This is a genomic window from Pseudoalteromonas sp. PPB1, from assembly GCF_015356275.1.
Taxonomy (GTDB): Bacteria; Pseudomonadota; Gammaproteobacteria; order Enterobacterales; family Alteromonadaceae; genus Pseudoalteromonas; species Pseudoalteromonas rubra_D.
Genome location: NZ_JACEQV010000018.1, coordinates 57,672 through 110,388, shown reverse-complemented (window position 1 = coordinate 110,388; position 52,717 = coordinate 57,672). Strand labels below are relative to the sequence as shown.

At 45.9% G+C, this 52,717-nt stretch carries 53 protein-coding genes and 1 pseudogene (1 of these 54 running past the window's edge); 17 read left to right on the top strand and 37 right to left on the bottom strand.

Features of this window, described 5'->3' with window-relative positions:
* Window positions 1-111: 111 nt before the first annotated feature.
* The 9 genes from IY568_RS17515 to IY568_RS17475 all read right to left on the bottom strand — a co-directional run bounded on the left by IY568_RS17515 (window position 112) and on the right by IY568_RS17475 (window position 5,474).
* Window positions 112-309 (bottom strand): type II secretion system protein GspG, encoded by a 198-nt coding sequence (locus IY568_RS17515; protein ID WP_194868260.1) that lies wholly within the window; start codon window positions 307-309, stop codon window positions 112-114.
* A 326-nt stretch (window positions 310-635) separates the two neighbouring features.
* Complete coding sequence (locus IY568_RS17510; protein WP_194868259.1) at window positions 636-1,130, bottom strand: AAA family ATPase; 495 nt, start codon at window positions 1,128-1,130, stop codon at window positions 636-638.
* A gap of 325 nt (window positions 1,131-1,455) precedes the next feature.
* Window positions 1,456-1,722 (bottom strand): hypothetical protein, encoded by a 267-nt coding sequence (locus IY568_RS17505; protein WP_138537780.1) that lies wholly within the window; start codon window positions 1,720-1,722, stop codon window positions 1,456-1,458.
* Window positions 1,723-1,900: 178 nt separating this feature from the next.
* Complete coding sequence (locus IY568_RS17500) at window positions 1,901-2,218, bottom strand: antibiotic biosynthesis monooxygenase family protein (protein ID WP_125561714.1); 318 nt, start codon at window positions 2,216-2,218, stop codon at window positions 1,901-1,903.
* A 219-nt stretch (window positions 2,219-2,437) separates the two neighbouring features.
* Complete coding sequence (locus IY568_RS17495) at window positions 2,438-2,797, bottom strand: hypothetical protein (RefSeq protein ID WP_194868258.1); 360 nt, start codon at window positions 2,795-2,797, stop codon at window positions 2,438-2,440.
* A gap of 132 nt (window positions 2,798-2,929) precedes the next feature.
* Entirely contained in the window at window positions 2,930-3,547 is a 618-nt protein-coding gene (locus tag IY568_RS17490; RefSeq protein ID WP_138537778.1) for a LysE family translocator, read from the bottom strand.
* 263 nt (window positions 3,548-3,810) lie between these two features.
* Window positions 3,811-4,266, bottom strand: coding sequence for a GNAT family N-acetyltransferase (locus tag IY568_RS17485; protein ID WP_194868257.1), 456 nt, complete (start codon window positions 4,264-4,266; stop codon window positions 3,811-3,813).
* A gap of 190 nt (window positions 4,267-4,456) precedes the next feature.
* A complete protein-coding gene (locus tag IY568_RS17480) occupies window positions 4,457-4,987 on the bottom strand; it encodes a hypothetical protein (RefSeq protein ID WP_194868256.1) in 531 nt (176 codons plus the stop codon).
* Window positions 4,988-5,099: 112 nt separating this feature from the next.
* Complete coding sequence (locus tag IY568_RS17475) at window positions 5,100-5,474, bottom strand: hypothetical protein (protein ID WP_138537775.1); 375 nt, start codon at window positions 5,472-5,474, stop codon at window positions 5,100-5,102.
* A gap of 298 nt (window positions 5,475-5,772) precedes the next feature.
* Here IY568_RS17475 and IY568_RS24855 point away from each other — a divergent pair.
* Window positions 5,773-6,006: pseudogene (locus IY568_RS24855) on the top strand (IS4 family transposase); the annotation flags it as partial.
* 196 nt (window positions 6,007-6,202) lie between these two features.
* Here the strand turns inward: IY568_RS24855 and IY568_RS17470 are convergent.
* The 6 genes from IY568_RS17470 to IY568_RS17445 all read right to left on the bottom strand — a co-directional run bounded on the left by IY568_RS17470 (window position 6,203) and on the right by IY568_RS17445 (window position 10,142).
* The gene (locus IY568_RS17470) at window positions 6,203-6,667 is read right to left on the bottom strand and encodes a hypothetical protein (protein WP_138537774.1); all 465 of its coding nucleotides are present in this window, start codon (window positions 6,665-6,667) and stop codon (window positions 6,203-6,205) included.
* A 90-nt stretch (window positions 6,668-6,757) separates the two neighbouring features.
* A complete protein-coding gene (locus IY568_RS17465) occupies window positions 6,758-7,513 on the bottom strand; it encodes a type 1 glutamine amidotransferase domain-containing protein (RefSeq protein ID WP_194868255.1) in 756 nt (251 codons plus the stop codon).
* A gap of 443 nt (window positions 7,514-7,956) precedes the next feature.
* Complete coding sequence (locus IY568_RS17460; RefSeq protein WP_194868254.1) at window positions 7,957-8,367, bottom strand: hypothetical protein; 411 nt, start codon at window positions 8,365-8,367, stop codon at window positions 7,957-7,959.
* Window positions 8,368-8,445: 78 nt separating this feature from the next.
* On the bottom strand, window positions 8,446-8,934 hold the full coding sequence (locus tag IY568_RS17455) for a GNAT family N-acetyltransferase (protein WP_194868253.1): 489 nt from the start codon (window positions 8,932-8,934) through the stop codon (window positions 8,446-8,448).
* A gap of 103 nt (window positions 8,935-9,037) precedes the next feature.
* A complete protein-coding gene (locus IY568_RS17450; protein ID WP_194868252.1) occupies window positions 9,038-9,598 on the bottom strand; it encodes a hypothetical protein in 561 nt (186 codons plus the stop codon).
* A 184-nt stretch (window positions 9,599-9,782) separates the two neighbouring features.
* On the bottom strand, window positions 9,783-10,142 hold the full coding sequence (locus tag IY568_RS17445; protein WP_194868251.1) for a hypothetical protein: 360 nt from the start codon (window positions 10,140-10,142) through the stop codon (window positions 9,783-9,785).
* A 503-nt stretch (window positions 10,143-10,645) separates the two neighbouring features.
* Here IY568_RS17445 and IY568_RS17440 point away from each other — a divergent pair.
* Genes IY568_RS17440 through IY568_RS17420 form a run of 5 tightly spaced genes read left to right on the top strand, consistent with a single transcriptional unit; the run spans window position 10,646 to window position 17,713 of the window.
* Entirely contained in the window at window positions 10,646-11,893 is a 1,248-nt protein-coding gene (locus tag IY568_RS17440; RefSeq protein WP_194868250.1) for an HlyD family secretion protein, read from the top strand.
* Between the two features lie 11 nt (window positions 11,894-11,904).
* Window positions 11,905-12,612 carry an ABC transporter ATP-binding protein gene (locus IY568_RS17435; protein ID WP_194868249.1) on the top strand — a complete coding sequence of 236 codons (708 nt, stop codon included), beginning with the start codon at window positions 11,905-11,907 and terminating at the stop codon, window positions 12,610-12,612.
* Window positions 12,609-14,996 carry an ABC transporter permease gene (locus IY568_RS17430; protein ID WP_194868248.1) on the top strand — a complete coding sequence of 796 codons (2,388 nt, stop codon included), beginning with the start codon at window positions 12,609-12,611 and terminating at the stop codon, window positions 14,994-14,996. The genes IY568_RS17435 and IY568_RS17430 overlap by 4 nt, the downstream gene beginning before the upstream one ends.
* Before the next feature lie 18 nt (window positions 14,997-15,014).
* Window positions 15,015-16,421, top strand: a complete 1,407-nt coding sequence (locus tag IY568_RS17425; protein WP_125561739.1) for a sigma-54-dependent transcriptional regulator — start codon at window positions 15,015-15,017, stop codon at window positions 16,419-16,421.
* Between the two features lie 2 nt (window positions 16,422-16,423).
* The gene (locus IY568_RS17420; protein ID WP_194868247.1) at window positions 16,424-17,713 is read left to right on the top strand and encodes a sensor histidine kinase; all 1,290 of its coding nucleotides are present in this window, start codon (window positions 16,424-16,426) and stop codon (window positions 17,711-17,713) included.
* Between the two features lie 11 nt (window positions 17,714-17,724).
* Here the strand turns inward: IY568_RS17420 and IY568_RS17415 are convergent, their stop codons facing one another.
* The 3 genes from IY568_RS17415 to IY568_RS17405 all read right to left on the bottom strand — a co-directional run bounded on the left by IY568_RS17415 (window position 17,725) and on the right by IY568_RS17405 (window position 19,757).
* On the bottom strand, window positions 17,725-18,216 hold the full coding sequence (locus tag IY568_RS17415; protein WP_416365172.1) for a lipocalin family protein: 492 nt from the start codon (window positions 18,214-18,216) through the stop codon (window positions 17,725-17,727).
* Window positions 18,217-18,435: 219 nt separating this feature from the next.
* A complete protein-coding gene (locus tag IY568_RS17410) occupies window positions 18,436-18,771 on the bottom strand; it encodes a zinc ribbon domain-containing protein YjdM (RefSeq protein WP_010381971.1) in 336 nt (111 codons plus the stop codon).
* 116 nt (window positions 18,772-18,887) lie between these two features.
* Entirely contained in the window at window positions 18,888-19,757 is an 870-nt protein-coding gene (locus IY568_RS17405) for a LysR family transcriptional regulator (RefSeq protein WP_194868246.1), read from the bottom strand.
* A gap of 93 nt (window positions 19,758-19,850) precedes the next feature.
* Between IY568_RS17405 and IY568_RS17400 the strand changes: the two genes are divergently transcribed.
* Window positions 19,851-20,357: a lactoylglutathione lyase family protein gene (locus tag IY568_RS17400; protein WP_125561748.1), complete on the top strand. Its 507-nt coding sequence runs from the start codon at window positions 19,851-19,853 to the stop codon at window positions 20,355-20,357.
* Between the two features lie 31 nt (window positions 20,358-20,388).
* On the opposite strand, the gene IY568_RS17395 is transcribed toward IY568_RS17400, so the two are convergent.
* The gene (locus IY568_RS17395) at window positions 20,389-20,583 is read right to left on the bottom strand and encodes a hypothetical protein (protein ID WP_194868245.1); all 195 of its coding nucleotides are present in this window, start codon (window positions 20,581-20,583) and stop codon (window positions 20,389-20,391) included.
* A gap of 136 nt (window positions 20,584-20,719) precedes the next feature.
* Between IY568_RS17395 and IY568_RS17390 the strand changes: the two genes are divergently transcribed.
* The 5 genes from IY568_RS17390 to IY568_RS17370 all read left to right on the top strand — a co-directional run bounded on the left by IY568_RS17390 (window position 20,720) and on the right by IY568_RS17370 (window position 27,067).
* Window positions 20,720-21,403, top strand: a complete 684-nt coding sequence (locus IY568_RS17390) for a response regulator transcription factor (protein ID WP_194868244.1) — start codon at window positions 20,720-20,722, stop codon at window positions 21,401-21,403.
* Window positions 21,396-22,778 carry a sensor histidine kinase gene (locus IY568_RS17385; RefSeq protein ID WP_194868243.1) on the top strand — a complete coding sequence of 461 codons (1,383 nt, stop codon included), beginning with the start codon at window positions 21,396-21,398 and terminating at the stop codon, window positions 22,776-22,778. Before IY568_RS17390 ends, IY568_RS17385 begins: the two co-directional genes overlap by 8 nt.
* Before the next feature lie 168 nt (window positions 22,779-22,946).
* A complete protein-coding gene (locus IY568_RS17380) occupies window positions 22,947-24,812 on the top strand; it encodes a DUF1800 domain-containing protein (RefSeq protein ID WP_194868242.1) in 1,866 nt (621 codons plus the stop codon).
* 11 nt (window positions 24,813-24,823) lie between these two features.
* Entirely contained in the window at window positions 24,824-26,176 is a 1,353-nt protein-coding gene (locus tag IY568_RS17375; protein ID WP_125561761.1) for a DUF1501 domain-containing protein, read from the top strand.
* A gap of 120 nt (window positions 26,177-26,296) precedes the next feature.
* Window positions 26,297-27,067 carry a MipA/OmpV family protein gene (locus tag IY568_RS17370; RefSeq protein WP_125561763.1) on the top strand — a complete coding sequence of 257 codons (771 nt, stop codon included), beginning with the start codon at window positions 26,297-26,299 and terminating at the stop codon, window positions 27,065-27,067.
* Window positions 27,068-27,116: 49 nt separating this feature from the next.
* On the opposite strand, the gene IY568_RS17365 is transcribed toward IY568_RS17370, so the two are convergent.
* The 5 genes from IY568_RS17365 to IY568_RS17345 all read right to left on the bottom strand — a co-directional run bounded on the left by IY568_RS17365 (window position 27,117) and on the right by IY568_RS17345 (window position 32,053).
* Entirely contained in the window at window positions 27,117-28,547 is a 1,431-nt protein-coding gene (locus IY568_RS17365) for a glycerophosphodiester phosphodiesterase family protein (protein WP_010381987.1), read from the bottom strand.
* A 113-nt stretch (window positions 28,548-28,660) separates the two neighbouring features.
* The gene (locus IY568_RS17360; protein ID WP_194868241.1) at window positions 28,661-29,134 is read right to left on the bottom strand and encodes a DM13 domain-containing protein; all 474 of its coding nucleotides are present in this window, start codon (window positions 29,132-29,134) and stop codon (window positions 28,661-28,663) included.
* 160 nt (window positions 29,135-29,294) lie between these two features.
* Window positions 29,295-29,903 (bottom strand): TetR/AcrR family transcriptional regulator, encoded by a 609-nt coding sequence (locus IY568_RS17355; protein ID WP_194868240.1) that lies wholly within the window; start codon window positions 29,901-29,903, stop codon window positions 29,295-29,297.
* Between the two features lie 114 nt (window positions 29,904-30,017).
* Window positions 30,018-31,058, bottom strand: coding sequence for an ankyrin repeat domain-containing protein (locus IY568_RS17350; protein ID WP_194868239.1), 1,041 nt, complete (start codon window positions 31,056-31,058; stop codon window positions 30,018-30,020).
* Between the two features lie 26 nt (window positions 31,059-31,084).
* Window positions 31,085-32,053: an NAD(P)H-dependent oxidoreductase gene (locus IY568_RS17345; RefSeq protein ID WP_194868238.1), complete on the bottom strand. Its 969-nt coding sequence runs from the start codon at window positions 32,051-32,053 to the stop codon at window positions 31,085-31,087.
* 157 nt (window positions 32,054-32,210) lie between these two features.
* On the opposite strand from IY568_RS17345, the gene IY568_RS24850 reads away from it, so the two are divergent.
* The 3 genes from IY568_RS24850 (at window position 32,211) to IY568_RS17335 (ending at window position 34,190) form a co-directional block, all read left to right on the top strand.
* Entirely contained in the window at window positions 32,211-32,498 is a 288-nt protein-coding gene (locus tag IY568_RS24850; protein ID WP_228553419.1) for a LysR family transcriptional regulator, read from the top strand.
* Complete coding sequence (locus IY568_RS17340) at window positions 32,495-33,118, top strand: LysR substrate-binding domain-containing protein (RefSeq protein ID WP_323744757.1); 624 nt, start codon at window positions 32,495-32,497, stop codon at window positions 33,116-33,118. The genes IY568_RS24850 and IY568_RS17340 overlap by 4 nt, the downstream gene beginning before the upstream one ends.
* A 127-nt stretch (window positions 33,119-33,245) precedes the next feature.
* The gene (locus IY568_RS17335) at window positions 33,246-34,190 is read left to right on the top strand and encodes an endonuclease/exonuclease/phosphatase family protein (protein WP_194868237.1); all 945 of its coding nucleotides are present in this window, start codon (window positions 33,246-33,248) and stop codon (window positions 34,188-34,190) included.
* Window positions 34,191-34,234: 44 nt separating this feature from the next.
* Here IY568_RS17335 and IY568_RS17330 read toward each other — a convergent pair whose 3' ends face one another.
* The 4 genes from IY568_RS17330 to IY568_RS17315 form a co-directional block, all read right to left on the bottom strand.
* Window positions 34,235-35,662, bottom strand: coding sequence for an MATE family efflux transporter (locus IY568_RS17330; RefSeq protein ID WP_194868236.1), 1,428 nt, complete (start codon window positions 35,660-35,662; stop codon window positions 34,235-34,237).
* Between the two features lie 506 nt (window positions 35,663-36,168).
* Entirely contained in the window at window positions 36,169-40,560 is a 4,392-nt protein-coding gene (locus tag IY568_RS17325; RefSeq protein WP_194868235.1) for a leucine-rich repeat domain-containing protein, read from the bottom strand.
* Window positions 40,557-42,968: a PKD domain-containing protein gene (locus IY568_RS17320; protein ID WP_194868234.1), complete on the bottom strand. Its 2,412-nt coding sequence runs from the start codon at window positions 42,966-42,968 to the stop codon at window positions 40,557-40,559. Before IY568_RS17320 ends, IY568_RS17325 begins: the two co-directional genes overlap by 4 nt.
* Window positions 42,969-43,254: 286 nt before the next feature.
* Window positions 43,255-44,310 carry an acyltransferase family protein gene (locus IY568_RS17315; RefSeq protein WP_194868233.1) on the bottom strand — a complete coding sequence of 352 codons (1,056 nt, stop codon included), beginning with the start codon at window positions 44,308-44,310 and terminating at the stop codon, window positions 43,255-43,257.
* A gap of 361 nt (window positions 44,311-44,671) precedes the next feature.
* Here IY568_RS17315 and IY568_RS17310 point away from each other — a divergent pair, with 361 nt between their 5' ends.
* Complete coding sequence (locus IY568_RS17310) at window positions 44,672-46,210, top strand: choice-of-anchor A family protein (RefSeq protein WP_194868232.1); 1,539 nt, start codon at window positions 44,672-44,674, stop codon at window positions 46,208-46,210.
* A gap of 187 nt (window positions 46,211-46,397) precedes the next feature.
* On the top strand, window positions 46,398-47,054 hold the full coding sequence (locus tag IY568_RS17305) for a VC0807 family protein (protein WP_125561917.1): 657 nt from the start codon (window positions 46,398-46,400) through the stop codon (window positions 47,052-47,054).
* Window positions 47,055-47,127: 73 nt separating this feature from the next.
* Here IY568_RS17305 and IY568_RS17300 read toward each other — a convergent pair whose 3' ends face one another.
* The 9 genes from IY568_RS17300 to IY568_RS17260 all read right to left on the bottom strand — a co-directional run.
* Window positions 47,128-47,637 carry a hypothetical protein gene (locus IY568_RS17300; protein WP_194868231.1) on the bottom strand — a complete coding sequence of 170 codons (510 nt, stop codon included), beginning with the start codon at window positions 47,635-47,637 and terminating at the stop codon, window positions 47,128-47,130.
* Window positions 47,638-47,651: 14 nt separating this feature from the next.
* Entirely contained in the window at window positions 47,652-48,155 is a 504-nt protein-coding gene (locus IY568_RS17295) for a hypothetical protein (RefSeq protein ID WP_194868230.1), read from the bottom strand.
* A 51-nt stretch (window positions 48,156-48,206) separates the two neighbouring features.
* Window positions 48,207-48,830, bottom strand: a complete 624-nt coding sequence (locus IY568_RS17290) for a LysE family translocator (protein WP_194868229.1) — start codon at window positions 48,828-48,830, stop codon at window positions 48,207-48,209.
* Window positions 48,831-49,460: 630 nt separating this feature from the next.
* The gene (locus tag IY568_RS17285) at window positions 49,461-49,793 is read right to left on the bottom strand and encodes a hypothetical protein (protein WP_194868228.1); all 333 of its coding nucleotides are present in this window, start codon (window positions 49,791-49,793) and stop codon (window positions 49,461-49,463) included.
* 345 nt (window positions 49,794-50,138) lie between these two features.
* Window positions 50,139-50,708, bottom strand: coding sequence for a hypothetical protein (locus IY568_RS17280; protein ID WP_194868227.1), 570 nt, complete (start codon window positions 50,706-50,708; stop codon window positions 50,139-50,141).
* Between the two features lie 128 nt (window positions 50,709-50,836).
* Window positions 50,837-51,226, bottom strand: coding sequence for a VanZ family protein (locus IY568_RS17275; RefSeq protein WP_194868226.1), 390 nt, complete (start codon window positions 51,224-51,226; stop codon window positions 50,837-50,839).
* Complete coding sequence (locus IY568_RS17270; protein ID WP_194868225.1) at window positions 51,214-51,669, bottom strand: hypothetical protein; 456 nt, start codon at window positions 51,667-51,669, stop codon at window positions 51,214-51,216. The genes IY568_RS17275 and IY568_RS17270 overlap by 13 nt, the downstream gene beginning before the upstream one ends.
* Window positions 51,670-51,767: 98 nt before the next feature.
* Window positions 51,768-52,298, bottom strand: coding sequence for a hypothetical protein (locus IY568_RS17265; protein WP_194868224.1), 531 nt, complete (start codon window positions 52,296-52,298; stop codon window positions 51,768-51,770).
* A 93-nt stretch (window positions 52,299-52,391) separates the two neighbouring features.
* A protein-coding gene (locus tag IY568_RS17260; protein ID WP_194868223.1) for a hypothetical protein crosses the window boundary here: on the bottom strand, window positions 52,392-52,717 show its 3' portion. 124 nt of this gene lie beyond the right edge of the window; the window shows 326 of its 450 coding nt (coding positions 125-450); its start codon lies off the right edge, out of view — the gene reads right to left on this strand; it ends in the stop codon at window positions 52,392-52,394.

Below are 52,717 nucleotides of genomic sequence, written 5' to 3'. Positions count from 1 at the left end.
GATAAGGGCTTTGTTGTAATCACGCCAGTTAGTGATACGCTTTTCTTTCAAAATTCAGTCTCGGTGTTTGCTTTTGAGATCTGATCACACAATGCTAGATTAGTTCAATGATTAAGGAAACAACGCCTCCTCATTACTAGGATATCGACCTGTTTTTAACTTATGCATTTCTAAGGCATCGGCAATATGCCGAAAATTGAGCTGAACAAAGTCTTTCTTACATCCCTGATTTTGCCAAAGCCACGGCCAGGCTGTGCCAACCCCCAAGAGCAAGAGTACAAGCAAAACGATAGCTCGACTTAACTTCATAAAGTGTCCTAGATGTTTCACTCCGAGTCACGAAAGTAACTTAACATTCAGTAGCTTGCTATGTTATATCGGCCAGAGTGGGGATAAATACCCGTAGGCTAAAATATACCTCGTACCTTAATTAAAGCTTAACTGGTCAGCGAGTCCTGTGAGTTCTATTTTTTGCTCACCCGACGTGCTCTTGACTAAGATACTTACGAGTCAACTTGTCGGTCCTGATATCCGAACCTATATAACTAAACAAACGGTAAACCACATATGTGGCACAGGGCCTGTGACTTGACTTTAACGGCCTTCGAGACTGATTTAAGAGCCTTTGGCTATTCTTATGTGCTCACCTTGCAGCCATGCTCGAGCTCACTGTCGGTCGGCGCTTCAAACTTAGGCTCCATGAAGTCAAACATCATGTCAGTTACTTCAAACGAATACACCTTCGAGTCCTTTTCTATATTCCGTTTAGCAACTCGCTTTCTGCGAGTCTCCTTTTGTGCGTCAAGATAATGGATCTCTGCTCTAATACCTAACTCACTCGCTTTGCCGACAAAAAGGTCACGCTGAGCTTTAGTCGTAAAACCCAAATCAAGTACAACGCTGCCGCCTAACGATAGAATTTGCTCGCAAACTTCCCATATTTGCTCGTGACAACGACCCACACGCTCCATCATCCAGGAAAAATCAAGCGACTGCATATCTTTCGCAAATAATGTCTGCATCCAGGGATCAATCGAGAATTTTACCGCGCCCAGTTCCTTACATAAAGATATTGAATAAGTCGTCTTACCTGCCCCGATAGGCCCGCAAACCAAAATTAACCGTGCCATTTTTAAATTCCTATTGTTATTTCCTGTGAACGGCACATCATACTGACCATATTGTGGTGCAGACGTATCTAGTCTAATTTTGCCAGTACAACGTCTTGAGCTCTACATATTAAACCACTCATGGCCTTACAAACCAAAGCCCTGACTAAGGGCACCAAGTTCAATAGTGATATAGCCCACCTCTAAGTTCAATAATACACTTGGTGACTCATCACTACTTTGTATTTATAGCCAAAAGATAAACAGTAAAGATATTAAATAGCTGGCTAAACACAGCTCAAACAACAGGTAACTCAGCTATTTTTAGAATATAACAAATGTCACTTCACGCTTTATTTTTAAACAGCAAAGGCGTAATTAGTAAACTGGCCAGCATGCAAAGTGCTATGATAAACCCAATATTTTGTAGCAAGCCTGTGTCAGAAAAAAGAAAAGTAAAAGCAATAAGCAACGCTGCTAATTGACTATAGCCTATCCATAATCTCGAACTACGGTTACCCGTGCCACGATACATCCAGATAAATATTACGGGTAAAACCAAAAAGAGTAGTACCATCAGAGGGTAGATGACCCCAGCACCGCCATATGTCACAGTTCCCTCCCTTCCGCGTAAAACGGTGATAAGCAGCAAAAAATAGTAGTCATAAAATAAACACTAATTTACTCATTGCCCCCTCGTTTAATGAATAAATAATCTACAACACGATAAGGTGCCTGATGCCCCAAGGTTAACCTTATGTGGCAAAACGGAGCTGAGCCTGGTTGCTCTGTTATATACCGTAATCCCGCTCTACTTTTGCAATACGCACCTTAAATGACTTGTACCAAAGCTTACGGCCTGATTTTTGCGCTTCCATGTGCTCTGCATTCGCTTTCCAGAGTTTGATGGACTCCAAATCTGTCCAATAGGACACTGTAATACCTAGCTCCTCTCTAGCTGATTCAATGCCTAAATATCCGGGTTGCTGTTCAGCTAACTCGACCATTCTACTTGCAATTTCACTATAACCATTATCCTCTTCTGTTCGACTCGAGGTAAAAATAACAGCATAGTAGGGTGGCTCCGGAGTATTAGCTAACAGTGACATCTGAATTCCTTAGGTATATGTTATTTCGCTTTTCTATACACATATTGCGACAAGCAAGCTAGTTATTGTGAGCCCTGCGTACGAAAACGCCTGGAATTTTCTATTTAAAATCGGCATGGTGAACAAACACGTCTTTTTTGAACCAATTTCCCTTATGCAAAACCAACCTGGTAACAGCAATACACAAGCCAGCTTTTATGTCTGAGAACATATGCATTTCTATTTGCCGTCTTGATGAAGCCATTGTACGTTTGTTTCTTTGATACCTAAACCAGCTTTAAACTTGACAGGGAAGGCTAATGTTGGTTTTCCTGCCCAACCTCGCTCCAGGTATAAATTATACCCTTCGCCATTTCTTTCGTACCGTACGGCAGATAACCATATACCATCCCAGTCTCCCAAAAGCTCCAACTCACTCAGGCTATCAGGGTAGTGACCATTTCTTAGTTTATGTAATTCTATGATTGATACAGCTGATACAAAGTTCTGCTTACCAAACTTCTCGTCGGCACCGGGGACTTCAAAGTCACAGCCCAATAAAATTACCGCGAGCACTATGCTGATTATTGTTTTAAACATTTACTCTCTGTCCTTTTATAAAAATCCACACCATTTCCATGCTAGATATGATACTCAATAGCTGCTGCAGTTTATGAGGGGTTACAAGCTTATGCCACGCGTTGCGCCTTCCCCTAAATCAGATTGCTAGTTTTATTGCTGACGACTTAGCAACAAATTTGCTCCAGATATAGCTAAAAAGGTTGCGCAGCCTCTATTGAAGCGCTTTGCTATTTTCGGCTTCGTGAACCACTGCCTTAGATATACTCCGAATAGGGCATAAATTGATATTGCCACTAATTCTAAAATGAGGAAAGAGGCCCCCAAAACGAAGAACTGTTCATTTACATTGGCTGTAACATCAACGAACTGAGGTAGAAAGGCAGTAAAAATTAAGATCGCCTTTGGATTTCCTGCAGCTAATAAAAACTCCTGCTTCGCTAAACCAAGTCGGTTGCGAGTACTTTCTGGTTCGGAGACTGGACTTGCTTCCGAGCGCCAGAGATTAAAGGCAATCCACAACAAGTATGCAGCACCGGCAACTTTAATGGTCAAAAACAGCGCCTCAGATGCAAAGAGCACAACCGCTAAACCTGAAGCAGCCAAAGCAATCATGACTGTGAATGCCACAATTCGACCCAGACCAGCAATAAAAGCGGATTTAAAACCGTAACAACGCGCATTGTTCATAGACAATAGGTTGTTTGGACCAGGAGTCATATTGAGCGCAAAACACGCCAACGCAAAGAATAGTAAATTCCAAAACTCCATAAATTCTCCCCATAAATATAACGCTCTTTAGAGCGGTGAGCCATAATTGGTCAGGTTTTTAAGTAAAGCAGAGCCAATTACTATAACTCTAACTTTAAGGCTTTATAATTATCTTTTTATGTATTCATAGTAGCGCTTTCTCGCTCTTTCATTCCCAGCACCAATACGCCAACCCATATAGTTATTTACATCTTTAATTGATGCTAGAGCACGCCTTTTATCTCAATCTCTAAAATCTTACCTCAGTGGCCACGAGGAACCTGTTAAGCGCCTTGCTCACCTTCATTTTTGAACATTTTATTTACCGTTACTTTTACAGAATTGTAAGTGGTTTCAAATGTTTCTGTGATCACGAAACCTGACTTTTTGTACATTTCCTTTGCGAAAGAATTCGAAGCCGCAACATACAAACTCGCACTTCGCGAGGTAAGAGACAGTAAATGCTCTAATAAGTCTTTGCCAATTCCGTGCCCTCGATGGTTAGGGTGGACAAATAACGCCCTTATTTCTGACTCAAAGATTGCGCAAAAAGCGACTATAGACTCAAGTTCGTAAACGAATATTTGGGATTCAAATAACAGTTTGCTTCGTTCCTTGTCTTCTGACAATGGAAGTAAAGTAAACAGTGTATCTTCCTGCGACAATTCGTCTAATTTAGAGAGGTTATATATTTTTTCTATTGGCAGAAAGTCGACCTCTGAATACATCCTTATGGTCAAATTTTACTCCTTACGGCTAACACCTTATTAGGCGCGTGAATGCTTGGCTAAATTTAGCGACAAAGAAGCTCAATCCCGCTGATTTACATCCTTGATTAATGCGTTTGATATTTGTTCTACTACACCAATACAGTTTTATGGCTTGTTCCACATGCTCTTAGTTATGCACGAGGTACTTTTTAACAGGCACTTATTTTTTGTTTTCTTCATTTGGTGGTACATATGGATATTTCATCCCTGGGGCCCATTTTATTTTCTTATCTACGTATTCAGAAAAACCAGTGCCATCCTCTATGCCCAAAACTGAATGGCCAAAACAACTAACTAGTACAACCATTGATTCAGTACCACCATAAGGGTAGTCATGAGGATGAAAGTTCAGATGGTGGCCCCCATTCTCTTTCGTGATGGAAATAAGATCGTAATCTCCATTCCAGAAAGCTTCATACATTGACTCTAAATCCCATGGTGGCAATGGCATTTCAGGAGATAGGCGAACCTCAACGGCGGTCTCTGCCCAAAAGTTTTGCCATTCTTTCAGCTCTTCGTTCGATGGGTCCCAGAAATGGCGCTTTTCACTTTCCGAAAGAAACTCGCTCAGTTTCATTTCGTCTGGCCCTTTCGAAGAATCTTTCTCTTTTTTCAGTAACTCAAAGAAACTTGTAAGCCGTGCCAGTGACTCATCACCCTGTGCATTAAATTTTACGTGGCAATATTTCATTGGTTCCCCTTGAGCATATGACACTTCGCTAAAGCGTCGCAAAATAACAGACTAAAATTAGCGAAATAAGGAGCGCAAGCCTGCTGTTTTTCGTCCTTGGCTGAAACGTTATTTAGGCCTGTGTAATGATTCTTCGTTGCCAGAGCAATAACACCCCAGCAAACACAATTGAAATAAATGATAAACAGAACAGCGGTTGCGAAGTTCCGGTAACACCAAAGGCCGTTAAAATTATCAGGCTTAAAGCTAAAAACAAGCAAGTTAATCTTGTCACATTTGGAAAGTCATATATCGATTTCACACCAAAAAAAATACACGTCAACCCCAGTAAAGAAAAAGTGAACAGACCAAAATAAAATAAACTTTCAAACATCATGAATGCACTGACAGACAAACTAATCAAAGATAACACGCCCCAGCCGACTGCTGAAGGAAGTATTAAAACCATCAAAAGTAGTTGTCTTATAAAGTTATTTTTCCGATTCAAAGGTATTCCTAACGCCCGTATCTGAGGAATCCCCAGATATTCATATTTAAAATCAATGCGATGGAGACACAAGGTATTGTTTGATTTAACTTATTTCGCTAAAGCTAACGAGATAACAACACCCGGTGTATTCTCTCCATCCTATACGATATGCTTAGAAAAAACTGCCCCAAATTCATGCCCGGCATCTTGGTATTAATGCTGGCAACCGAAATGCCGGGTTTCGACAGGTTGATAAAAAGGTTGGTCATGGCTCAGACGGATGCGTAGCAAAATCACTGTTCGCGAGCGTATGTAAATCGAAGAAAACTTTCGAGATCTGAAAAGCCCTCAATACGGTATGTGCCTCAGACATAGTAAAAGCCGATGTACCCTACCGGCTCGATACACTGTTATTGCTCTATTTACTTGCGACAATTATCCTCTGGTGGTTTGGCCTGTATGCTCGCACTCAAATAGGCAACGAAAGTTCCTGGCAAATACAATCAGAGATTGTGCCGTTTTGTCGACTGTCAGACTTGGCAAAAAGGTTATTTGACGAAATGGCGTGGAAACAGTCACGCAAGACTATAAGTGAAGAGGTTTGCTTCACATCGCAGCTTGAGAGCCCTCTTTTATGAGGGGTCCACAAGCGCCGCAGTATCTAGCTAAAAATAGCTGATAAGTAATTTATGGGCACAAACAAAGGCAACTACTTTTTGTCCGCGTTTACAATTTTGTTAGGTAAACTATTGACGCCTTCGGCCTCGGCTCCAATTAACAGTCGCGCAAATAGCAACAATCAACGGAGTAATGAACAGTGAAAATATAATATATAAATTGTAGTCACTTTTTTGCTCAGCAAAATCATATTGTTCGATGCCATCAACTTTCAGAGAAAAGACGTGAAGCTTTAACAAGATATTTCTCTGTACTGCCTCAAAAGAGCGTGCATTTTGATAAAATGCCACAAGCTGTGAACACTCTCCTTCTTTACTAAATTTCATCTCAAGCCCTGATTTATCTGTAAAAAATGTTAGCTTTTTCTGCATAAACGAACGTGAGCCCTCTTTACATTCTACAGAACGTATTTCTCCCTGAAGTTTTTCAAATTCAGTAAGCTCCCCAATACTGTCAGCATACTCAAATACAGAGAATCCATATACTAAACTGCTCAAGCCTATTAACCAAAGAAACTTTATAAATGCTGGCATCAATTCTCCTGCTCACCAAAAACCATACTCTGAGGAATCTTCAGAAGGCGCCAAATACTGACATTTAGCTATTGACGCCATAACCTTTTGTTAAGTACCACTATTAGTAATAATCATTTCCTTTGCAACCAGAGCAGCAGATGGTAAAAACATAGTTGTAACCACACGTTGGTCAATGACAACATCATGTTTATTTTTTAATGTTTCCTTATTTTGCGCAAATGCCCCGTTCTTATTAAGCTGGCTTTCAATCAAAAAGGGTAATAGCGTCCCTTGTTTCGCCCACTTTTTCGATTTTTCTGTGGAGTTAGGGAAACCTGCGACTTTTTTACCCTTAACGAGAAATTGCCCGGAAGCCAATTTCACGTTAGCAATACCTGCAGCCCCATGACCACCCGTGCCTACAACACCGCCCGACTCATAGATTCTGGCAATGATTGACTGTATTTCTTTATTGCTCGCCACATCAAAAACAGGGCCGTACCCTCCACCTATATATACGCCCCAGTAGTCATCAGGATTAACGTCTTCTGGTTGAAGTGAACTGTTAGCTTTACCTAAAAAGTTCTCGTATTTTATTGTATAACTGCTGATTCCGAGAGGGTCCATCATAAAAGGAACTTTCCCACCTTGAGGTGATACAAAGTCCACGTCAAAGCCATGACTAACAAACACATGATATGGCGGTGCCACTTCCCATAGGTTGTTTCTTGCATCATGTTTTTCTGGATCTCCCATGTTTTCCATATTTGATACAATAATCAATACTTTTTTAGCTGGCTCAGCGTACAAAACACTTGATAGCAACAGACAAAGTGCACTAAAAAATAAACTAAAAAACTTCATAATTCCCCTTAATTAAACCTGTGCCACAAAGACACATAACCTGTTGATTTTTATATCTTATTACATTTCACCATGAATACCCAGCAATAAATTCCCGATAACAGAAACTTTTACAAAACACTTACCTCCCCCTCAAGTGTTCTTTGCACAGGTTCTCGCACACTTGATGCTATCCTGCTATCTCTTGTCTGGGATCATTAGTTCTGACATATTAGATGACTGCCCACAGTCAGATTCGGCAAAGAGGTCGGACGACGAAATGATTATTTTATGCCAGGGAAACGATTACACGGTGCTATACACGAATACGTGCGTTTGATACACCAGCTTGAGCGAACTCAATTATTTAAGAAACTCCACGCGTCGCTGTAGCTGGCTTAAAATATAAGCGCGAACAAAACAATGGTTTCCTGCCCGCGTTGATAATCTAATTAGATTACTGTTCATAAACACGTATTACTGCGAATTCTGCGTACTTTTCGCCCTGCACTTGAAATAAACACAAATGATTTATCATCGATAGTGACTATTTTGTCTGTAACTATTATGCCTGTAGGCAACGGGTTTTGACCTTGGCTTTCTGTTACCGTGATCGTGAGTTGTCCACCTTTAATCAACCAACTGCCGAGAGTAATTGAGTCTATCGAATTGCATTTACCGGAAGTGTATTGAATATGCTCTATAGTGCCATCACTTCTATAAGTACTGATATGATCTTCTTGCCCATAATACTTATCTGTTTTTGAAATTGACCATGACCCAACCAGTTTTTTCGAAAGTTCAAAATCTGAAATTGGTTGAGCAGTAACATCAACAGACACAGTTAACAGAAACGCTACTATTGTATATTTCAAAATAAGCTCCCTTTTTAAATAAACCTGACGCCTTGCTCGGCCGCCGCCGGGGTGTAGTCGATTAGATGCAGTACCTTACTATGCTGCTAAAACCTTCTCCATTAAGACTGCATTTTTTCCATAACCTGGATATAGATTTGCTCCTGAGATTTCTTCGAAGCCCAGTAATGACCAAAAGCGACCAGCGCCTTGAACAGCAACAAGAGTGATTCGCTTAACCCCTTTACTTACACACACTTTTATTAGCAATTCCATCATTGAACGGCCTATTCCTTGGCCCTTGAAGTGTGGACCAACTGCCATATCATGGAGAAATAAGGAGTCGCTATTTACAAGGTCTGGCAAAGGCTCAAACAGCTTGGGAGGCTCATTGCCGATCCAAGGATGTGCCAACAAATAGCCTAAAACATCATCTCTATCTGACACGCAGACAAAGCAAGTGTCCGGTGAAGCAGATTGCTTAGATTTGAGTACCTCTAGTTCTTCTAAGCCAACTTCATGATAGGCACTATCTTGAATTTCTAAGATCCCGATCCAATTCTTTTCTTCGATTTTTTGAATTTTCATTTGTTTTGTATGACAGCGTCAAAGGATGATACTACTTGGCTATACTTGTGCAACGAAACGGAGCTGAGCCAAGCGTTAGCAGCCCCACTACTTAATGCACTGGTTATATTTCTCTTTGTACTGAGCAATTCGCGTGCTTTCCAAAGTGGTCAACAGCAAAGCTAAACAGTACCTTTACCATGAAAAAAATACTCACCATCAAAAACCAAAGTGGCAGTGACAAGTAAATCAATAAAAAGATGCCATAGCACATAAAATTAGCGGCAACAAAAGACTGAATTGACTTCCCCTTTAGCGCATTGACTATCAATGCTGACACGATAGTGTAGCCCCAAATCATGATTGCACTACCCATGGGTTCAGAAAGCAACCATGCAATAGCTAAAATATGAACGTGAATGGCGATAAAAATAAGGCGACTTTTGGGCCGCCGAGAATAAAATTCATTCGTGCCATAGCTAAAATTAGCAATGCAGCCCGCCAATACATCAAAGATTAATAGAAAAGCTATGATTGATTTCCAATTATCTAAGCTTGTATCTGCAACTGAATAAACAATCCAACTTCCGAACAAGGCAAATACAATCGTACAACAAACCTCTAAAAGTGATTGTTTTTCACCAAATACTTCGAAAAGAAATTCTGGGGTTTTAAAGTACCTCATTGCCTGTGTACCACTTCCTTATATGCACCGAATTTTGATGTGAAATATAACGCCATAATAGAGCAGCCAATACGTAGGTTGCTTTGTGTTAATTTGGTTCAAAGCGACAACACAAAGCAACTGGAGTGTTGAAAATCCAATCGACCCGTTTTAGCCGGCGTTTTTGAATTTCCTTGTTAACAATTTAGTTTGGCAACTTAATACGTTTAAATATGAATACCCTTGTCCCCTTTTGAAGATTAAGTTCATGTTTATTTCTTAATAGAATCTTTAACTTCTGACTTTGAGCACCATTTTGTAAGAAAGATGGCTGATTAACATTACGATTAAAGAAGTAGAAATAGTCGTTATCGAACTCAATATTTCCACTTTCGATGATGGGCTCTTTTGGATCGAAACCGTAGCAATCATTATAAATCCTATAATTACCACCCTTAAGTTTTAGCGCATCAGGACACTCGAGCTCTTCACCAAACTGAAGCCATGTGTCAGCACTTGCCGGAAAGTTCAGTAGGATTGTAAAGATAGCTATTATTCTGCTCATAACCAAAGACCGCTACCAATATATTTGTGAGAATGCCGGTTAAAGCCTGCTCTCAGGTTTTAACGGCATTCTCACAAATAAATTAACATAATAGGAACAACCTACCACCCTGAACCTTAACCTGCAAGCCTGGTGTAGCCTGAAAAAAGCGAGCCTTGATATTGGCGAGACCTGAGCGCTTGGATAAAACGTACATGTAAGACTGATATAATGGCTCATTAATTTTTGCCTGTGAATCTGCGTATATGTTTTTTGATATGTACTGAAGCATCCAGGAAGACAAGGAACGTGTTTTTGTCTATTTATTCACCTTAGCGCGAGCTACAGGAACCTGACAAACCCAACTTAGATCGTCCTCCCATTTCCAAAAATCGCAATTTCACTTCCACAAATAAAGCCGAGTACACATACTCAAAAAACAGCCAAAACCAACAAATACAAACACTTAAAAAATGGCATGTGACTTGTAATGTCTACTATCAAGTACCCTTAGAGGATTGAGTATGGACATACAAGTCGAACAAAAAAAGAACACCCAAGTGAATTGGCTGTGGCTAGGCGGGATTACCTTGTTCGTTGTCGTGGCGGGCTGGCTGCTCGCCCAGCCCAGCGCGCAGGCATCCTTGTCGACAGAGGATGCCTGGATTGGTGAGGTCAGACAGGGAGATTTAGTCATTTCAGTGGCCGGGTTTGGTCAGCTTAAATCGCGCACGCCGCGTTTGATCAGTGCAGCCAGTGAAGCCACGATAGAGGAAATCGCACTACGCCCGGGTATTGAGGTTACGCCCGACAGTGTGATCATGCGACTTAAGGATGCCAACCTGACTCAGGCACTAAAAGATGCAAAACGCACGCTGCAACAGGCAAAAGATCAATATTTGCAATCAAACATTAATCAGCAGCGTGAAATGCTGTCGCATCAGGCAGATCTGGAGATCTTAAAATCTGATTTAGAACGTGCTGAGTTAGAGGTGTCTGCTCAGGCAGGTCTGGTTGAGGATGGTGCAGTATCCAAACTGGATTATCAGCGTACAGTTCTGGAACATCGCCAGTTAACCCGCAGGATTGACATTGAACAACGTCGTATCAGTCAACTTGAAACCTTGCATACAGCTAACTTACAGCTGGCCAACTCAGATATCGAAGCCGCCGAAGAGGCTTATCAGCTGATCCAGCACAGAGTTGACCGCCTCACTGTGCGGGCGGGGATCACAGGTGTGGTGCAGCAGGTATATGTCGAACTGGGGCAAAGTGTGCCCATGGGGGCGCAACTGGCGTTGGTTGGCAGCACCCGCGATTTATATGCCCGATTGCAAATTCCACAGGCATATGCGGAGCAAGTAGCACTGACGCAATCGGTTCAGGTGAACACCCGCTCAGATCTAATCACAGGCACTGTCTCGCGTATAAACCCTGTGGTGCAAAATGGCAATATTGAGGTTGAAGTAGCACTGCCCAAAACTTTACCCGACAGCGCCCGGCCCGAGCTCAATATTGAAGGCACTATACATATCAACACACTCAACGACGCGCTGTTTATCGACAAGCCTGTCGGTGCCAAAGCCTTTAGCCACGCCAGGTTATACCGTATCGACGCGAATACCCATCAAGCACACGCCATTAAGGTACACTATGGCGCCCAAACCGCACAGCATATTCAGCTGCTATCCGGCGCACAACCAGAGCAGCGCTTTATTCTGTCGGATATGGCATCCTATCAGGATGAGCCGGTCGTGTACCTGAGTAAATAAGGAAACTAACAATGAACAACAAATGCGTTATTAAACTCACAGATATCACCAAACACTTCCTGCTCAGTGGTATGGAAACACAAGCCTTACGTGGCGTGAACCTGAGTATCAACGAGGGTGAATATGTTTCTATCTCTGGCCCATCCGGTTGCGGCAAATCTACCCTACTCAATATTCTGGGCCTGTTAGACACGCCTACTGGCGGCAGTTATCAGATCGCCGGAAACGACGCCAGCCAACTCAGTGTCAATCAACGCGCAACATTAAGAAACAAGCACATTGGCTTCGTCTTTCAGTCGTTCAATCTGATAGATGAACTGAATGTATTCGACAACCTGGCGCTGCCAGTTAAGTACAGTGCGCATCCTCTGAATGGCACTCAGCTCAAAGAGCGAGTGATGCATTGTCTGGAACTGGTGCAAATGACACATAGGATAAACCATCAGCCCAATCAACTGTCGGGTGGTCAGCAGCAGCGCATTGCCATCGCACGGGCGTTGGTCAATCAGCCAGATATTCTGCTGATTGATGAGCCCACCGGTAACCTGGATTCCAAAAACGGTGATGCTGTCATGCAGATGCTGCACGACTTAAACGCACAAGGCACCACCATGTGCATGGTCACACACGACCTGAGGTATGCCGATATGGCCAGTCGCAAACTGTTCCTACTTGATGGCGTTATGGTAGATGAGGTGAAGCTGGAGATGGCAGGATGATCAAAGAAGAACTTAAACTGGCAGCGTCTAACCTGAAAAAGCTGCCCGGCTTTAGCTTCACCGTGATTTTTACACTAGCGCTGACCCTGGCTGCGCTGTGTGTAGTGATCAACATCAACCACCGGTTGCTGACCAAGCCCTTACCCTACCCCAATGCCGATACCTTATGGGTTACCGATCAGAGCGAAACCATCAACGGCGAGACACAATACGGCTTTCAGATGTTGCCAACTCAAGTGCTGCTCTACCAGGATCAACAGTTTATTGATGAAATGGCCATGCTGCATCACACCTCACCTCGTCTGATGGATGTCGACGGACGACCCACAGTGGATGTGCTGCGTGTTTCCCCTGAATTTTTTTCGTTACTCGGCGTGCCCATGCATTTGGGCCGCGCATTGAACAGCAATGAAGGGATCAGCGATGAACAAAAAGTGCTGGTACTCAGTTATCAGGCCTGGCTGGAAGACTTCAATGCAGATCCCGCCGTAATTGGCACCTTTACCCAGCTGAACCGGGTTGCTTATCAAATTGTGGGAGTCGTTGCCGAGAACTTTGAAGTACCAGAGATTTTTCGCAGCTCTGAGATCACTGGATTCAGCAGCTTCCCAGAAGCACTTAGCACCACTAATAACTGGAACAGCATCAGCAGCCAGTTTAATGGGATCGCTCGCTTTAAGCCGGGTGTGAACACAGCGCAAGCCAATCACTCACTGGGTGAGCAGATCAATACCCTGTATCAATCTCAGGAGAACGTTGCCCCCGATACCGCCATCGGGGCACGCTTCACCCCATTGCGCACCAGAATCATCGCCGAGAGCGATAACCTGGCATTGAGTTTGTTGTTTTCCGCGGCAGTGCTGGTTTTGATTGCGCTGACCAATGTCACCAACCTGTTTTTATCACGAGGCGCACAAAAGCAACGTACTATTGCAATTCAGGCTGCACTAGGAGCTAAGCCACGCCATATTTTCATCAGTATGTTTTGTGAAGGTGCTTTATTGATTGGCGCCGCAACCGTGCTCGGCTTACTGGGCGCGCAGTGGCTGAATGTCCTTTTGGCCGACGACTTGAGCTATCTATTCACTCGTATGCAGGCATTGTCGCTCGATGCGCCCACTATTGTAGTTACAATTACCCTGGCGCTGCTTATCACTCTGCTCATTGCCGCCATCACCAGCAGTCAAGTTAACTACCATGCCCTGACAGGCGCCCTGCATGCCAGCGGCAAAGGCACAGGTGCGCAAATCTCTATCCGCATTCGTCATATCCTGGTGGCACTACAAGTGATGTTTGCCAGTTTATTGCTGTTTCTGGCGGCCAATAAGCTCCTGCCCGCCTATCATAAAATGACCCACCCAACCGGGTTCAATACTGAACACCTCTACTATGTGCGTGTTGATAGCAGTGCCACTGAGATTGACCCATTTGAACTAACCCGACAGGTGAAAAGTACCCTGAGTGCACAAGCAAATGTCGATTCTGTGGCAGCCAGTGCAGCCTCTCCATTAGCCATGAGCTGGAAAAACTACCTATATGACGAACAAATTGCGCTATTGGGCATAACCAGTTTGGCATTTTTAGATCAGGATGCTTTCGCTACTTTATCTTTGCCTGTCAGGCAAGGGCGCAGCTTTACCCCTATTGCAGCCTCTGGAGAGGATAACAACGAAGTTATCATCTCGGAGTCACTGGCCAAACGCCTGTATGACACAAATAACCCGCTTGGGCAAACGCTATACATCGACCAGGAAACTCCAAGACAAGTTGTCGGTGTCGTAGGCGACGTTTACGTACCCACCGGCCCGCTAGGGTATGAATTGGAGCGCTACTATGTACCGCTCACCGAAGGCAGCAATGCGTTTATTATCAAAGCCAGCGGGCCTTTATCAAAAGTGCAATTTGGTGAGGTACTGAGAGATATTCATCCGACCTTAAACTTCTCGGTTTTCAGGAAAGTGGATGATATGCTCAGTCAGCGACTCAGACAAACCTGGCTTCAGGCCATGCTGACCGTGGCGTTATTGGCACTGACGCTTAGCCTGGCTGGCGCAGGCATTTACGGTGTACTTACCTATAGCGTGCAAATGCGTCGTTACGAGTTGGGCATTCATTTGTCTCTGGGGGCACACACACATAAACTGGCCGCTATGATCATAAAACAGAGTTTTGTGCCAATTTTTACCGGCCTGGCAGTCAGCCTGCTATTTGCAAGCCTGGGTTATCTGGTGTGGTCTCGTATCGGCGACGGACCAGTCGATGTGAACTGGCTGGCCATCATCAGCAGCATTCCGGTGATGCTACTGGTCGCACTAGTTGCCAGTTATCTGCCAGTACAAAAGGTGATCCGTCAGGACCCTATCCGGGCATTGAGAAATGAATAACAAATCGAACAACAGTCAATGAGGAAATGCAGGCGCTTCAAAGCGCCTGCCAGTTATACCATGCAAGGCACCCTACTTATCGTAGATGACAAGGCGGATATTCGCCTGAGTCTTCACATGCTGCTGAAAAACAGCGGCTTTAACACTCTCCAATGCAGCTCGCTGAGTGCTGCGGCAGACACGCTTGCACAGCAATCTGTCGACCTGGTGTTGCTCGATATGAACTATGAACTGGATACCACGTCGGGTCAGGAGGGCCTGCAGTTTTTATCTAAGCATGCCAAAGCAACCCCATCCAGCCCGGCGTTTATCGCTATGACCGCCTGGTCGAGTGTGACCCTGGCTGTCGAAGCCATGCAGCGTGGCGCTGTGGATTTTTTTGCCAAGCCCTGGGACAACCACGCCGTACTGATGATGATCAAAAAACATCTGGGGCTGAGACAAATGGCCCAGGCTCGGCAAAGCGCAACTCTTATCGCTCAAAAAACCACTGACAAGACACTACGGTGGCTCAGTCCGCAGATGCAAACACTCAAAAAGCAACTTGACCGGGTTGCGCCAACCGGGGCCAATATTTTATTGCGCGGTGAGAACGGCACAGGTAAATCCCAGATTGCTCAGTACCTCCACCAGCAGAGCGCCCGGACAGGTACACTGATCAGCGTAAATATGGCAGCTATCCCCGATCCCTTGTTCGAAAGCGAACTATTTGGTCATGTTAAAGGGGCCTTTACCGATGCCAGGCAGGACCGCGAAGGCCGTTTTACTCAGGCCACTGGCGGCACCCTGTTTTTAGATGAAATTGCCACGCTGAGCGAATCACAACAAGCTAAGTTATTACGGGTACTGGAGAATGGCGAATACGAGCCTGTGGGCGCAGATCACACCCTTCACGCCGATTGTCGCCTGATCAGCGCCACCAATGCAGATTTAGAGGCGCTTCAAGCACAAGAGAGATTTCGCCAGGATCTGTATTTCAGGCTCAACACCATAGAGCTGACTGTGCCACCTCTGCGCCAGCGCAGTGATGAAATCATTCCGCTGGCAAAACACTTTATCTCGCACCATGCGCAAACCTACGGCTTGCCTGAATTAATTTTGTCTGATTGTGCATGCAACACCTTGCAAGCCTATCACTGGCCGGGAAATGTACGGGAGCTAAGTCATATCATGGAGCGCGCCGTATTGATGTGCGACGAGTCCGAGATCACTGCCCGTCAGTTGCAAATAAAAGCCGTCAAAACCGAGCTCAACAATCCGGTGTCAGAGTTGGTAACTCTGGAGCAGGCAGAGCAAAAACTCATCCGAATGGCACTGGCTCAATGTCAGGACAACGTTGAAGACGCCTCACTCCTGCTGGGGATCAGTAAAAGTGCGTTGTATCGGCGCATGGATAAATTCAACATTAAGACCCGGCACTCGTAAATATGATGGCGCTGAGTTACGAACGATCCGCAGCCCTATTTTGCATGTTAGTGTGGCTGCTACTGGCCTCGCTCAGTACCGGGTTACTGCTCAGTCTGGGCAGTGGCTGGCTGGGTGTCATTACACTTTGGGTCCTGGGATTGTGCCCGGCTGCGCTGCTGCTACAACATATCAAAGTGCGCCTTATTCAGCCTTTTTACCATCTGACGACGACCATTGAAGCCATGCGGCTGGAAGACTATGGTCAACGCTTTTACACTACCGACAAAAGCGGCATTCTGGCCCAGCTGCAAACCGAAACCAGCCAACTATGTGATCATTTACAAGCGTATAAATCTGCACGGGATCATCAGGCAATCTTATTGTTCAGGCTCATTGAGCAGCTGCCCAGCCCCATTGTGGTGTTTGATGAAAGCAACACGCTGGTTCATGCCAACGACGCTTTTTCAAACTGGACCGGCAAACCCTGGCAAACGCAAAAACGACTCAAGGCCGCTCATTTCAGCCTGATACAAACTAACGGGCAGTGGCAATTCAGTCACCTGTCGCTGGCTCAGCAATGGCAGATCCGGCAAAGCCAGATCCCCATTGACGACAGCCACGCTCATTTATTGATCCTGACCGATGTCCAGTCTGTGGTCAGTCAGGCGCAGCGCGACGCCTGGCAAAAAATGATCCGCATTCTGAGCCATGAGATCCACAACTCACTATCTCCCATCAAATCACTGGCACAGACACTGCAAATGTTACAAGCCGGCGCCGATACGCAAGCTGATTTTGAACAGGCGCTGGCAGTAATAGTACAGCGCAGTGACGGGCTGATGTCATTCGTCAATCGCTACGCCAGCGTTGCCCGGCAACACCAGCTGCATACAGAAACGGTAAGTATTGACGCCCTGCTCAGCCCCATACAGGTTTTATATGACACCCGGGTCCGCTGTTCAATTGAGCAGACCTTTGCACTGCATGTGGATGTCAGCCTGCTGGAACAGGTATTGGTTAACCTGATCACTAACGCGCTGGAGGCCAGCGATGAAACCGGGATGGTTGATATTATCGTTAGCAACACAGCACAATACGCGTTTATAGATATTCTGGATGAAGGTCAGGGACTCACTAACCAAGACAACTTGTTCGTGCCCTTTTACACAACCAAACCAAATGGCAAAGGCATTGGTCTGGTGCTGTGTAAAAACATTGTAGAGCAGCACAATGGCCAATTAACCCTGGTCAATCGTACAGATAAGACAGGTGCCAGAGCCAGAGTTCAGTTACCGCTAGAGCTGGCATGAGCAAAACCAGATCACTGCTCAACAAAGATCAGCGCGTCGGTATCAAAGCCTCGATCAGCCGCCATGCTGACAAACTTATCGATGATCGCCTGATCGACTTGTGGGGTACGAGAGAGTAGCCATAAGTACTCCGTGTCCGGACCAGACACAAACGCATATTGATAGTTATCGTGGTCGAGCTCAAACACAACATAAGCCCCATAAAACGGACCAAAGAACGACACTTTCAGGTAGGCTTCATCGTCCTGGTTGACAAAAAACGCTTTACCTTCAGCTTCGCGCCACTGATTTTCTGCTGCGTTGAAGCCGCGATTAATGACCTTCACGCCGCCGTCTTCGCGCATACTATATTGCGCCGTCACCCGGGTCAGGCCGCGCTCAAAAGAGTGATCTAGGCGGGCAATCTCGTACCACTTGCCCAGGTAGCGATTGAGCTCAAAATTCCCCACAGGCTGCACGCCCTGTGGCATGCCCAGACAACTACTGAGGACAAGCGTCATCATGATAATTAAGACTGTTTTCAATGTCTGCTCCTTGTATAGTTAATCTTGTGTAGTACGACATAATAAAGAAGTCGGTTCACAGGTTTGCGGGCATTTCACGACATGAGGTGCCAGTGAGACAGAGTTTAGCAGTGATGGTGGTGTCTTGGTTGGAAGATCCCGTGTTAGAACACGGGATAACAAGCTGAGTGCCCTGGGTGGCTTGAGTAAATTACCCGTTTAGGCCTTTTTCACAAATTTCGCGGTGACCATCATTTCGCCTACACCATCGACCTTGCAATCCAGTTCGTGGTCTTTTTTATCCAGAACACGACGAACCAGAGCTTTAGTGCCAATTTTGATCACCTGAGAACTGCCTTTGATTTTCAAATCTTTGATCACAGTCACTTTGTCACCGTCGGCAAGCAATGCCCCGTTGGCATCTTTTACTGTGATTACATCGTCTTCGTTGACTTCATTTGGGTTCCATTCATAGGCGCATTCCGGGCACACCAGATTGCTTTGATCCTGATAGACGTATTCAGAATTACATTTCGGGCAAGGAGGTAAAGACATGCTGACTTACTACATTTTGATTCATTTGGCCTGCATAGTAATGGCTCGCACGCGGATGTGCCAGTGCTAAGCCAATATTTATTGATTTAGTGCAGACAAGAATAAACTGGTCGGTACTATAAACTGCTTTTTGCATGCTCAATCACAGTCCGTACTCTGGCAGGCAAGACGGCACGTCGCGCTGTGCACAGATAAATTGTCTCGCTCACGGGTTGGCTCAGTGAATGTACCCGTATTAGTTTTTGCCGGGCAAAGGCATCAACCGCAAAGGCAGGTAAAACACTAAACCCAATGCCCCGACTGACTGGTTCAAGGATCAGGCTTATCTGATTAGAAAACCCTCTGCGGGCAAACTGTGTGCAATGCCGAAACTGTGCAAAGTTCGCGCTGAGTAGCAATTCACTATGGTGTGCGCCATCGGGGTGGTCAATAAACCCCAGTGACTGCAAGTTCTCCCAGCTCGGTTCAGCCACCTCAGCCGGCGTAACCAGCAACAAGGGTTCCGTCGCTATCGCCTCGCTCATTACCTCCGCTGACCTGGCCGCTACAGTAGTGAAGCCTAGCTCAGCACTGCCATCGGCTACGGCCTTTTCAATGGCCTGATTTGGCGCAAACCTGTGATCAATGACAAGCCCGGGATGACGGCTTTGCAACGTCAACAACTGCGGATAGAGCCTGAGCCCGAGGCTCCCCGGCGACATCACCTTAACTTCTCCTTCAAAAGGCGGATCCTCCCCGATGCTAAATTCCAGTTCCGACAAATCTTGCAGTATCTTTAATGCCTGAATACGCAACCGTTTACCCGCTTCTGTCAGTACCACCTGTTTGCCATCACGCAGCAACAAGGCCACACCAAAGTGCAACTCTAGCTTTTGTACATGCTGGCTCACACCCGACTGAGTCATATGCAAGTGCTCAGCCGTGCGGGTAAAGTGCCCTATATCCGCCAGGGTACAAAATGTGCGGAGCCAGCTGTTATTAATCATTACAAAAAATACTTATTTTGATAATTTTTAATAATTTTACATTATGACCTGACGTTTGTAACCTGCTCACTATTCAAACACAGGAGCGTATTTATGAACCAGGTTTACCCACGTACCTTTTCACATATCGGTATCTCAGTGCCCGACCTTGAAAAAGCCGTTGAATTTTACACTCAGGTCATGGGGTGGTATGTGATCATGGCCCCCACCGAGATCGTTGAAGACGACAGCGCCATTGGTGAAATGTGCAGTGATGTATTTGGTCCTGGCTGGAAACGTTTCCGGATAGCACATCTATCCACTGGCGACCGCATTGGCGTAGAGCTGTTCCAGTTTGATAACCAAACCAGCCCGGAAAACAACTTTGAATACTGGAAAACTGGTATTTTCCATTTTTGTGTACAAGACCCAGATGTTGAAGGCCTGGCAGATAAAATAGTGGCCGCAGGGGGTAAACGACGTATGGCAGAACCTCGCTATTATTACCCTGGAGAAAAGCCCTATCGCATGATTTATATGGAAGATCCGTTCGGTAATATCGTGGAAATTTACAGCCACAGTTACGAACTGATATACAGTGCCGGTGCATATCAGGAGTAATATCTGGCAGGGCTGAACGTATCGGCCCTGCTCATTTACCAGCTTGCTTATTAGCCCCCCACAGGGCAACACCCAGCGCTATGCCGGCTCCGGCACATGGAGCAATAGAAAAAGCCAGAATATCAAATGCTACCCCAGCAGTTATGCCAACCGAGGTGCCAATACCTGCACCAATCCCAATATACAGGCCCGGGTTAGGCCCACCTTGTACTTGCTTATCTGTCATGGGGATTTCCTTATCTTCATACTAGATAGGCTTAAATTTATACACAGACGCAGACAAAGCACAATACAAAATTGTATGCCTATCTCTTGCAAAAATACGATATGCTTTAATTGAGTGACGACAACCTCAGGTTTGTATGCATATTTTATTAGTTGAAGACGACCCGGACACGGCTGAATTTATCTGCGCCGGGCTTGCCCAACACAATGCGCAAGTACAGCATTGTGACAACGCAGAGCGCGCCATGCTAAGCGCCTCTGCCCACGCATTTGATGTCATCATTTTCGACCGCCTGTTACCCAATATGGATGGCCTCGACGCGGTGCGAATTTTACGCGCCAGTAAAGTCACCACCCCAATTATTATGCTTACCGCACTGAGTGATACCGCCGATCGGGTAGCCGGACTTGAAGCTGGTGCCGACGACTACTTAGTTAAGCCCTTTGCTTTTGCCGAGCTGTATGCGCGTTTAAAAGCCCTGGCCAGACGTCAGCCCCTCAGAGCTGACACGCTGGAGCTGGTGATCGGCGAGCTGCGACTCAACCGCACATCCCGCCAGGTGCTAAGAGCAGGACAGGAAATTGAGCTGATGCCCAAGGAGTATCAGATCCTGGAATATATGATGCAAAACCCCGAGCAGTTAATCACCAAAACCATGTTACTGGAGCAGGTCTGGGGCTTTAGTTTCGATCCCAAAACCAGCTTAGTGCAAACCCATGTCAGCCGATTGCGCAATAAACTGGATAAGCCTTTTACGTTTGACATGATCAAAACCATTCGCGGCAGTGGCTACCTGCTAACAGGCTCCACTGATGGTTAGTCGTTATCATTTGAAGCGAGCTTTGCTTTCAAGCGGCGCGCTCTGGGCCGCTATGTTGTTGTTGCTATGGCTCTTAGGACAGCTACTGGTGTGGCAGGATAAACAAATACAGCAACACGAGTTTAGTGAGTTTGTTGGCGACATCGAAAGTATGCTTGAAGAGCATGGCTTTAAGCACGTGTTGCAGGAGTTCGAACTCGAAGACGAGGTTATCTGGCCAGAGCGTGAGGCACACGCACATCTGGCTGATGAAGGCTGGCTGATTGCCGTGTTTGAGCAAGATAAACTGCTTCTGGGCGCTGATACTCACCTGATGACGTCGCTCACTCCCCAGTGGCAAACCGTATCGCTTGGCGAGGAAGGCAATGCTGAACTTTTGACTGCGACAGTAAACTTACCCGATGGCCTGCGTATTCATTACTGGCAAAAACGGGACGAGCTGCACACCCATAAAAGCGAGTTCTATGCACAACTGGTGTACTGGTTTGCCCTGCTAAGCCTGCCCTTGATGGTGGCGGCAATCACCTGTTTTCAGGTTAAGCATAGCCGCACCCTGCAAGCATTATCAGAACAACTGGCCCAGGTTGCACACTCTCCGGATTCCAAGCGTACCGAAGTGACGACATCCAATTCAGACATTATTACCCTGAGCGTTGCAATTAACCGCATGCTTGATGAAATATCCCGCCTGCATGGCAATCTGAAAACCATGTCGGTGGGCATCGCCCATGATCTAAAAACCCCTTTATCCCGCATTTCTAACCGCTTGCAGAGTATGTATCAGGATCTCGATGACCCGGCAATACTGGAAGGGCACATAGACAAAGCAAGCAACGAACTGGCACAGGTTATCAACACCTTTAATAATCTGGTGCGGCTGAATGCCATTGAGTCAGGAAAACACATTCAGGGCTTTAAAACATTTGACTTGTCCGCACTCATTGATGAGCTGGCACAAAGTTACTTACCGGTCTTTGAAGACAGCGGCCGGCACTTTGAGGTGTCCATTGTGCCGGCTGTGCACTGTCACGGTGACAAGGACCTGCTCGGTCAGTTGATCTGTAACTTGCTGGAAAATGCACTGGAACATAGCCAGCCAAATGCGCACGTATGGCTCAGACTGCAAAGCCATACCCAGAGTGCCCTGCTGCAGATCGGGGACGATGGCCCTGGTATCCCGGTCAAAGATCAGGCCAAAGTATTTGATAAGTTCTATCGTGCCGACATCAGCCGTGGTCGCCCTGGCAATGGCCTCGGGCTGAGTATTGTGCGCGCTATTTGCGAGGTCCACCAGGCCCAGCTTTGTCTGCTCGAAAGCCAGCCCGGTGCGGTGTTTAATATTGAGATACCGACACGCTCAGTCCTGAGTAACTAAATTGCCAACATACCCAAATGTCACGCATCAGAGATAAGAACTCGGAGTAACAAAATGCGTAAAACCTAAAAGCATACAATTTTGTAAACAAGCCGTATGACAACTGTATGACCGTTTTCGCTCGTTTCACTCTAAACTTGAGGTATCTGCAAGTAAGAGAGTGAAACCATGTTCAGACTAACCCCGCTTAACATACTGCTGCTCAGCCTTTGCCTGAGCCTGACCGGGTGTGGCGGCAGTGATGCCAGCCCAAGCAACACAACCAACCCGACCACCCCACAGCCGGAGCCCGATAATTCAGATGGAGATACTAACAACAATTCTGGCGGCGATAATAGCGATGATGGTGCAGACGAATCCCCCGACGACAACACATCCGAAATCGATCCGGCCTTTGCCACTGCGCTCACTACATCACGATTTTTACAACAAGCGACCTTTGGAGCCCGGCCACAAGATTTGGATACCCTGACAGGAAAAAGCGCATCAAGCTGGTTTAAAGCACAGCTTAAGCTGCCACCCAGCCTGATCATGCCGGTGGTGAGCGAGTTTACCCCACCACCAACCGCAGAGGATGACTTTAATGCGCTGTATATCGAATCAACCAGTGTGGCATTCTGGCGCAACGCCATTGCTGGTGACGATCAGTTGCGTCAACGGATGGCATTTGCCCTGTCCGAACTGCTGGTGGTATCCAATGCCGGCGGAGAAGAACTGACCGATATCCCTGAAGCCGTTGCTTCTTATCAGGATATTTTGATCCAGCACGCCTTTGGCAACTATCGGGAGTTACTCGAAGCAGTCACATACTCTCCCGCCATGGGTTTTTATCTGACCTATATGGGTAACCTTAAAGGGGATGAAGCCACAGGCAGAATGCCAGATGAAAACTATGCACGTGAGTTACTGCAACTGTTTACAGTTGGGGTTGTTGCGCTGAATCCAGACGGCACCGAACAGCAAGATGAAAATGGTGCAACAAAAGAGCTGTATAATAATCAGGATATCACCGGCCTAGCACGGGTGTTTACGGGTCTGGATATGGACTATGACACGTCTGAAGAGCTGGAGATAAACGAGTTTGCCCTCCCCATGACTGTCTACCCGGAAAATCACTCAGAGAAGAGTAAAACCTTCCTGGGTACCACAATTGCCGCCGGGACAGGCCCCAAAACCTCAGTGACACAGGCGCTGGATCATATTTTTGCCCATCCAAATGTACCCCCTTTCGTTGCAAAGCAACTGATCCAGCGACTGGTCACGTCTAACCCCTCTCCCGGCTACGTAACACGTGTTGGTACAGCGTTTAGCACCGGCCGCACTACTTTGCCCGATGGCAGCTTAGTAGGAGATGGCCGTCGTGGCGATTTAACCGCAACACTGGCAGCAATTTTATTTGACCCGGATGCCAGAGCGAACGCCACAGAGCGTGGCGGTAAGATCCGTGAACCTATCTTACGCTTTACACAGTGGGCACGGGCGTTTGCAGTCAAAAACATCACCCCGGAATACCAGGAAATGCTGTGGGACACCCGAGATGCCAGTATGCTGGGCCAACACCCCTATCGCTCACCCAGTGTCTTTAACTTCTTCCGCCCCGGTTATACTGCACCGGGCAGCGTGAGCGCAGCCAATGGTATGGTGGCTCCTGAGCTGCAGATCACCAACGCCAGCACCATTACCGGCTACGCCAACTTCATGACTTACTACATTACCGGGTTACAACAAGAAGTAGATGTCGAGGAACTGCAAGTTATCTATGACGAAGAAAATATTCCGCTCAATGCTCAAAACGCGGCAGAGAGCTTCCTCGCAAGCTACGACGCAGAACTGGCGCTGGCAGGTGATCTCGGCGCGCTGATAGCTCGCCTGGACCTGTTGCTATGCGCCGGGCAACTCAGTGCCACCAGCAAGCAATCGATCCAGGACATAATACAAACGGTGGCACAAAACGACGACGCCGAGCCGCTGCGGCTCGTGCACCTGGCCATTTTACTGGTTATGACCTCACCTGATTACTTAGTTCAGAAATAGGATTAAAGCCCATGAACAGACGCGATTTTATCAAACTCAGCGGTGCCTCCGTAATGGCTTCTTCGATGTTTCAGTTAGGTCAGGCTCTGGCAAACAGTCCGTCGCAAGATAATGATTACAAAGCCCTGGTCTGCGTATTTTTATACGGTGGCATGGACAATCATGACACCATAATTCCTTATGACGAGGCCAGTTACACACAATGGGCTGGCCACCGACAAAGTTTGCTGGGTAAATACACGACCCCACGCACACTGGCCAACCTGTTACCGATTGCAACACCCGGGCGTTTTGGCACGCGCCGCTTCGCCCTGCCCGCGGAATTAGCCGGGCTGGCAAACTTATATCAGCAAAATAAGCTGGCCGTGGTTGGCAATGTAGGTCCGCTACTGAGTCCGGTTACCGCCGCTATGATTGCACAGGATACGGCACGTTTGCCATCCAGGTTGTTCTCTCACAACGACCAACAATCAACCTGGATGTCTGGCGCTGCCGAGGGCGCACAATTTGGTTGGGGAGGCTTGATCAATGATGCCCTGATGACACAAGGCCACACCGCCAATACGCCATTTAATGCCATTACGACGGCAGATGGCGCTTTATGGCTGACCGGTAAGCAAACCGCACCGTACCATGTCAGTGACGGACAGGCCGCCACCATTGAAGCTTTGGAAGAATTTGACGACCATCCAGAACTGGTCGCACATTTCAGCAACCAACCTCAGAATGCGCAACAGTTTTTGCAGCAGGACGTCACCAACGCCATTAACAGTGCCTATCAGGCCAACAGCCAGTTTAATGCAGCGCAAGCTAACACGACCGTCACACTGCCAGAGTTTCCGGCAACTTCGTTAGGCAAACAATTGCAAACCGTGGGTAACAGCATTGCTGCGCGCCAGCAACTGGGGGCCTCAAGACAAGTCTATGTAGTCGCGATGGGTGGATTTGACACCCACTCCGGGCAGGCACAAAACCTGCCCAAATTGCAGGCCACACTGGACAATGCGCTGGTGGCGTTTAACACTGCAATGGAAAGCCTCAACCTCAGTGAGCAGGTCACCGTATTTACAGCATCTGATTTTGGCAGAACACTGGCCATTAATGGTGATGGCACCGATCATGGCTGGGCAGGACACCACTTTGTGATGGGAGGCGCGGTCAATGGTGGTACCATTTTTGGCGATATTCCCAACGCAGAGCTCAACCATGAACTGGATGCTGGTGGTGGTCGTCTCATCCCGACCACCTCAGTTGATCAATACGCTGCCAGCCTGGGGCAATGGATGGGGTTGGATTTGGGCACGCTCAACGGCATCTTTCCCAATCTGAATAACTTTAACGGACCACTTTCTTTGTTTAAATGACATCAAGACTAAACGTTCCTTGTCTATAGTACGTAAAAGGAGAAGCCTGGCTCAGTGTTCAGGCTTCGGTTCATCATGCACACGTGATAGCAGAACAATAAACTCAGATAAGGACACACTATGTTTAAACACGCAATTTGTATTGGTTCCCTGCTGGCTGCCTCATTGCCTCTTCAGGCTCAAAATGATGAGCGGGGCGCGGCAAGAGCGCAACTTGAACCCAAAGGTTTCTTGTACGGCATTGGGCTTGGCGTCAGTGAAGAGATATACCAGGGCTACGACAGGCGTGTGATCCCCTTACCCATCTTGGGTTACCGGGGAGATAAACTCTCCGTGCTGGGACCGTTCATCAGCTATGAAGTGCTGGAAGTCAACGACATAGAGATCCTGCTTCAGGCGGCCCCGCGCTTTCAGGGCTTCGATGAATCGGACAGCTATGTGTTTAAAGGCATGGCTGAGCGTGACTTCTCGATGGATGCCGGTATTGGTATCAAATACGAGCGTAACAACTGGAAGTTCAACGTCTCTGCGGTACATGATGTGCTGGATAAATCGGATGGCTACGAGCTGTCAACCGGGCTTGGTAAGGTCTTTAAATCCGGTCCGTTTTTCTACGAACCCAGCCTCACCGTCAGCTATCTGGATAGCAATCATGTTGACTATTATTACGGAGTAAGACAGAGCGAAGCCACCAACGCAAGACCATACTACCAAGGCGACAATGCCACTAATGTCGCGCTGGGCTTCTCAGTGTCAACACCCATCTTTTTTGACGGTTTTACCCAACTTGCGTTTGACTACACCTGGTTTGATGACAGCATCACCGACAGCCCGCTGGTCGACAGTGACGGCAGTTTCTCAGTTCGCTTGCTGTTCAGCAAGTTCTTTTAAGCACAAAAAGGCCGCAGCTCATATAGAGACTGCGGCCTGTTATGTCGGATTAGATACTTGCTGGCATACCCATACAACTAGCATAGTAAGTCGTTGTAGCTGGCCAGTCAGAGAATACGCCCATTACGCCCACATCTTTCGCCAGTACATCAAGTAGTTTAAAGGTATCACCATCGTTATTAATCATACCTTCACCACGGTGTGCGCCGTTGACACTTTGATAGTACCAGCCGCCGCCAGCTGCCAGGTGGCCTGAACGCTCCAGTGTCCAGGTAATGATACCAAGGCCTGCATCACGCGCCGCTTTGGCATACGCAGATGGCACCATTTCGCCGTTTTCTTCGGTTACCAGCACCCACATAGGTGGTGCAATGATCTTCACGCCGTCTGCTGCCAGCTCAGCCATCGTTGGCACCAATAGTTCAGGGTTGTTGACCAGTTGCTGCGGCGTAACCCCCTTTTCATTCTCAGCCGTTTGCGCTTCATAACGGTCATCCAGATAAACTGCCTGTGCACCAAACTGCGGATTTTGCGCTATCCAATAGTTGATGTCATCTCGGTTAAATGACTGTGCCCAGACGTGTTTAGGATCAACACCCGCAGCCTTGTACTCATCAATCATTTTCTGAGCATAATCCTGCTGAGAAAACCCATCGAATGGCATAGTGACGGATGGAGACTTAAGCTCAGGCGTCATCTTAGTACCTAGCTCTTTGAACAGAGCAATACTTTCTGCGTGGGTCATTAGTGTACCCCGGCTGGCATACAAGTCAGTGCGCCAGTTCGACGTACCATTCATGTATTCTTCCACTGTGGTACCCATAGAGTTTGCAGCGTCCATTTTACCTTCAAGCGTCATAAACTCCGCCAGCGTAATGTCGCTGGTACAACACTTAGCCTGAGCCACAACGCCATTTTCAGGATCTGCCGGTACAAACGGCGTTGAACATTTCTGTGCCAGGTCAGTTTCCAGGATGTTAGTCGTGGTGTGCAGATCGCACTGAGAGTGGCGACATACCAGCTCTTTGTCTTTGGTGAAGGTTACATCACACTCCAAGATACCCGCGCCCATTTTGGCCGCTGCGAGATACGACTCTTTAGTGTGCTCAGGAAACTGCATTGGTGCACCACGGTGGCCAATTGAAAAGTCCGTTTTGTAGAAAGGACCATTTGAACATTGAGCCAGTTTGTCTTTTAACTCACCCTCATCCATGTCCTGCACCAAAAAATCCGGGCGCGTACCAACTTGCATATTGTTGGCACCACCAGCGGGTACTTCCACCACAACCGGTACTTCAATCGTTTTGATTTCTGTAATGGTATCGGTAACCACAATCGTCTTTTCAACTTCCACTACCTGAGTTTGCGTGTCTGTGGTGACAACCGCTTTTTCTACTTCAACCACTTCGGTTTTGTCGTCATCACAACCAGCAAGTAGCAAAGCTGCAATCACAGCAGAGAGAGATGTTACTTTTTTCATTGTTATTCCTAAGTTTACGTCCAAATAAAGCGTTTTTATTTTTCAAGGAAATAACAATAGAGGGACACTATTACCGAAGTAGGAACAGTCAGTGACCTTTTTGTGACTCGTCGCTACTGATATTGTGCAGCTGTAATAAACTCTCCAAATGCCTCGCACCAGACAATCACAGTATTGTAATCCGCCGGATTGACCTGCTGGGGTACATCCACCACAAAGTTGCTAAAGGTTTTAATGTCACCGACTTCAACCATGGTGCTTTTGAGGCGATTAAAATCGGCTTCTGTTTCCACAAACTGAGGTGACAAATACAAACGATAATCAGGCCCCGGGGCCAGCTCACCAAGCAAAGTAATGTGATCTTTGCTGATCGAAACCATGCCTTCACCCCAGTGCAATGCATCACTGTCTTGTAAAGATTTACGAAATTGTGCCGAATAATCTGCCCCTAAAGAGGCGGCTGTGACGGCTCCCTCGTTAGGGGCAGGTGGCGCAGTTAGAATGGGCAGCATATAAATGCCACCCGCGAAACCGGCGAATCCAACCAGGCCATGGGTAATGATGAGCGTAAGCGCACGTAATGTCATAGTCTCTTTTCCTTATAGCTGATGGGCTAAAGTGTAGTACAACTGAGCGCACACTCAGGTACTCATCACACAGTGTTTTTATGACTGTACCTTTTGAGGTTACATTGAATATTTGCCCGTAGTGCAATTACCTACACTGTACATCTTTGTGCTGCAAAAGTTAGACCCGATAATAGGCCAGAAAGAACGCCACGGTTTCCGCTGTGAGTACGTCAATTTGTTCTTGGGTCAGTGCGGGTTGTTGATGCAAAATCTGAGGCCAAAAGGCCTGCCCTTTTAACAGACTGATCAGCTGGGCATGTGCGCTTTGAGGATCTGCCTGCCGCAACTGTCCATGTAACATGGCTTGCTTAATCCAGCGGGTCAAGGCGGTTTCCTGCTCAAAAAACTCGCTCATTTCAGCAGTGAAAATATCCGGGTTAAACAGACAATACCCTATCGCGACTCGGATCAGTTCCTGCAAATTCTGATTGCTCAGAAAGTCCAGCTCATTCTTCAGTAACGCAGCCAGCTGTACATCCAGTTCTGTGTCATGCACATACTCTATGTCACACGTCAAAATGTTCTGACGCCAGATTTCTTTAATGATATGCGTCACTAACTGTTCTTTGCTTGCAAAGTGATTGTATACGGTGCGTTTTGAAACCTGAGCAGTTTCGGCAATCTTGTCCATGCTGGTGTCGCTGACACCATATTGCTGAAACGCGCTCAGGGCACCATCTATGATGGCCTGTCGCTTTAGCATACTGCGGGTAACTTTTACGGTCATTGTGGGTTCATTGTATGTAACTTTATTCTGACTATTTTTACACTTACCAGTTTACTTTTCAATTTATCCTTGTTGTTATAAAGCACGGCTTCCTTGCTGTCATTGCTTTGATACTCAATCGAATTGTGCAATCTGCTGCTGTTTCAGTATGGTCTCTATGATCGGCACGTAATGATAGCGTTCAGCCAGGTCCAGTGGCGTGTCATTTTCATAGGTTTTGAGCTGCAATTGTGCGCCACCTTGAATAAACACTTTAGCTGCTTCGGTGTGTCCATGCCAGATGGCATCATGAAGCGGCGTATAGCCATTGTTTGGGCCCTGTGCATTTAGAACCAAAGAGCCACGCTTATCATTAATCAGCAGTCTGACTATATCAGCATGCCCCATATAGCCCGCCTTATGCAGGGCAATGGCGTTCATAGGGTAGCCCGGTATTGTCTGGTCAGCATTATGCGCCAGTAGCAGTTCTACCACACTGCCATACCCTTCTCTTGCAGCAACCAGCAATGGGGTGTGCCAGTCATTGCGGTTAGAATAGACGGGCCGGCGCTGATTAACGTTCTGACCTGCTGCAAGTAACGCGGTGATCTGAGTAACTTTCTGCGCTTCACTCAACGCGCTACTTTCAACCACATTGAGGATCTTCTGTTGCGCTAACATGGCCTGTTGCTGAGCACGCTTGTGGGCAAAAAGCGCCGCCAGTTCGTCATAACGGCGTGCTTCACTGGCTGTAATTTGTTTGTCCCAGCCTCCAATTAACTGCTCAGCCTTGGCACCCGTTGGCGTTGTCAATTCGATATTCAGTTCGGGGGGTTTGAATAATTCAATAATGTTGTCTGGCTTTGAATACCAGGTTGCTATCATTAACGGCGTAAAACCGGAGCGCGGAGCCTGTAAATTGATAAATGCGCCTTCTCTGATCAGCAGTGCCAATATCTGAGTATGATCGGTCTGCGCAGCGATATGTAACGGACTGTTTCCCATTCTGGAATCCAATTGATTGACATCTGCCCCGGCACTCAGCAAACGCTTTACCAGTGATATATCGCCACTGATCACAGCCTGATGCAGCCTAGGTAACTCAGGCTTTGGAGTGGCATGTACAAAAGAAGAAAAAAGCACGAATACAACCGTGATGAATAAAGATACTTTCATGAGAATTAACCTTGTCATAATATGCACTACTTTGCCTGCTCGGTTGCCATAACCTGATAGTCTGTAATCTGAACAAGGTTGCCGACCAGATTAACCTGCCAGACTTCGTTAACCAGTAAATTTACTGCCTGCCCGCCTAAAGGTGAGTCTTTATACGTCTCGGCTATCAGCCGAACACGTAATTCAATCCGATATGACTCCTTACCCTTCTCTCTCACCTCAATTTGTTCAACTAAATGCTCGCAGCCGGGCTTAAAGGTGCGCCTCGCTGCTGTGTACCAATCTCTGAATCCCTCATGGCCCTGATAGTGATCCCCCATCATGTTGAGTGTAATGTCTTCAGATAAGGCGCGGATGAACTCCGCACTGTCAGCAGGCAATACGTCAAATCGGGCAAACCACTCCCTCACAAACCGCTCAATCTGTATGACCGGATCATGTATCACATTTTGAATACGTTCGCACAAACGCGATGCATGTGCTTTGGCTTTGCTCTGTACGTCCAATAACTTGTTGTAAACGCCAGGTATATACACCATGCCATGGGTATAAACGGGTTCAATAAATTGCATACCGGTTAAAAACACTGTTTGCTGTAAAGGTCGGATCATTTGTTCAATTTCAAAGTGGTTATAGCCAAGTGGATCGTAAGATGACTCAGGCCCACCCACTGTGAACGATAAAATGCATGCCTTCCCTTTGAGTTTGTCGCCACTCGCACCATATGCAAAGTTATAACTCAGCACATCATCCAGCCATTTTTTGAGTAATGCCGGCACTGAATACCAGTAAAAGGGAAATTGCAGCACAATGACATCTGCCGACAACAACGCTTGCTGTTCGGCTTCAACATCAATATTGAAATCTGGATAGCGTTCATCTAAACGCCGAATTTCCACCGCGGAGACAGCCTGAGAAATTTCATCCAGGATCACACGATTGGTGTTTGAAGCCGCCAGGTTTGGATGCCCGGAAATCACGACCACTTTGCTCATAGTTACCTCTTTGCAAAAACTTAATCAACACCGGCCTAAGCACGGCTTTGTCATAATCTGGCAAACAGTATATTGCGCCCCATTACTAAAAATTAGATGCCAATTAACTAATAAATTGATAGCTTATAGCTAATAATAAAATGATGAGTTACCGCATATGAATGGCGCAGCTTTTAACCAGTTGATTATGTTTCACACCATTGTGCTTGAAGGAAGTATCACCAAGGCAGCCAAGAAGCTGGAACTGGCTCCCCCTGCTGTCAGCAATGCACTCAAAGCACTGGAAGCGGAACTCGGCCTGCCCTTGTTTACCCGAACGACTCGTCGCATTGAATTAACCGAAGCAGGCCGATTGCTGTTCGAACGTACCTATGACTCAGTGAATGATCTCAGCTCTGCGCTGGAAGAAGTCAGTGATCTGGGCCAGATCCGTCTGGCAAAGTGAGACTGACTACACCACGATTTGTTTACCAGTACTTACTCAAACCGATATATGCCAAATTTTGCCTGCTATACCCAGAGATCGATCTGGAAATATCGGTCTCCGATGCGGCCATTGATATTCTCAAAGAGGGATTCGATCTGGGCATTCGCTTTGGTGATCGGGTTGAAGAAGGCCTGGTAGCGAGAGCACTTACGCCCGCCATGAAAGAAGCCTTATTCGCTTCTCATGATTATGTTGCACGTCATGGGCAGCCCGAAAGTCCTGACGCGCTGAGGCATCACAAGCTAATCAACTATCGGTTTATCGCATCAAACCAGATAGCGCCTTTATACCTAGATCGCAATGGGGAAAGGCTCAGTGTAGACATGCCAAGTGCTCTGACTGTCAACGACACCGATCTAATGCTGGATGCAGCCCATAAAGGGATAGGCATTGGCCGCATTGTTGAGCCTATGGTGGCCAGCCAGTTCGCAACAAACACCTTGGTACCGATATTGCCAGACTACTGGTGTCCGTATGCACCGCTCTATGTATACTTTCACCGCAACAGCCAAAAAGCCAGGCGCGTACGGGTGCTGATCGACTTTTTACTGGCACATTGTGGTAATAATAGGGCATAAGACACAACGCCCCTGGCATGTCTGACTTTTTAGTGAATTTAACGCAAATATTCTAACTTCTATCATCAAATGGCAATAATCTTGATACACTATAACACTATTGCAATTTTATGAATTTAATCACTTCATGACTCTTTCACATATAAAGCCTGTTGCAGCCTTATTCACACTACTGTGTGCCGCACCCGCGCTATCGCATGGTCATCAGAAACATGCCACATCGAAGCAGCCATTGCGTGTTGCAACCTGGAACATTGAACACCTTTCTGCATCTGATAACACGGGCTGTAAGCCAAGAACCGCAAAAGACATTCAAGCCCTGAAACAGTACGCGCAGTCACTTAATGCCGATATTATTGCACTGCAAGAAGTCGCGTCAGCGTCAGCCGTGCGCCAGGTATTCAGTGAAAAAGACTGGCACGTAGTGATGTCAGACAGGGCCGACAGTAAGACATACACCTGTCGTAAAAGTGGCAATAACTCGACCCAGCAAAAAATCGCCTTTGTGGTAAAAAAACCACTGACCGTTGATAAGGTTGTGCAGCACAGTGCTTTCTCAAAAGTGAAACCAGGTCTCAGAAATGGGCTGGAGATCCAACTGACCTATCAAGGTGAAGCGCTGCATCTTTTGAATGTACACCTGAAAAGCGGCTGTTTTGTTGATGACTACCAGCGTTCAGATAAAGAGGCTTGTAAGCTGCTGTCAAAACAAGCCCCGATACTGGACGGCTGGGTTGAACAAAAAACCAAGGTAAAAACAGACTTTATCGTGCTCGGAGACTTTAATCACCGCCTTACGGCACCATACAACCGCCTCAGCCGAGATTTATATTTTCCACAAGGTGCCGCAAATACCCAGCCCAACAACATAGACAACGCGCCTTTGTTCAACGCAAATCAGATGCTGACTGGCTGCCACCCCTACTATCCAGCGCCCATCGACCATATTCTTGTGGCTAAAACACTCAAAGACCAGTTTCAGTCAGGCAGTGCGCAGTTTCACTATTTCGCAGACATGACCCCACAAAACATGCTTGCGGATCACTGTGCGCTGAGTATCGACCTTAAATAGTCATGTATAGGTGGGCCGGCTTGTGCGGGCCCACACCTATGACACTAGCCAAGCGCAAGCGTACTCTGGGTCCTACGCGTGTGTACAGCGCCGTAAATAAGCCAGGCACCAACCATAAAATTGGCCAACGCCAGCGCCCAGATGATGCCCTGAAAACCATTAAGCTGAGCCCCGATATATGCACCAGGTAAGGACAAGGCAAACAATCGAACCAAAGTCACATTCAGTGCCAGGCCGGTGCGGCCAATGGCATTACAACAACTCACATACAACATCACCCCTGCCAGCGCGGCATAAGATATTGGTAAAATACACATAGCCAGTTCAATAGAGTGGCTCACAAAAGACTGTTTACAGAAACCAACTCCCAACATGTCGGCGCCCCAAAAAAGCACCAACGCAATGAGACTCTGCCAGACCAAACAGGCTGCCAGTGCCTGCTTAATACCTCTGCGTACCCGTAGAGATTTATTCGCTGCCCAATTTTGACCAACAAAAATGGGGAGTGACGTTGTCAGTACCATAGGCAGCAATAATGCAAGCGGCTCTATACGCATGACGACGCCAAATGCGGCCACGGCATCACTCCCCTGCGAAGCAACGATCATCATTAATAACGACTGAGCCAGCGGCGTAAGCAACTGCATAGCCACGACGGGCACAAACAGCCGGAATAAACGGCGAAACGCTTGTCGGCTACGCTGTGATAAAAGGTGTACTTTGAGCCTGATATTTTCTTTAATACGCAATAAATACAGCGCATAAAAACTGGCACTCGTTGCAGCTGCAAAATGGGCAACCCCCAGTCGTTCCAGGCCACTCAGCGATAACGCAAATTGCGCCCAGGGCATAAACAGTGCAGCGCTAATAAGGATTTGTAAACCTGCAAACATCACCAATAACTGTGCAGCGCCGCGCATATTGCCAAATGCCCTAAGTACGCCAAACACTACCATTACAACAAAAAAGAAAACGACTGCGCCCAGTCGATATTGCATATAACGTTCGAGTGTCGGCCAGACTTGCTCACGAGCAGAAAACTCAGCAAACCCCAGCATGGTCAATATCGGTTTTAAACCAAGCCATATAGCAATCGCCAAACTTGCACCAGTCAATACAGTGAATATCAGACTTACCGCAGCCAGCTGCTCAACCTCTTTTGCTTGCGTTAACCGGGTCGCCACAACAATCCCCAGACCAATTGCAAAAGCAAACAAAGTGGCCTGAACAGGTAAGGTATAACTCATCGCTGTGAGTTCTTCTACACCCAAACGAGAAGCAAAATAGAGCTCCATTAAGTCGGCGCTAAACAATGCCAGAATTGCCCACAGCATAGGCAGAGTCAATTGCTTTAGTACTGCGCTGGTAGAGCCTGTTAATATCCAGCGCTTGCGCACAGCTCGTTTTCTTTGCTTATCACACACCTGAAGCGGCTCGCCCAGGCTCAATGCCGGTGACTTATCTGATCCCATAATGTAGTAACTTGCTCCCTGAATAACACGGTGTTTTATATATGATTTAATTCGTCGCCAGCATTTAACCTGACCGTAACTGGCCACCAATAAACCTGACCCGAATCTGGCGAGAGAGTTCACAAAAAGTAAGGGCGAATTCGATTAATGGACAAGATTGGGGGGTGAATAACTTTTAAATATACCAACCGCCTTATTTGGCTGGCAACAAGTCGGACACAATGATACCAATTTGCTTAATCAAGTGTTCTATTTTGAAGCGAGAAAATAGCGTCGATAACACCGCTCCCGCGGCCTGCTATCGCTTAGGCACTTACGTCCATATAGGCGTCGCGAAAATTTGCGAACTGATACCTCAGGTGAAGGTTCTAAATAAGAAATTTTTAACGCCGTTAGCGTCCGATTCGCTCCTTCAAATAGAACAGGTATTGGGTGAATTTGGTATTTGCGAACAGATGGAACTGAGCGAAACTGGTAACACAGTCCAGTTTCGCTCGAGTAGATTTTTATTGGCCTATTACTTTTACAGAATCCATAGATTTAAGGCGTTGTAGTAAGGTTTCATCAACCTGTGTGCCGTATAGGTATAGATAAAGATCCAGCCAACGATCCCTGCTATTGAGAGCATCAAGCCCATGAATCGCATTAAGTGTATTATCTTTAAAACTCAAATGAGTTAGCTTTGAATTGTCAGGAATCGTGATTTCTGTCATTGGGACCTTGTCTGCTTCTAGCCTTCTTAAGACGGAAGAGAGCACAGTTTGCGTAATATGACTATTAGATATATCTAATGTGTCAATGTATTTTAGTGCCGTCAAATCAAGCGAAGTTAATGCTGTGCCATCTAGATACAACCTGTTTATAACGCCCGTATTAACGGTGAACTCCGTGAGAGGGTTGTTCGACAAATATAGATCTGAAATATTGCCCCCTTCTTGTGGAATAATAACGTTCGTCAATTGGGCGTCAGCAAGCTTGATAGTATACAACTCTGAGTTGAGCGATAAATCGATACTCGAGAGCATAGACTGAGTCGCATCCAGTGAACGTAAGTTTTTCATGAACTGAGTATTTAGCTGCGTCAGTGGCACATTTTTAATTGTTAAATCAGTAATATTTGACTCGCCATTGAGCGTCAGAGATGCCAAAGCAGAATCGGACGCTTCCAGTTTAGTTAGGCTGGTTGCAAAAGTGAGATCCAGTGCTGCTACCTGTGTCCCACGGATATTCAACTCTTTAAGGTGTATAAATGGACTTAAATCTAGGTAGTTCAACTGCGAGTTGTCAGCCAGCAGGGTTTCCAACGCGTGTGCTTCGCTCACCCCTCTCACCTCTTGTATCTGAGAGCGAGAAATATTCAATTCTGTTAACTGCGTATTTTGACTGATATCCAGGCTAGTCAGGCTAGCGCCCCATACAGTAAGAGAGTTAAGCTCAGTTGCCTGTGTTACATCAAGTTCACTGATATCAGCCGTTGAGAATAGTTCTCTTACTGTCCCTGCATTTTGCAATTTGACCGAGCCAAATGTTCCCTCTTCTAGCTTAATTGATTGAATTGAATGGAGGTTGCTAAGATCTAACTCAAACACCCCATCGTCCTTTTCACTCTGTTTGATGGTCAGCTCTTTTAAGTTTGTCACTTTTTCAATTGACCGCAGCGCATTTGAACTCAAAATTGCATCTTCTAAAACCAAACTCTCCAGATACGGAAATTTATCTAACCCCGCTAAATCAGTTGCATGCTTGTCCTGAGCGAAACAATAAAAACTCGACTCATACTCCATGTAATTATTATTCGAAGAATCCCAAGTACTCCTAGAGCTGAAGTAATCAATACATTCGCGCAGGTACTCATCTGTTATACCTAACCTGTCTGCATGGGAATCAGGCACTGGCTCCACGGTAACCGAAAAAGTACAGGACTCTATAACTGCATCCGACCTAAAAGTCACATGACCTGTAAAGAGATTTACAGGCCGCTCAATGCCACACCCTTCAAAAGAAGATACATACAAGCCACTACTCCAACCGTCGTAAACAATGACTTCAAGGCGTTCACCATAATTGAAATAAGGTGAAGTCTGATTACTTGTTACCTCAACCCCTTCTGGTGCAGAAATAGTGACTTCAACAACAGCTGGCTGGTAGTCCAGTACAATATATTCTTGCGAGTCACATTGCCCATCAATTTGACGACACAAAGTAATGGAGTCAACATCACTGTCTATCATTTCGTAGGAGATGTAACTGCCGTCAGACTCGCTGAGTCTGATTATTTTATTGTCAAAATAGACCTGGTAGCCGATAGTGCTATTGTTCTCGCTGATCTGTAAAGAACCGCTGTGCGTACCTGAATCTTGCCCCCATTCATAAAATGACCACTTTCGAAGTGAAGACGCTGTTTGCTGGTAAAAACGACTACCCTGTTGCCTTAGGTGCCGCTCAATGCCATTGAGTTTCCCGCGGGGATCAATATCAACCTTTACCAGCGTACCCACTGCGCCTGATTCATTATGCTCATAAACATACAAGCTACCTGAAAGCATAGTTAAAACTGTATACGAGCCAACTGTTTTCTGCTGGCACTCATCTCTGTCGGCGCTACATAACGCATCATGTCTTCTTAAAATATCATTGTAAAAAGCGCTTACTGTCAGTTGATGGTTTTCAAAACTGGCTGTAGCGGCGCCGTTGAAACGGCCCGAGCGAAGTTCACCGCCTTTGAATAATTCAAAGCCATGGTGCGAGTCATCGAGCTTGAACCGCCAGCTACCAGCCAAATCATCCAAAGTTATGCCTGTAAGCGGGATTAGCAAACCGACTCCGCGGCTCAACCAGGTATGCTCAGTACTATCTGACATGTCTTCATATTCAACCTGCTCGACAGCAAATGCATAACCGCCTTCCCTTTGTTCAAATAGCTTCAATGTGGCTGATAAACCAGATTGTTCGCCATACAAGCGGATCTCATTCTGCGCGTTCAACTCCCAGGTAAGCTGTGACAGCACCTCCATTCCAGGCTCAAATCTTGACACCGTTCCGGTATGGTCATCATTTAGAGTCAGCCGAATCGTTTTTCCTCGCTCAACAGAGGTGACTGACCATTCACCGATCAAAGTCTCCCTGCCTACGTCAAGTGACGCCAGATAGCGACTGGGGTTTACAGTGCGTGGAGTTGTTTTATAAGTCGGATCATCACGAGAGTTCGACGCACTCCAACTAATATTCACTTCCTGGCCCTGCTGGAAGAGTGTGAAACCATTCACCCACTTTAACTCACTGTGATTAAGCTGTATGGGGATTTTCGTCTCATCATCAAAGGTAAAGATAGAAACGTCATCACTCTGTGTTACTGAGAAATGAGCCATGGCGTCTGTACCGTAAAATACCCCACGGTTATCACCCGTCATTTCATAGTACCAACCCGTTGGGATAACCTCCGCGCTTGTATCTATCAACAAGGTTGACTCTGTCGGTACAAAATCCTCAATAAAGCTGGCGCTGATTTCACAATCTGCAACCGGGTTATTTACCCGATAATAGGCTTGTCCCTGACGTTCAGTAAGATAACCATTACACCCTTCAATATTTGCCAGGCGTGAACCTTCCTGTGCGTTCACAGCGACCAAAAACGCTTCACCATAATAGTACTCTGAGGTACTTGGCGATAACTCACCCAGGCCTTCAATAGCAAAGCTAATGTTTAATGCCGGCTTGATGTAGCTAAAGCGGAATGTATTATTGGCATTACAAGACTCCCCCTCAGCAACATGACACAAGACTACTTCAGATTCAGATTCGTCCTGGATCAACAGATACGAACGGGCTTCAGTGACTAGGTGTTCCAGTTCTATGCGCGTACCATCCAGCCGAGCCTTGTACTCAACGCCATCTATAATCAAAGTGTCGGAACATAAGTGAACTGGTGACGGGCTAGTGGGACAATGAAAGTCTCGCTCAATATGCGACACGCCATTATCAGTTACATGATAAAGACCCAGACCATGATCCAGTGCTCGTCCAAAGCGCTCATTCTTGTAAAGCGACTTATCAAACTGGCCCAGTTTCCAGTCTCTGTCTGACAGGCGATAGAAATGTATACTTCTTGAGATATCATAAGATATGCCGAAATCATCTCTATTATATTCATCTGCGGCAAACTCCACGGCAATGTGATCACCTTGAACTGCAAGCAGTTTGTGACGGAATACTTTGCTAATCTCACATTCTGCTTGACTGGTGTCACAGTGCGCCACGGCCTGACCTGCAAACTCATAGTGATACTGATGCAAAGACCCATTCACTTTAATCCCTTCAATACCTCTGTGCCAGCGATAATGGTAGTTGTCATTGCCATCTACCTTAAATTTGCTTTGAGCACCCTTGCTACCTGTCTGGCGCCACATTTTCTGGTAATTGATATCGTTAAAGCTAATCTCCTGATGCTTAATTAGACTTGCCTGAACTACCCGTCTGTGTTCATCGAATCCCTGCAACATCAAGCCCTGATAACCGAATTCAGTCTCTCTGACTGGCACAAACCCGAAGTTATAAAAGGGAGCATTGATCCTGACTTCTTCCCAGGGCTGGGTGTAATACCAAGTACCAATAAGTTTAAAGCCCCCTCCATCGGAGAGCATTGGTTCATCGGCGAACATCTCACTTTGATTACCGGCATTCATATCAAAACGAATACGCCTTTGCTCACTAAGCTCATCATTGAAAAGCAGCGACCATTGACCAATAAACGCATCGTCTGCTAGCTGAGTGATCTTGTTGCTATCAAACAACTGAGCATTGACAGAAACGGTGCCTTCTGGAGCCTGGGGCAGTTCCTGGGTTGGCACAAAATCAATGGTGACAGCCTGAGCGTGCTCCGCACTGTCGAAAATAGTCAAGGTAAGCTGGGTCGTCTTAAATCCCGCGCGGTGCTAAATTGACTGGTGCTCACATCAAGCTCATTCTCCAGGTTGATTAGGATTTGCTGCCCCTGTATTTCCCATGTGAAGTTAGACAAAGTTCTGCCTGCCAGAGAGCCTGTCCGGTCTTCTTTAAACTCTATGCTGGCGCCAAAACCGTCAACCACTGAGGTTTCAAGTAAGTAATAAGTGCCTGAAGGCGAAAAACTGGAAACATCAACTAAGGTATCATCCTGTTTAATTTCCTCTTCAATTTGTGCCAGTAACCCGGGCTGCTCGGTGTCCAGAGAGTCCGTCAGCTGAGCGAGCAACTCGGCATCTTGTGCAAGCGCCAGTGTCGAAGTTGCTCCTTCTGGTAGCGCAACCCCATGATCAATTACCGCTTTTAATAAGGATGCAATTGACAGTTTCTCGCCTGTAGCAATGTGTTTACGCGCTTCTTTCAGCTCGTTCGCATCATTGAAACCGGCTGAATGCATACGCCGCAGTATGGCGTACTCAGCTGTGGTCACGTTAGTGACATTCACATCGAATAGCTCATCACTGTTGAGTGTGTTGTCTTCTCCGGCTGCCTCCTGAAGATCTGACACGGCGCCCAGCTGCGATACCAGCTCTACACGCCCCTGAGTTGTGGTGTCAGTGGCACGCAAAGTACCCAGTGCATTTACTTCACTCTCATCTACACTGAAGGTCAGCTGGTAATCGCCCTGCTCATCTGCCTGCGCAGTAAAGCTTCTCTGTGCTACTTCCAGGACGACATCGGCAAATGGGATCGGCGCACCTGTTACCTTACCCTGTATGGTAAGTGCTACCTTATTTGGTTCAATGGTTACCAGATGAGTATAACTGGATTGCGCTTGCTGATTATCCGTTACAGTCAAGGTAAATGTAACCTCTTGCGCTTGCACGATATCCGGGCTGGTCACTGACAGGCTGGCACGCTCGCTACCGTCCAATATCAGAGCCAGGTTTGAATCATGATGCCACTGATAAGCCACGATTTCGCCATCCGAGTCTTTCGCATCACCCACCAGAGAGAAAGCTGTGCGTTCGCTGATCTGTATAGGACCACTTATGTTCACTTGCGGTACGGCATTTGGCAGCGCTTTTATCTCAATGTTATGCGCAACTTTGGTAACCGCGCCTTGATTATCGGTGACTTCAAGATACACAGTGGCAGTACTGTCCAGCATAATATCGGGTGTTGAAAGGCTAAGCTGCCCCTCAACTGAAGTGTCTAATACCAGGTCAACAGATGTATGACGCCAGCTATACTGCTCAATTTCACCATCACTATCACTGGCCTGTGCTGTGAGTATGAGCTGTTGCCCTTCAAGCAAAGTTGACTCACCCTGAATGATTGCCGTTGGCGCAACATTAGGCAGTGCCCGAACCACGACAGCATGCGAAGCCGTCGCCGTTGCCCCCTGATTGTCTTCAACTGTGACACTAAAGTGAGCCGTCATGTCTGAGGTTATATCGGGCGCTGTCACTTGCAAGATTCGCTCTGTCACATCTGACACCTCCAGTTTCAGCTCAGAGTTATATGACCACGAGTAGCTCGCTATCTGACCATCACTATCAGAGGCATCAGCTAGCAAAGTGAAAGTGACTCCCTCTGTCACTTCATCATCAGCAGACACAGAGACCGCCGGCAAAGCATTAGGTGATGCCTGGATCTGTACCCAATGCGATTCAGATTGTACTCGACCATCAATATGCTCGACATTGACCGTGAAATTCACACCCAGATTATCCGTCAGATCCGGGGTGCTAACGGTGAGCTCAGGCGTACCTGCTCCACTTAGCAGCAACTCAATCGCTGCATCGTGCGTCCAGGTGATCTGCGAGATTTGGCTGGCGTCTACAGAAGGCACAACGGTAAGTATAAAATCGGTTTGTTCTGTATATACACTTTCTCCGGTTACCTCAATCGAGAATGGTTCTAACACATTCTTGATAGTCACCGGATAAGTGGCTGTTGCCTGCGCGCCCATGTTGTCAGTAACGGTCAAAGATACTTTGACTTCGGTATCTTCATCGACACCTTTACTTATAATCTCAAGCGTCGGGCTGTCTTCACCGACTAGCTGTAATTCAGAATCGGCCTGATATGACCACGCGTAGCTATTAATATGGCCATCGGGATCATCAGCAACGGCTGTCAGGGTCAACGTCTCATTTTCGTTGGCGCTTTGCGCTCCGGTGATTGACACTGTCGGTACTCTGTTATCCGGAGATACGGTAGACCCGCCACTGCCTGTATGAGTGTTTGTCTGGGTTCCATTCGATGTATCACCACCACCTCCTCCACAAGCACTTAGCCCCAAACCAAGCAGCGTGATCACCAGGGACCTGTTCACTACACCAACAATGTTGTTTATCACTATGCAATGCCTCACTTTCAGCAACAGATATTCGTACAAAAAAAGCGCGATTTTAATTGAATTGCCGTGCAGGTCAATTAAAAATGATGTAGTTTTAAGCAATATTTTGTTGAGAAAGCTCACCAGATTCCACAACAGCAACTATTTCTATATTAGATACAATGAGGTGTGTAAAAATTACAAATGACTAAGTTCGGCTAACAGCTCAGCGCGCGCCTGCTGGTTTGTACTCAACCCGCGATGACTTTATGTAGCAATATTCCGCAATGTTCCAAAGCATACCCGGTTAAAAAGGTCTAGCTTTAGGTCTCGCTCTTTCAGTTTGCTTCAAATTACCCACATCAGCTGAGCGCCTGATAAACCCGGCAATTGGCCTTTCTATACAAGCAAAAGACACAAACGCAACCGCAGTGCTCAATGCAAACGAAGCGACAAGTTTAATCTCAACAAACCAGTCAAACTGATGTATGAAAGTGATCACTGGCATGTGTAATAAATACAGTGAATAAGAGATTTTGCCGAAGAAATCACCAACCTTGTTAGCCAGCAGGATATTATTGTCTGGCACCAGAAAAACCACACAAAAAAATACGACACTCATTACCAACAGTACCTCGTAGCTCAGCCACATGCGGGTTTTTGCATCCGATGTCACCGGTGACAACTCGGGGTACATCAACGGAATCAGGCATAAAGCCAAAATAAATCCATGCTTTCTCAGATACGGAGGAATAGTCAAGGTTTTATAATGTAACCCGAAGATCACACCGATAAAAAAATAAGGCAGACTACGCAACACAGTGAACTGATTGTAAGGTACACCCTGTATTTCGCCGTAAATACGAGGGAAATTAGTAAAAAATAACAGCAGTAAGCTTCCGACTATCAGCAGGTAGATATAGCCACGCCTTGTCGCAGCGAATAACCATAACAACACAAATAAAACGTAAAACTGCACTTCAGGCGGGATAGACCAGAGTACGCTGTCGCCATGTAAAAACAACACATGCGCCAACAGCGCTTGGTGATCAGGGATATGATAGAGGAGATCGCTGCCTCCCTGAGTCAGAGTGAATGATGCAAAGACCACCAGCAGATACAGTGGCACAACACGCGCAAAACGCGCTACAAAGTAATGTTTTACACCTCTAGGGGTAAAGCCTGTCCCCAGATATAAGTGCGACATCAAAAAACCGCTCAGCAGAAAAAATAACATCACCCCATAGGCACCAGCTCCGCCTCCCAGCGCACCATCCAGCCAGTGTGTTATGTTGCTGAAATGTGTTACAAACACGATTATTGCCGCAATGCCTCTCAGGGCATTGAGTTTTCTGATCTCCATACTGGATCCTTTTTATTATTATTTTTATGACGTGCAACAGCCCAGCCTGGCAAGGAAATTGTATTAAATTTAGCGAAATAAACAACAGGATGCGTTTATTAACCAAAGCGCATCAAATATTTATCGTCTTATGCTGGTTTATTCCAGAACGATGTCAACGATTTTAGCTGCTGTTTATCACACTCGAGCAAACATGCCAGTTACAATCAAAAGGCCCCATCAGGCCCTATAATTGGCACATATCGAACACAAAATGAAAGAAAAATAGAGACAAATTAGTATAAAAGAACTAGAATAGGCGAATTTTTGACAAGGCAGCTGCGCAAAAACCTAAGTGCAGACCTAACTCGTGGAGAACTTAATGAAGAATAAGCTGTTCGCAGGCGCACTGGTTGCTTGTGCATTTTCGGTAAGCGCGTCATCTGAGCATGACCTGGATAAAGGCTATGCCGCACTGGTATTTGATGACTTTTATTCAACATCGGGAAATGCACTGGGTGCCGTGTTCGCAGGCGATGATGTCAGCCTTAATGGCTATTCTATCGGGTATGGCCATAACAGTGCATTGAATGCGCATTATCTGGTTGCCGGTGGCGATATTCAGTACATCAATGGCAGACAGTATGTCGGTCATATCATTGCTGGTGGCCAAACAGATAAGGTTAGCGAAGCCGTGCGTTTAGGCCTCGAAGCCGGTGCAGAGGTAATTGCCAACGCCACGACCCTGCCCGTCGACTTTGCTAATGCTCAGTCGGATATGTTAGCCCTGTCTGCCAGTCTGGCTGAATTGTCACAAACGGGTGAAACACTCAAGCAATGGGGCGGTCTATATCTAACTGGCGATAACACCAGTGAACTGCAGGTATTTAACCTAACTGGTCAGGACGTTCAGTCAAGTCATACATTTGATGTCTCGGGTATTCCAGAAAACGCCACGATTGTGTTCAATATTTCAGGTGCCGGAAATAATTTTGCGCCGCTCAATAACAAGAGCTATGTAACTCTGAGCAAACACAGACAACGCACCATTTTTAATTTCCCCGATGCCACTGCGCTGAATCTGGCAGGTTTGCAAACTGAAGGCGTGATTTTAGCACCCAAAGCCGATATCACAGCACCACACGGCACCGCAACTATGCCAATCATTGCAAACAGCTTTAATGGCTCAATGGAGTTACGCGGCGGAATCTTCACAGGTCAGCTGCCTTATGACAGCGCTGTATGTAACGGTGGTTTGTATGCCATTAACTATTATGGCGATGCCGAGCAGGGCTACGTACACCAGATTGACCTAAGTTCAGGCCAGTCGGATAAAGTGATCAACCTGAACAACACAGCGTCAAATATCGCTGCACATAACGGTAAACTGTATTTCATTGACCAGCAAAGTGCTAAGACCCGTAGCTCACACATTTACAGCTATGACCTGTCTGCAAAAACGCAAACCTTGGAATCAGTGACCGATGGCTACAAAGTCATTCGTCTTGCCTACGATATCTCAGGTGATGTTCTGAAGGCCACCAGTCGCACATACGCTTACGACTACGATGTAGCCACGGGTGAAAAGCGTGTGCTGGGCAAAATGAAAGCCTCAAACGAAGACTTCAAAAATGGCGATATTGCCTACTCAGCTGATGGCAACACGCTATACGTGCTCACTGGCACTGCGCTATATACCGCAGACGCAAATTTAGAGCTAACCCTGATCGGCAAGCATGGCGTTAACTGGGCATCCGGTTTGGCCATTTCACCTGAAGGGACGTTATATGTGTCGGGCCGTGAGCGTCATGCTGATGCAGCAATCTATGAGCTTGACCCGCAAACTGCACAAGCGACTAAGCTCTTTCACGTTGCGCATCGCGTGAACGACCTGACCTGGGTGAAGAATTTCTGTAACTAGTCTCTGGTTACTCTCTCATCAAAAAAGGAAGCTGCCCGGTGCAGCTTCTTTTTTGCCCCAAATTCCCTTTGGGCCCAAAGTTGCCCTTTAACCCCAGTTTGCCGTACACTCAGGCCATTCGTTGTTTAGAACTACAGGGGACAAAGTGTCATCGTCCAATAAGAAACAAAGCGGCTTTTTTAGCCAAATGATTTTTAACATTATTATTCCGGTGGTTATCCTGACTAAGTTTTCAGGAGAGCAATACCTGGGTCCGGCACTCGGTGTTGTAGTCGCGCTGGCCTTTCCGCTGGGATTTGGTCTGTGGGAACGTAAAAACACAGGAAAGTTCAGTTTTATCTCTGGTTTGGGTATTGTCTCTGTGTTGCTCACTGGCGGGATCAGTCTGCTGGAGCTGGATGCAAAATATATCGCCATCAAAGAAGCCTTGATCCCCGGGCTTATCGGGATTGGCATTATTGTCAGCCAGTATACTAAATACCCCTTGCTAAAAACGCTGATGTTCAATGACACCGTCATGGACATTGAAGGAATCGAAAAAGCATTGGCAGAAAAAGGCAACAGCGATAAGTTAATCAAAGTACAACAGGTTGCCTCAAAAATCCTCGCCAGTGCATTTTTCTTATCGTCCGCGCTAAACTACATTCTGGCAAAAATGATTGTCGTCAGTCCGGCAGGCACTGAGGCCTACAATAGTGAACTGGGCAGAATGACCGCGCTAAGCTACCCGGTGATTATGGTACCAACCATGATTGTCTTCTTTATCGCGCTTTATTACTTACTAAACTCTTTGAAAAAGCTTTCAGGGCTTAAGCTTGAAGAGATGTTTCACGACCAGGAATAATCCTCGCATCAGCAGGTGAATGAATTGGGATGCTGATCTGGCATCCCTTTTTAACTGCTTTGAGTTGATGTGATTAATGGCTGTCAATTTGCTGTTTAAGCCGCAAAAACGCCACCTCCTCTGGCGGGCTCATTGGCAATGGCGCTTCCGGATAGGTATTCGTCCGTAACAAAATTCCATCCTTGATATAAAACAAGTACTTATAAGTCTCAACAGCATACGCGTCGTCTACACTTGGCTTCTGAGCTTTGCCACAAACATAGATATCATCAATGCATTCTGCATCTGAAAGCGTATCCGTTTTTAACATCAGCGCGGAAACCTCAGCGCTTGCAGTCCCCTTGAGCACACGAAACACAGTAAAAAGGACTCTTTGCTGGTAACCCAAGGCTTCTTCATCAACAGAACGTACTTTTACTGCGCGACCAATCCCGATAAAGTCTGCCTCTTGTGCTATCTGCAATGCAAAAGCCTCTTCCAGCTGCCTTTCCTCCCGGCGTTCGTTGGAAAGCGTCGTTGCATTAGGGTTACAAGCAAATAGCCCGGATGAGAACAAAAACAGGCTCAATACAAACCATTTCATGGACTTTAACCTTGCTATGTTTCGCTGCGCTCTTTGTGGATTTCCAACCCCCAGGCTTGCCAGGAAATCGCTCTTCCTACAAACGCAATCTTGTTAAATGGCCAATGGTCGCCGAGCCAGCTCTGAACCGTTTTATACAACACGGGATCCAATGCCTGACTGTCTGATCGCACCCATAAATACACTTCACAGTCGTATTCAGGTGAACGGCTTGGATCGATATATACTGACCCCAGACAGCGCTTTTGCGAACAATCAAAAACAGAGTAGGCAAATGCCTCCCGGGCGGCAAATTCGCGCTGATGCACTTTCAGGCTTGCTCTGCTCTCATCCAGCGTCATATCTGCTTTAGGCCAGTCAAAATCCGGGCCGAAGATCCCCTGCAAATTTTGCTGACTCGACATTACCGCTTCGTAATCAGGTTCGGCAACACTGACATCCAGTACCCTGAAATGAAAGTACTCAGTATCCAGATTCACTGGCGGTTCAAATGACTCCGGAATAAAATGTTTATTCATCTGTATATCCAATGCTTAATATAGAAAATTGGCCGGTTAATTGCTGCTTGCTTACCTGGAAGTTGTAGCAAGAAAACACCCCGCGCCAATAAACGTGGAACCAAATAGTTTACCCAGCCATGTGCCCGACACCAGGTTGCGTGCTTTAGATTTTGCGCGTTGAGCTACAAAAGCGTAACTGGACAAACACAACACCGACAAAGTCATAAAACTCAAAACCAACACAGAGAACTGAGCAAATAATGGCTCTGAAACAACAATAAACTGCGGAAAGAGCGCTGTTGTAAAAACGATAGCTTTGGGATTAGTTAACGCGACCAGGACACCCTGACCGTATAAATTGAGTGCGTTACTTTTAGCACAGCTGACTTCATTGACATCTAATTTACTCAGCCCATGTCGCCACAATTTCACACCCAAATAGATCAAATATAATGCACCCAGAAATTTAATAATGGTAAAGGCAAGCGCTGAATGCAGGATCACCGTACTCAGTCCAAGGACAGATAACCCGGACATAATGAAAAGCCCGGTGATATTACCCAGTACGGTCAGCAGAGACTTTCTAAAACCAAAACTTATACTGTGTATGGACACCAACAAAGCCGCAGGCCCGGGTGTGGCAGTTGCCAGTAACGCAATTGAGCAAAAGGTTATCCAGCTTTCAAATTGCATGGTGTTTTCCCTACAAATCATTGCTTATGTCATTCGCAAAAATAAATACAGACATAACCTCATCGGAAGCCTTGCCTTTAAAGCACTTACTTTTCTTTCGGAGCAGGGGGCATGCCCCATTATAGCTCGCTGGTAACGACTCAAGCACCGGTGAACGTCGTTGGCCTACATAGGTCTTGGCATGCCATGACGTGACTTTTATCCTAACACCTTTAGCGGTTTAATAGGCAACCGCGCCTTCCCCGTTATACTGTTTCTGATGATACCAACTGCTCGATGAGACAACAAAGCATAATTTACAGCCTACGGACAGCACATGTGAGACAAAATTGGATTCGTCTACATTCAAGGTAAATGGCTGACCATTTAGAAAAGAGATCCCATTTAAATATATTGACCTTAGAGAGGTATTGACCACACTGTGTCTCTGAAAGTTAAGCGGGCATTTTATGAGTAGTGAAAAGAATTCGTCTCATCAAAAAGGAGTAGGCATTTATATAGTTGTATTTACACGCTAGAATAACTCAATTTACAGAAAGTTCTCTGTACGGCAGCAGGAAATCTTTAACGAGTTTTGGCTGGGGCACACACTAGCATTGTACATACCCCGTTTTTTGCAATGCTAAAGCATTACTTAAGATACACTGAAAGTATCTGTGGAGAGTTATATACGCACAAGCTGGCATCATCAGTGAATGCTATGGTAACGGTACTGTCCGTTGCTTTTGCAGTTAATAGAGTCGCATAGATATCTTGATACAAAGGATGATTTGTTTTAAATCTAAACGAGTTTTTATCACTACAAGATGACTGAGAGTGGTACTTAGTGACATCTAAAAATATTGTCCCGGATGAGGTGCTAATGCCAACACCTTTAACCTTAAAATCGTCGCTGCCAGCGAACAAAGAACTTGATACAAACAAGCCAGCTAACATCATCACTTTTTTCATCATTTTTTTCATTACTTCATCCATAACCTGTTTTAACAGTACATAAATAAAAGCGCTCAATTACGCCCATCCATCAATTTTATCAAAGCTCGCATCCCCCCTCAATTGTGAATAAGGAAATAATGAATATTTCAATACGAATTCTTGAAATGCCCCCGCTATTTACATGTTAAGTGCATGATATTAATCAATGTGACGTTTTATTAATTCAAAACGACAGAGATATACAAATCAGGTTATTCACGCTTCAATGGCATAGTCATCAAATTAATACATATATTTGCTTCGTAACGACTACTGATGCGAGTCAAAAAGCACTGAAACCCATAATAGAAAAGTATCGGCTTTGGCCGCTTATCAGGCATATTTTTGTATTTCACTGACAACATCTGAAATGGGTTTTTCAATGACTTCCATATCAGATGGAACAACCTCTGCATCCACGGCAGCATTTGAGGCTTGCGTTACTTTCCGAACTGACCCTAAATTACTACCAACACATTCGATACCGTAGCAAAGGTTGTTTTCTGTATGTACAAATAAACGCATTATAGTCGCCGGGAAATTTGGCAATTCACTGTACGGATAAAGATAATGACCACGCAAGCTCAAAGTTTTTTCTGAAGAAATTGACAGTAGATAATGAAGCCCTTCATCTTCATACTCTTCAATTTCAACCACTTCAGAAATGGCGTACTCTATTGTTGTAATATGCCCTTTTTCAATAGCCTGTTGCAGCGTGTCTAATGTGAGAGTAGCCGGTTTGGCAGGCCATAACCTGAGCAATATTATAGGAACAATCACATAACCTATAAAGCAGCTGATAACAACAAGTAAAACCTCATTGCCTATGATATTGCTCGAAAAACCTGCAACTGGGATAAGCAAAAACGTCGATACGATTGCAACTATTATTAACCGAAGCATAAATTCCCTAGTGCCGTTTCAAATGGACATGTCAATGTTGAGCTAAAACACTTTGTCGCCTAAAAAAGTGCTATCGCCTTCTTCTTATCAACGCTGAGTTCAATATCACGAATATGATTTCAACCAGGTTAACCTGTTTGTGTAAATCTCGTTTTGCCCAAATGGCAAATGAATGCGCCAGATGAAATACCTACTATATTTGCGACCATATCAAACAAGTCAAATGTACGTGTGGATATAAATGCCTGACTTAACTCTTCCAGACATACCAAAGTCAATACTATCGCTACACCATAATAAACATGCGCATTTCCGAATGCGAAACTTCTAAATTTACAGCAAACAATAAATAGGGCTGTCAAAATACCACACAGACTAACATGGCCAAGTTTATCTCCATTAGGAATTGATCTTACCAAATCAAAGAAGATGCTGTCTTGCCCAGTATTCGCCAGATAGATCACCCAAACAATGAACACAAAAAAGCTCATTGCAACAAAAGATACTAGCTTATGCATAAATTACGTCTCAGTTCATCTAACTGTAGTGGGATCATTGAAGCTACATCGTATTCGCATAATGGTCTGGCCTCCATCCCGCGTTTAACTTCCCGTCTAAACTCGTCATGTTTTGAAGGAAAAAGTATGTAGCCCAAAATAAACAATACTTTCCCTGCGAAGGTAGCGTTTTTATTACCCCACATAAATGATTGTAATTTCAATTCCTCAGTAACCGTGGTGCCGTAACCCAAAAGTGCATGATATGCGTCATGTTCTTCATATTTAGGTAAATAGCCTAAATTCCGAGATTGTAAAAACTGGTGTAGCTCCCTGCCCAATGTCCCCTGTTCCAAGTAAAGCAGATCATCAAACTTATAGGGCCAAGGTTCTGGTTTTCGAAATAAATTAAGAAATGGAACACTCCACCCGATTAACTTTTCTACGACTTTATGTTTATTCATTTTAAAAATTAAGCTTATGAAAACGCAGCAAGTAGTGACTCAAAACTATGAGCCTGATAAATCGAAGGCGATTGCTCGGTTACTCGATTGCCTCTTTGTCAGATAATGTTCTCAGAACAAGTCAAATACATTTTCGCGGCCAAAGGAAAGTGCTCGTGGTTAAAATCTACAGAGTGTAAATCTCCAGAAGCAGACTTCACCTGCACCGAAAAAACGTCCGATTTATTTTGATGATTTAGAATAGCATTTATCTTTTTCCCTTTTACATAAAAATACTGAAAACCATCAACCTCAACTTTGCTTAATTTTTCTCCATCCATAAACGCCTCAACTGGGTAGTCAACTTTTTCAAACGAGGAATTAAAGACACTAGGAATAGCGAAGCTAAGGATATGGATCTCTTTTTCAATCTGATAACTGTCCTGCAGAGCAGACAATTCGTAATCTTTTCCTTTATACGAGAAATTTGCGAAAACACTAAAATTTATACCCGACGAAACTTTCACATTTGCAGTCTGATCTAGTATACAAACAGATTTTCTAAAGTCAGGCTTCCAATACCCTCCATGTGGTAGGGCCAAAGTTGTAAAGCTAACAACAGTTAAAACTAGAAAGCAGCGCTCGAACATAAAGAAACCTCCTGATGTTTAACAAGCTAAGCAAGTTTGACACAACAACAGACTGCATTAGTACTTCCCTGGCTGAATATTTTACATATCATATTACTTACAAGTAGTCCCCTGGTCGACGAGCCGATATGCAATAAATTGATTCTTATCTCCGCTGGGTTGTTGCGAAGAAATGGGCACTTGCTCAAAACGCCCATTCAAAACGTCATGCCAGAAACACCTGACATGTTTCTTGGGGTAACTTTCTGATATTTTCTTTATTTCCGAATAAACATCTTCGTCATCTAAGAGAAATTCGGCAAATGTAAAAGTAATAAGCGTCTCATAAGTGCTCATCTCATTTTCATTCAACATATCAAGGATCAAAGGCTTATACTCAACTTTATTTTCAATAAAAACATATGCCGCGCCATCATCCC

What these genes read in the sequence shown, in the direction of transcription:
- IY568_RS17390 (WP_194868244.1), top strand. Translation starts at nt 20,720, where the DNA reads ATGCATATTTTATTAGTTGAAGACGACCCGGACACGGCTGAATTTATC.
- IY568_RS17265 (WP_194868224.1), bottom strand. Translation starts at nt 52,298, where the DNA reads ATGTTCGAGCGCTGCTTTCTAGTTTTAACTGTTGTTAGCTTTACAACT.
- IY568_RS17345 (WP_194868238.1), bottom strand. Translation starts at nt 32,053, where the DNA reads ATGAGCAAAGTGGTCGTGATTTCCGGGCATCCAAACCTGGCGGCTTCA.
- IY568_RS17365 (WP_010381987.1), bottom strand. Translation starts at nt 28,547, where the DNA reads ATGAAAAAAGTAACATCTCTCTCTGCTGTGATTGCAGCTTTGCTACTT.
- IY568_RS17275 (WP_194868226.1), bottom strand. Translation starts at nt 51,226, where the DNA reads ATGCATAAGCTAGTATCTTTTGTTGCAATGAGCTTTTTTGTGTTCATT.
- IY568_RS17405 (WP_194868246.1), bottom strand. Translation starts at nt 19,757, where the DNA reads ATGATTAATAACAGCTGGCTCCGCACATTTTGTACCCTGGCGGATATA.
- IY568_RS17305 (WP_125561917.1), top strand. Translation starts at nt 46,398, where the DNA reads ATGATTTTTAACATTATTATTCCGGTGGTTATCCTGACTAAGTTTTCA.
- IY568_RS17290 (WP_194868229.1), bottom strand. Translation starts at nt 48,830, where the DNA reads ATGCAATTTGAAAGCTGGATAACCTTTTGCTCAATTGCGTTACTGGCA.
- IY568_RS17285 (WP_194868228.1), bottom strand. Translation starts at nt 49,793, where the DNA reads ATGAAAAAAATGATGAAAAAAGTGATGATGTTAGCTGGCTTGTTTGTA.
- IY568_RS17515 (WP_194868260.1), bottom strand. Translation starts at nt 309, where the DNA reads ATGAAGTTAAGTCGAGCTATCGTTTTGCTTGTACTCTTGCTCTTGGGG.
- IY568_RS17300 (WP_194868231.1), bottom strand. Translation starts at nt 47,637, where the DNA reads ATGAAATGGTTTGTATTGAGCCTGTTTTTGTTCTCATCCGGGCTATTT.
- IY568_RS17410 (WP_010381971.1), bottom strand. Translation starts at nt 18,771, where the DNA reads ATGTCTTTACCTCCTTGCCCGAAATGTAATTCTGAATACGTCTATCAG.
- IY568_RS17395 (WP_194868245.1), bottom strand. Translation starts at nt 20,583, where the DNA reads ATGACAGATAAGCAAGTACAAGGTGGGCCTAACCCGGGCCTGTATATT.
- IY568_RS17360 (WP_194868241.1), bottom strand. Translation starts at nt 29,134, where the DNA reads ATGACATTACGTGCGCTTACGCTCATCATTACCCATGGCCTGGTTGGA.
- IY568_RS17420 (WP_194868247.1), top strand. Translation starts at nt 16,424, where the DNA reads ATGATGGCGCTGAGTTACGAACGATCCGCAGCCCTATTTTGCATGTTA.
- IY568_RS17315 (WP_194868233.1), bottom strand. Translation starts at nt 44,310, where the DNA reads ATGGAGATCAGAAAACTCAATGCCCTGAGAGGCATTGCGGCAATAATC.
- IY568_RS17385 (WP_194868243.1), top strand. Translation starts at nt 21,396, where the DNA reads ATGGTTAGTCGTTATCATTTGAAGCGAGCTTTGCTTTCAAGCGGCGCG.
- IY568_RS17400 (WP_125561748.1), top strand. Translation starts at nt 19,851, where the DNA reads ATGAACCAGGTTTACCCACGTACCTTTTCACATATCGGTATCTCAGTG.
- IY568_RS17425 (WP_125561739.1), top strand. Translation starts at nt 15,015, where the DNA reads ATGAGGAAATGCAGGCGCTTCAAAGCGCCTGCCAGTTATACCATGCAA.
- IY568_RS17500 (WP_125561714.1), bottom strand. Translation starts at nt 2,218, where the DNA reads ATGTCACTGTTAGCTAATACTCCGGAGCCACCCTACTATGCTGTTATT.
- IY568_RS17445 (WP_194868251.1), bottom strand. Translation starts at nt 10,142, where the DNA reads ATGAGCAGAATAATAGCTATCTTTACAATCCTACTGAACTTTCCGGCA.
- IY568_RS17375 (WP_125561761.1), top strand. Translation starts at nt 24,824, where the DNA reads ATGAACAGACGCGATTTTATCAAACTCAGCGGTGCCTCCGTAATGGCT.
- IY568_RS24850 (WP_228553419.1), top strand. Translation starts at nt 32,211, where the DNA reads ATGAATGGCGCAGCTTTTAACCAGTTGATTATGTTTCACACCATTGTG.
- IY568_RS17435 (WP_194868249.1), top strand. Translation starts at nt 11,905, where the DNA reads ATGAACAACAAATGCGTTATTAAACTCACAGATATCACCAAACACTTC.
- IY568_RS17350 (WP_194868239.1), bottom strand. Translation starts at nt 31,058, where the DNA reads ATGAAAGTATCTTTATTCATCACGGTTGTATTCGTGCTTTTTTCTTCT.
- IY568_RS17370 (WP_125561763.1), top strand. Translation starts at nt 26,297, where the DNA reads ATGTTTAAACACGCAATTTGTATTGGTTCCCTGCTGGCTGCCTCATTG.
- IY568_RS17295 (WP_194868230.1), bottom strand. Translation starts at nt 48,155, where the DNA reads ATGAATAAACATTTTATTCCGGAGTCATTTGAACCGCCAGTGAATCTG.
- IY568_RS17330 (WP_194868236.1), bottom strand. Translation starts at nt 35,662, where the DNA reads ATGGGATCAGATAAGTCACCGGCATTGAGCCTGGGCGAGCCGCTTCAG.
- IY568_RS17430 (WP_194868248.1), top strand. Translation starts at nt 12,609, where the DNA reads ATGATCAAAGAAGAACTTAAACTGGCAGCGTCTAACCTGAAAAAGCTG.
- IY568_RS17310 (WP_194868232.1), top strand. Translation starts at nt 44,672, where the DNA reads ATGAAGAATAAGCTGTTCGCAGGCGCACTGGTTGCTTGTGCATTTTCG.
- IY568_RS17490 (WP_138537778.1), bottom strand. Translation starts at nt 3,547, where the DNA reads ATGGAGTTTTGGAATTTACTATTCTTTGCGTTGGCGTGTTTTGCGCTC.
- IY568_RS17470 (WP_138537774.1), bottom strand. Translation starts at nt 6,667, where the DNA reads ATGCCAGCATTTATAAAGTTTCTTTGGTTAATAGGCTTGAGCAGTTTA.
- IY568_RS17455 (WP_194868253.1), bottom strand. Translation starts at nt 8,934, where the DNA reads ATGAAAATTCAAAAAATCGAAGAAAAGAATTGGATCGGGATCTTAGAA.
- IY568_RS17380 (WP_194868242.1), top strand. Translation starts at nt 22,947, where the DNA reads ATGTTCAGACTAACCCCGCTTAACATACTGCTGCTCAGCCTTTGCCTG.
- IY568_RS17450 (WP_194868252.1), bottom strand. Translation starts at nt 9,598, where the DNA reads ATGAGGTACTTTAAAACCCCAGAATTTCTTTTCGAAGTATTTGGTGAA.
- IY568_RS17510 (WP_194868259.1), bottom strand. Translation starts at nt 1,130, where the DNA reads ATGGCACGGTTAATTTTGGTTTGCGGGCCTATCGGGGCAGGTAAGACG.
- IY568_RS17480 (WP_194868256.1), bottom strand. Translation starts at nt 4,987, where the DNA reads ATGAAATATTGCCACGTAAAATTTAATGCACAGGGTGATGAGTCACTG.
- IY568_RS17280 (WP_194868227.1), bottom strand. Translation starts at nt 50,708, where the DNA reads ATGCTTCGGTTAATAATAGTTGCAATCGTATCGACGTTTTTGCTTATC.
- IY568_RS17335 (WP_194868237.1), top strand. Translation starts at nt 33,246, where the DNA reads ATGACTCTTTCACATATAAAGCCTGTTGCAGCCTTATTCACACTACTG.
- IY568_RS17440 (WP_194868250.1), top strand. Translation starts at nt 10,646, where the DNA reads ATGGACATACAAGTCGAACAAAAAAAGAACACCCAAGTGAATTGGCTG.
- IY568_RS17355 (WP_194868240.1), bottom strand. Translation starts at nt 29,903, where the DNA reads ATGACCGTAAAAGTTACCCGCAGTATGCTAAAGCGACAGGCCATCATA.
- IY568_RS17495 (WP_194868258.1), bottom strand. Translation starts at nt 2,797, where the DNA reads ATGTTTAAAACAATAATCAGCATAGTGCTCGCGGTAATTTTATTGGGC.
- IY568_RS17270 (WP_194868225.1), bottom strand. Translation starts at nt 51,669, where the DNA reads ATGAATAAACATAAAGTCGTAGAAAAGTTAATCGGGTGGAGTGTTCCA.
- IY568_RS17465 (WP_194868255.1), bottom strand. Translation starts at nt 7,513, where the DNA reads ATGAAGTTTTTTAGTTTATTTTTTAGTGCACTTTGTCTGTTGCTATCA.
- IY568_RS17415 (WP_416365172.1), bottom strand. Translation starts at nt 18,216, where the DNA reads ATGATGACGCTTGTCCTCAGTAGTTGTCTGGGCATGCCACAGGGCGTG.